47 protein-coding genes, 3 tRNA genes, 1 pseudogene and 1 riboswitch (1 of these 52 only partly in view) are annotated in these 57189 nt (G+C 63.4%); of the genes and pseudogenes, 33 read left to right on the top strand and 18 right to left on the bottom strand.

From position 1 onward, the window contains the following. The 4 genes in view from gspE to AC07X6_RS09980 are tightly spaced (at most 58 nt apart) and all read left to right on the top strand, a layout consistent with a single transcriptional unit that may run on beyond the window. Positions 1 to 1023, top strand: the 3' portion of a protein-coding gene (gene gspE, locus AC07X6_RS09995) for a type II secretion system ATPase GspE (RefSeq protein ID WP_494790855.1). It extends 399 nt beyond the left edge of the window; only the last 1023 of its 1422 coding nucleotides appear in the window; its start codon lies beyond the left edge, outside the window; its stop codon occupies positions 1021 to 1023. Between the two features lie 10 nt (positions 1024 to 1033). Continuing rightward, positions 1034 to 2254 carry a type II secretion system inner membrane protein GspF gene (gspF, locus tag AC07X6_RS09990; protein WP_230540272.1) on the top strand — a complete coding sequence of 407 codons (1221 nt, stop codon included), beginning with the start codon at positions 1034 to 1036 and terminating at the stop codon, positions 2252 to 2254. A gap of 19 nt (positions 2255 to 2273) precedes the next feature. Further along, complete coding sequence (locus tag AC07X6_RS09985) at positions 2274 to 2834, top strand: type II secretion system protein N (RefSeq protein WP_230540273.1); 561 nt, start codon at positions 2274 to 2276, stop codon at positions 2832 to 2834. A gap of 58 nt (positions 2835 to 2892) precedes the next feature. Next, positions 2893 to 5145 (top strand): patatin-like phospholipase family protein, encoded by a 2253-nt coding sequence (locus AC07X6_RS09980; protein WP_494790854.1) that lies wholly within the window; start codon positions 2893 to 2895, stop codon positions 5143 to 5145. Here the strand turns inward: AC07X6_RS09980 and AC07X6_RS09975 are convergent. Beyond that, positions 5118 to 5903 (bottom strand): helix-turn-helix domain-containing protein, encoded by a 786-nt coding sequence (locus AC07X6_RS09975; protein WP_230540275.1) that lies wholly within the window; start codon positions 5901 to 5903, stop codon positions 5118 to 5120. The genes AC07X6_RS09980 and AC07X6_RS09975 overlap by 28 nt on opposite strands. A 167-nt stretch (positions 5904 to 6070) precedes the next feature. Here AC07X6_RS09975 and AC07X6_RS09970 point away from each other — a divergent pair, with 167 nt between their 5' ends. Beyond that, positions 6071 to 6685, top strand: coding sequence for an outer membrane protein (locus tag AC07X6_RS09970; protein ID WP_474294137.1), 615 nt, complete (start codon positions 6071 to 6073; stop codon positions 6683 to 6685). Positions 6686 to 6750: 65 nt separating this feature from the next. Here AC07X6_RS09970 and AC07X6_RS09965 read toward each other — a convergent pair whose 3' ends face one another. The 8 genes from AC07X6_RS09965 to AC07X6_RS09930 all read right to left on the bottom strand — a co-directional run bounded on the left by AC07X6_RS09965 (position 6751) and on the right by AC07X6_RS09930 (position 14144). Further along, positions 6751 to 6945 carry a hypothetical protein gene (locus AC07X6_RS09965; RefSeq protein ID WP_230540277.1) on the bottom strand — a complete coding sequence of 65 codons (195 nt, stop codon included), beginning with the start codon at positions 6943 to 6945 and terminating at the stop codon, positions 6751 to 6753. 18 nt (positions 6946 to 6963) lie between these two features. Then, the gene (gene hslU, locus AC07X6_RS09960) at positions 6964 to 8319 is read right to left on the bottom strand and encodes an ATP-dependent protease ATPase subunit HslU (RefSeq protein ID WP_494790853.1); all 1356 of its coding nucleotides are present in this window, start codon (positions 8317 to 8319) and stop codon (positions 6964 to 6966) included. A 46-nt stretch (positions 8320 to 8365) separates the two neighbouring features. Continuing rightward, on the bottom strand, positions 8366 to 8902 hold the full coding sequence (hslV, locus tag AC07X6_RS09955) for an ATP-dependent protease subunit HslV (protein ID WP_010394217.1): 537 nt from the start codon (positions 8900 to 8902) through the stop codon (positions 8366 to 8368). Positions 8903 to 9124: 222 nt separating this feature from the next. Continuing rightward, entirely contained in the window at positions 9125 to 9577 is a 453-nt protein-coding gene (dksA, locus tag AC07X6_RS09950) for an RNA polymerase-binding protein DksA (protein WP_076565074.1), read from the bottom strand. 482 nt (positions 9578 to 10059) lie between these two features. Beyond that, complete coding sequence (locus AC07X6_RS09945; protein WP_494790852.1) at positions 10060 to 11160, bottom strand: CobW family GTP-binding protein; 1101 nt, start codon at positions 11158 to 11160, stop codon at positions 10060 to 10062. Positions 11161 to 11297: 137 nt separating this feature from the next. Beyond that, positions 11298 to 12245, bottom strand: a complete 948-nt coding sequence (locus AC07X6_RS09940) for a tyrosine recombinase XerC (RefSeq protein WP_494790851.1) — start codon at positions 12243 to 12245, stop codon at positions 11298 to 11300. 7 nt (positions 12246 to 12252) lie between these two features. Further along, positions 12253 to 12930, bottom strand: coding sequence for a DUF484 family protein (locus AC07X6_RS09935; RefSeq protein ID WP_230540281.1), 678 nt, complete (start codon positions 12928 to 12930; stop codon positions 12253 to 12255). A gap of 179 nt (positions 12931 to 13109) precedes the next feature. Beyond that, positions 13110 to 14144: a porin gene (locus AC07X6_RS09930; RefSeq protein ID WP_494790850.1), complete on the bottom strand. Its 1035-nt coding sequence runs from the start codon at positions 14142 to 14144 to the stop codon at positions 13110 to 13112. Positions 14145 to 14559: 415 nt separating this feature from the next. On the opposite strand from AC07X6_RS09930, the gene AC07X6_RS09925 reads away from it, so the two are divergent. Then, the gene (locus AC07X6_RS09925) at positions 14560 to 16065 is read left to right on the top strand and encodes a tetratricopeptide repeat protein (RefSeq protein WP_494790849.1); all 1506 of its coding nucleotides are present in this window, start codon (positions 14560 to 14562) and stop codon (positions 16063 to 16065) included. Positions 16066 to 16073: 8 nt separating this feature from the next. Here the strand turns inward: AC07X6_RS09925 and dapF are convergent, their stop codons facing one another. From dapF to AC07X6_RS09910, 3 genes are read right to left on the bottom strand one after another with little or no spacing between them, the layout of a single operon-like run. Next, complete coding sequence (gene dapF / locus AC07X6_RS09920) at positions 16074 to 16937, bottom strand: diaminopimelate epimerase (protein WP_494790848.1); 864 nt, start codon at positions 16935 to 16937, stop codon at positions 16074 to 16076. Between the two features lie 11 nt (positions 16938 to 16948). Beyond that, on the bottom strand, positions 16949 to 17824 hold the full coding sequence (locus AC07X6_RS09915) for an LpxL/LpxP family acyltransferase (protein WP_230540285.1): 876 nt from the start codon (positions 17822 to 17824) through the stop codon (positions 16949 to 16951). Continuing rightward, a complete protein-coding gene (locus AC07X6_RS09910) occupies positions 17821 to 18699 on the bottom strand; it encodes a lysophospholipid acyltransferase family protein (RefSeq protein ID WP_494790847.1) in 879 nt (292 codons plus the stop codon). Before AC07X6_RS09910 ends, AC07X6_RS09915 begins: the two co-directional genes overlap by 4 nt. A 188-nt stretch (positions 18700 to 18887) precedes the next feature. Between AC07X6_RS09910 and metK the strand changes: the two genes are divergently transcribed. The 4 genes from metK (at position 18888) to metF (ending at position 22949) form a co-directional block, all read left to right on the top strand. Next, positions 18888 to 20054: a methionine adenosyltransferase gene (gene metK / locus AC07X6_RS09905; protein ID WP_474294148.1), complete on the top strand. Its 1167-nt coding sequence runs from the start codon at positions 18888 to 18890 to the stop codon at positions 20052 to 20054. Positions 20055 to 20176: 122 nt separating this feature from the next. Next, positions 20177 to 20245: riboswitch (S-adenosyl-L-homocysteine riboswitch) on the top strand. 24 nt (positions 20246 to 20269) lie between these two features. Further along, positions 20270 to 21694 carry an adenosylhomocysteinase gene (ahcY, locus tag AC07X6_RS09900; RefSeq protein WP_070258574.1) on the top strand — a complete coding sequence of 475 codons (1425 nt, stop codon included), beginning with the start codon at positions 20270 to 20272 and terminating at the stop codon, positions 21692 to 21694. Positions 21695 to 21775: 81 nt separating this feature from the next. Beyond that, positions 21776 to 22132 (top strand): phage holin family protein, encoded by a 357-nt coding sequence (locus AC07X6_RS09895; protein ID WP_034783534.1) that lies wholly within the window; start codon positions 21776 to 21778, stop codon positions 22130 to 22132. Further along, on the top strand, positions 22119 to 22949 hold the full coding sequence (gene metF / locus AC07X6_RS09890) for a methylenetetrahydrofolate reductase [NAD(P)H] (RefSeq protein ID WP_474294150.1): 831 nt from the start codon (positions 22119 to 22121) through the stop codon (positions 22947 to 22949). The genes AC07X6_RS09895 and metF overlap by 14 nt, the downstream gene beginning before the upstream one ends. Before the next feature lie 14 nt (positions 22950 to 22963). Here the strand turns inward: metF and AC07X6_RS09885 are convergent, their stop codons facing one another. Then, entirely contained in the window at positions 22964 to 23563 is a 600-nt protein-coding gene (locus AC07X6_RS09885) for a 5-formyltetrahydrofolate cyclo-ligase (protein ID WP_494790846.1), read from the bottom strand. Positions 23564 to 23590: 27 nt separating this feature from the next. Here AC07X6_RS09885 and AC07X6_RS09880 point away from each other — a divergent pair, with 27 nt between their 5' ends. The 4 genes from AC07X6_RS09880 to AC07X6_RS09865 all read left to right on the top strand — a co-directional run bounded on the left by AC07X6_RS09880 (position 23591) and on the right by AC07X6_RS09865 (position 28226). After that, positions 23591 to 25579: a lytic transglycosylase domain-containing protein gene (locus AC07X6_RS09880; RefSeq protein WP_494790845.1), complete on the top strand. Its 1989-nt coding sequence runs from the start codon at positions 23591 to 23593 to the stop codon at positions 25577 to 25579. Between the two features lie 22 nt (positions 25580 to 25601). Beyond that, complete coding sequence (locus AC07X6_RS09875; protein ID WP_230540290.1) at positions 25602 to 26318, top strand: glutathione S-transferase family protein; 717 nt, start codon at positions 25602 to 25604, stop codon at positions 26316 to 26318. Between the two features lie 12 nt (positions 26319 to 26330). Next, positions 26331 to 27428: a tRNA nucleotidyltransferase/poly(A) polymerase-related protein gene (locus AC07X6_RS09870; RefSeq protein WP_494790844.1), complete on the top strand. Its 1098-nt coding sequence runs from the start codon at positions 26331 to 26333 to the stop codon at positions 27426 to 27428. A gap of 87 nt (positions 27429 to 27515) precedes the next feature. Further along, a complete protein-coding gene (locus tag AC07X6_RS09865; RefSeq protein WP_230540292.1) occupies positions 27516 to 28226 on the top strand; it encodes a GNAT family N-acetyltransferase in 711 nt (236 codons plus the stop codon). Here AC07X6_RS09865 and AC07X6_RS09860 read toward each other — a convergent pair whose 3' ends face one another. Then, on the bottom strand, positions 28227 to 28751 hold the full coding sequence (locus tag AC07X6_RS09860) for an Lrp/AsnC family transcriptional regulator (RefSeq protein ID WP_034753092.1): 525 nt from the start codon (positions 28749 to 28751) through the stop codon (positions 28227 to 28229). A gap of 125 nt (positions 28752 to 28876) precedes the next feature. Between AC07X6_RS09860 and hppD the strand changes: the two genes are divergently transcribed. From hppD to kefC, 11 genes are all read left to right on the top strand, one after another. Next, a complete protein-coding gene (gene hppD, locus AC07X6_RS09855; protein ID WP_230540293.1) occupies positions 28877 to 30004 on the top strand; it encodes a 4-hydroxyphenylpyruvate dioxygenase in 1128 nt (375 codons plus the stop codon). 194 nt (positions 30005 to 30198) lie between these two features. Next, entirely contained in the window at positions 30199 to 33792 is a 3594-nt protein-coding gene (locus AC07X6_RS09850; protein WP_494790843.1) for an indolepyruvate ferredoxin oxidoreductase family protein, read from the top strand. A 124-nt stretch (positions 33793 to 33916) separates the two neighbouring features. Continuing rightward, the gene (locus AC07X6_RS09845; protein ID WP_494790842.1) at positions 33917 to 35416 is read left to right on the top strand and encodes a S41 family peptidase; all 1500 of its coding nucleotides are present in this window, start codon (positions 33917 to 33919) and stop codon (positions 35414 to 35416) included. Between the two features lie 163 nt (positions 35417 to 35579). Further along, positions 35580 to 38300 (top strand): TonB-dependent receptor plug domain-containing protein, encoded by a 2721-nt coding sequence (locus AC07X6_RS09840; protein WP_494790841.1) that lies wholly within the window; start codon positions 35580 to 35582, stop codon positions 38298 to 38300. Between the two features lie 127 nt (positions 38301 to 38427). Then, positions 38428 to 40248 (top strand): M14 family metallopeptidase, encoded by a 1821-nt coding sequence (locus AC07X6_RS09835; RefSeq protein ID WP_494790840.1) that lies wholly within the window; start codon positions 38428 to 38430, stop codon positions 40246 to 40248. A 61-nt stretch (positions 40249 to 40309) separates the two neighbouring features. After that, positions 40310 to 41461: an ankyrin repeat domain-containing protein gene (locus AC07X6_RS09830; protein ID WP_494790839.1), complete on the top strand. Its 1152-nt coding sequence runs from the start codon at positions 40310 to 40312 to the stop codon at positions 41459 to 41461. A gap of 107 nt (positions 41462 to 41568) precedes the next feature. Further along, on the top strand, positions 41569 to 42720 hold the full coding sequence (locus tag AC07X6_RS09825; protein ID WP_494790838.1) for an MGDG synthase family glycosyltransferase: 1152 nt from the start codon (positions 41569 to 41571) through the stop codon (positions 42718 to 42720). Further along, positions 42717 to 43199 (top strand): hypothetical protein, encoded by a 483-nt coding sequence (locus AC07X6_RS09820; protein ID WP_035823918.1) that lies wholly within the window; start codon positions 42717 to 42719, stop codon positions 43197 to 43199. Before AC07X6_RS09825 ends, AC07X6_RS09820 begins: the two co-directional genes overlap by 4 nt. After that, complete coding sequence (locus AC07X6_RS09815; protein WP_494790837.1) at positions 43196 to 43780, top strand: tyrosine-protein phosphatase; 585 nt, start codon at positions 43196 to 43198, stop codon at positions 43778 to 43780. Before AC07X6_RS09820 ends, AC07X6_RS09815 begins: the two co-directional genes overlap by 4 nt. Then, entirely contained in the window at positions 43777 to 44358 is a 582-nt protein-coding gene (locus AC07X6_RS09810) for an SRPBCC family protein (protein ID WP_494790836.1), read from the top strand. The genes AC07X6_RS09815 and AC07X6_RS09810 overlap by 4 nt, the downstream gene beginning before the upstream one ends. Before the next feature lie 84 nt (positions 44359 to 44442). Further along, the gene (gene kefC, locus AC07X6_RS09805; RefSeq protein WP_494790835.1) at positions 44443 to 46266 is read left to right on the top strand and encodes a glutathione-regulated potassium-efflux system protein KefC; all 1824 of its coding nucleotides are present in this window, start codon (positions 44443 to 44445) and stop codon (positions 46264 to 46266) included. A gap of 19 nt (positions 46267 to 46285) precedes the next feature. On the opposite strand, the gene pepF is transcribed toward kefC, so the two are convergent. The 4 genes from pepF to AC07X6_RS09785 form a co-directional block, all read right to left on the bottom strand. Then, positions 46286 to 48163, bottom strand: coding sequence for an oligoendopeptidase F (pepF, locus tag AC07X6_RS09800; protein ID WP_494790834.1), 1878 nt, complete (start codon positions 48161 to 48163; stop codon positions 46286 to 46288). A gap of 180 nt (positions 48164 to 48343) precedes the next feature. After that, positions 48344 to 49315: a tRNA 2-thiocytidine(32) synthetase TtcA gene (gene ttcA / locus AC07X6_RS09795; RefSeq protein ID WP_494790833.1), complete on the bottom strand. Its 972-nt coding sequence runs from the start codon at positions 49313 to 49315 to the stop codon at positions 48344 to 48346. Then, positions 49312 to 49710: a dihydroneopterin aldolase gene (locus tag AC07X6_RS09790; RefSeq protein WP_230540306.1), complete on the bottom strand. Its 399-nt coding sequence runs from the start codon at positions 49708 to 49710 to the stop codon at positions 49312 to 49314. The genes ttcA and AC07X6_RS09790 overlap by 4 nt, the downstream gene beginning before the upstream one ends. Before the next feature lie 53 nt (positions 49711 to 49763). Continuing rightward, a complete protein-coding gene (locus AC07X6_RS09785; protein ID WP_494790832.1) occupies positions 49764 to 50552 on the bottom strand; it encodes an SDR family oxidoreductase in 789 nt (262 codons plus the stop codon). A 74-nt stretch (positions 50553 to 50626) separates the two neighbouring features. Between AC07X6_RS09785 and AC07X6_RS09780 the strand changes: the two genes are divergently transcribed. The 8 genes and pseudogenes from AC07X6_RS09780 to AC07X6_RS09745 form a co-directional block, all read left to right on the top strand. Beyond that, complete coding sequence (locus tag AC07X6_RS09780) at positions 50627 to 51778, top strand: class I SAM-dependent methyltransferase (protein WP_494790831.1); 1152 nt, start codon at positions 50627 to 50629, stop codon at positions 51776 to 51778. A gap of 149 nt (positions 51779 to 51927) precedes the next feature. Then, positions 51928 to 53019 (top strand): J domain-containing protein, encoded by a 1092-nt coding sequence (locus AC07X6_RS09775; protein ID WP_494790830.1) that lies wholly within the window; start codon positions 51928 to 51930, stop codon positions 53017 to 53019. Positions 53020 to 53082: 63 nt separating this feature from the next. Then, positions 53083 to 54678: a DUF3369 domain-containing protein gene (locus tag AC07X6_RS09770; RefSeq protein WP_494790829.1), complete on the top strand. Its 1596-nt coding sequence runs from the start codon at positions 53083 to 53085 to the stop codon at positions 54676 to 54678. Positions 54679 to 54811: 133 nt separating this feature from the next. Further along, entirely contained in the window at positions 54812 to 56458 is a 1647-nt protein-coding gene (locus tag AC07X6_RS09765) for a response regulator (RefSeq protein WP_494790828.1), read from the top strand. A gap of 232 nt (positions 56459 to 56690) precedes the next feature. Continuing rightward, positions 56691 to 56775, top strand: a tRNA-Tyr gene (locus tag AC07X6_RS09760). A gap of 60 nt (positions 56776 to 56835) precedes the next feature. Next, positions 56836 to 56909: transfer RNA gene (locus AC07X6_RS09755), tRNA-Gly, on the top strand. Positions 56910 to 56952: 43 nt separating this feature from the next. Next, positions 56953 to 57027, top strand: a tRNA-Thr gene (locus tag AC07X6_RS09750). Positions 57028 to 57115: 88 nt separating this feature from the next. Beyond that, positions 57116 to 57189, top strand: a pseudogene (locus AC07X6_RS09745) (GTP-binding protein); the annotation flags it as partial.

The following is a 57189-nucleotide window of genomic DNA, read 5'->3' as shown; positions in this document are numbered from 1 at the left end:
TTCGAGCAGACCTCCGTCGTGCGTTTCCGCATCGACGGCAGCCTGCGCGACGTGGTGCGCCCCCGTAAAGCCATCCACGGTTCGCTGATTTCGCGCATCAAGATCATGGCGCAGCTCGACATCGCGGAAAAACGCTTGCCGCAGGACGGCCGCATCACCCTGCGCGTGGGTGGAAAACCCGTCGACGTGCGCGTCTCGACCCTGCCCACCGGGCATGGCGAACGGGCCGTGCTGCGTTTGCTGGACAAGGAAGCGGGCCGCCTCGACCTGCAGCACCTGGGCATGAGCGCGCCCATGCTGGGGCAGTTCGATGGCCTGATCACGCAGCCGCACGGCATCGTGCTCGTCACGGGCCCCACCGGCTCGGGCAAGACGACGACTTTATACGCGGCGCTGTCGATGCTCAACGCGACGACGACGAACATCCTGACGGTGGAAGACCCGATCGAGTACGACCTGGCCGGCGTCGGCCAGACGCAGGTCAATCCGCGCATCGACATGACATTTGCCAAGGCGCTGCGGGCGATTTTGCGGCAAGATCCTGATGTGATCATGATCGGCGAGATCCGCGACCTGGAAACGGCGCAGATCGCCGTGCAGGCTTCGCTGACGGGCCATCTGGTGCTGGCGACCCTGCACACGAACGATGCGTCGGCCGCCGTCACGCGTTTGCTCGACATGGGCATCGAGCCCTTCCTGCTGTCGTCGTCCCTGCTCGGCGTGCTGGCGCAGCGTCTGGTGCGCAAATTGTGCGGCGCGTGCAAGACCTTCGATGGCGAGTACTGGCAGGCGGTCGGCTGCGAGCATTGCGGCCAGACGGGCTACCAGGGCCGCGTCGGCGTGTACGAGTTGCTGCGCACGACGGAGCAGATCCGCGCGCAGATCCACAACCGGGCGTCGGAGGCGGAAGTGCGCGCCGCGGCCCTGCAGGACGGCATGACGAGCATGCGCGACGACGGCGAACGCTGGCTGCGCGACGGCACCACCACGCAAGCCGAGTTGCTGCGCGTGACCAAAGACTAGGCCCGCCACCATGCCCGCATTCCGCTATGAAGCCGTCGACGCCCAGGGCGCCACCCGCAAGGGCGTGCTCAATGCCGACAGTCCCCGTTCCGCGCGCGCCGAATTGCGCGTGCAAGGCCTGGTGCCGCTGGCCGTCGAGCCGATTGCCGCGCAGGTCGATGCCGCTGGCGTGACCAGGCGGCGCGGCTTCGGCGAGCGCCTGTCGAGCACCGAGCTGGCCCTGTTTACGCGCCAGCTGGCCAGTTTGCTCGAAGCGGGCCTGCCGCTGGAGCAGGCGTTTTCCGCGCTGCTGGAACAGGCCGAGCGGCCCTACCTGCGCGACCTGATCGCCTCGATCCGTTCGGAAGTGATCGGCGGCGCCGCATTTTCCGACGTGCTGGCGCGCCATCCGCGCGATTTCGCGGAAATTTACCGGGCGCTGGTGGCGTCGGGCGAACAGATCGGCCATCTGTCGCGCGTGCTGTCGCGCCTGGCCGACTATATCGAGCGGCGCAACGCACTGGTGCAGAAGGTCAAGCTGGCCTTTACGTATCCGGCCATCGTCACGGTGGTGGCGTTTTCCATCGTCATTTTCCTGCTCACCTATGTGGTGCCGCAGATCGTTTCCGTGTTCGCCAATACCAAGCAAAAGCTGCCCATGCTGACGGTGATCATGCTGGCGCTGTCGGACTTCGTGCGCAACTACGGCATCGTCGTGGCGATCGCCATCGCCGGCGCCTGGTTCGCCTGGCGCCGCGCCCTGCAGCAGCCGGCGCTGAAGCGGCGCTGGCATACCTGGCTGCTGACGGCGCCCCTGTACGGCAAGTTCGAGCGCAGCCTGAATACGGCGCGCTTTGCCAGCACCCTGGCCATCACCACGGGATCCGGCGTGCCGATCCTGCGCGCGCTCGACACCAGCCGCGACACCTTGACCAACGTGGCGATGCAGGAACTGGTACAGGAAGCCAGCGGCGCCGTGCGCGAGGGCGTGAGCCTGGCGCGCGCGCTGTCGGCGCAAAAGCATTTTCCGCCGATGCTGATCCACATGATACGCGCCGGTGAAATCACGGGCGAGCTGCCGGCCATGCTGGAACGCGCCGCCAGCGCGCAGGAGCAGGACCTGGAGCGCCGCACGCTGACCATCGCCGGCCTGCTGGAGCCGGCCCTGATCCTGGCCATGGGCGTGGTGGTGCTGCTGATCGTGCTGGCCGTATTGATGCCGATTATCGAGATTAATCAGCTGGTGCGTTAAGAGACATATCAAGGAAACCATGAAGCGTTTGCCCCACTTTGTAAGTCTGCTCGCCGTCGTGGCGCTGTCCGTCTCGCTGGCCTACTGGGCCATGCAGCTGTTCAAGGCGCCGCAACGCCCCATCAATCCTCCCCCCGTGCCGGTGGTGCAGGATGCCAGCGTGGAGGCGGGCGCCTCGCTGTTCGGCGGCCAGGTCAGCGTGGCCACGGCCAGCAACTACCAGCTCAAGGGCGTGGTCGCCGCCGGCAATGGCCGCGGCAGCGTGGCCATCATCTCGACCGATGGCAAGCCCTCCGTGGCGCTGCCCGAGGGCGCCGAGGTGGTACCCGGCGTGACGGTGCTGGAAGTGCATGCGCGCCACGTGCTGCTGCGCGATGGCGGCGTGAGCAAGCGCATCGACCTGGTGGCCGACGACAAGGCGCTGGCTTTGCCGGGGCAGGTGTCCGCCACCCCAATGCCGGCCGCGGCCCCCGCGCCGGCAACGAACCTGGTGCCGCCGCCGCTGCCGATGGAGCAGCAGCGTCCGGCGGCCATGATGCCGGCGCCGCAGGTGAGCAGCGTGCCGCCGCCGTCGAATTAAGCCCGTTCTTATCGTATTTTGCCGGTGGCGCCGTGCCGCCATCGCTACAGGAGTCTTCATGTTCTCGATCCGTGCCGTCCTGGCGGGCTGCGTGGCGGCGCTGTGCGCCTTGCCGCCGGCTGCCGCAGCCGACGTTCCCGCTGTCACCGCCGCCACCACCTCCACCTCCGCTGCCGTCCCCGCGACTGCGCGCCCGCGCATCGCGCTGGTGCTATCGGGCGGAGGCGCGCGCGGCCTGGCGCACATCGGCGTGCTGAAAGTGCTCAAGGAGCTGCATGTACCGATCGACATGGTGGTCGGCACCAGCATGGGCGGCGTGGTGGGCGGCGCGTATGCGGCCGGCGCTTCCGTGGCGGACCTGGAAAAGATGGCGCGCGAGACCAACTGGGCGCGCGTGGTGGCCGACCGGCCGCCGCGCGACGAACTGGCGTTCCGCCGCCGCGAGGAAGATTTATTGCTGCCGTCGCGCATCGAATTCGGCACCAGCCGCAACGGCATTTCCACGCCGCCGGCCGCGGCCAGCAACGCGGCGCTGGAAATGGCGCTGAACCGCCTGCTGCCGGCCGGCATGCGAGACCGCCCCGCCAGCCAGCTGCCGCTGCCCTTCCGCTCAGTGGCGTCCGACCTGGTCAATGGCGAGCTGGTGGAGCTGGTCGACACGCCCTTGTTCCTGTCGATGCGTGCCTCGCTGGCCGTGCCGGGCGTGTTCGCCCCCGTGCGCGTCAACAACCGCCTGGTGGTCGACGGAGGCCTGGTGCGCAACCTGCCCGTCGACATGGCGCGCGCCATGGGCGCCGACATCATCATCGCCGTCAACGTGGGCACGCCGCTGGCGCCGGAAAAAGAGCTGGGCAGCGCCATCGGCGTGGCGCAGCAGATGCTGCAGATTCTCACGGAGCAGAACGTGCAGCGTTCCCTCAAGGAGCTGCAGCCGCAGGACATCCTGGTGGCGCCGGATTTGACGGGCGTCAGTTTCCTCGACTTCGAAAACTATGCGCGCGCCATGCGCGCCGGCGAACAGGCGGCGCAGGCGCTGGCCGCCCGCCTGGCGCCGCTGGCCCTGCCGCCGGAACAGTATGCGGCGCGCGAGGAGCTGCGCCTGGCGGCGCCGGCGCTGCTGGACGTGGCCTTGCCGCTCACGCGCCTGGCCGTGGAGAGCGAAGGCGATATCAACCCGCGCATCCTGCAGGCGCAATCGGGCCTGGTGGAAGGGCAGGCCGTCAGCCAGGAAGATGTGCTCAAGGCGGCGGCCAGGCTGTATGGCCGCGGCGACGTGGCGCGCGTGGAGACGGAAGTGGTCGATGCCGGCGACCAGCGCGCCGTCACCATCAAGGCGGTCGAAGCGCCGTGGGCCAGCAGCCGCCTGCGCGTGGGCCTGGAAATGGCCAGCGATTTCAGAGACAGCAATACCTTTGCCCTGAAGCTGCTGCATGTGCGCTCGAATCTGAACAGCTGGGGCGGTGAATTGCGCAGCATGGTGCAGATCGGCACGGCGCGCAACTTCGGGGTGCAGTACTGGCAGCCGCTGGGCGCCGGCAACCCATGGTATATCGCGCCATCGCTGCAGTACACCTCCCAGGCGGTCGACCTGTTCGACAAGGGACGGCGCAATGCGCGCGTCGCCTACAGCGGCCAGGGCGCCAGCCTGGTGCTGGGGCGCCAGTTCGGTTTCTGGGGCGATCTGCAGTTCGGCATCACGCGCAGCGAAGTCAAGGCGGACGTCAGCATCCCCGCCGACCCGAGCTACCCCAAGGAGCGGGCGCTGGGCACCAACCAGTTCGTCCAGTTCCGCGTTGATACGCTCGATTCGCCCGGCTTCCCCACGCGCGGCGTGCTGTTCGACGCTACCTGGACGCGCTCCGCGACCACCGGGACGGGCGAGCCGGGTCTGGGGCGTTCCGCCATCACGGGCTTGAAGGCGTTCGGCAGCGGCAACTGGGCCGGCCACGTGTATGGCGAATGGGCGCGCGCGCAACGGGGCGAGGCACCGCTTAGCCTCGGGGGCTTCTTGCGCCTGTCCGGCACGCAGTTCGAGTCGGTGACGGGGCGCAGCGTGGCCCTGGCGCGCTTCGTGATGGCGCGCCGCATCGGCTCCCTGCCCAGCACCCTGGGTGGCGCCGTGCGGGCCGGCTTTTCGCTGGAAATGGGCGGCGGCTTCGATCAGAGCGAGCGCTGGAAAGCCACCAAGTTCACGCAGGCCAGCAGCGCCTTCATTTCCGTCGATACGCGCTTCGGCCCCGTGTACGTGGCCTCGGGCGCATCGAAGGGCGGCGAGAGCACGCTTTACCTGTTCCTGGGCCCCGTCTGGTAAGGAGCGCCCGGCGCGGCGGGGGCCGTGCTGCGGCGCAGGGCCGTGAAGGCGGCAAATTCCCATGAGCGAAAGCCCAGCAGCAGGGTAAAGCCGTCGCGCTCGACTGGAGCCAGGCGCCGGTCGTTCTGGTGCAGGCGCGCCAGTTCCTCGGCCAGCTGGCGGATCTTTTGCACCAGCTCCTGCGCGCTCGACAGCGACAGGCGCGCGGGGATGCACATCAGGGTTTCGCCGGCGCCGTCAAAATGCCCGCTGAAATAATCGGCCACCACGTGTTCGCGGAAGTACAGCTGCACGGGACCGTCGGCCAGCCAGTGGAAGGCGTTCGAGACGCGCAGGCTGTAGCGGTTCAGCGGCTTGAGTTCGATCAAGCCCAGGCGGTCCAGTTCGGCCAGGCAGCCGATGCATTCGGCCTGCGTCAGCGCATACGTTTCCACCACCTGCTCCAGGCTCCAGTGGCCGAGGCAGCAGATCGCCACCAGCAGCAGGCGTGGATGCGCCACCAGCGACTTTTCCTGCACCAGGGTGAGCGTGTCGGCATGCGGCGTGATGTCGGCCGCGCCGCGCAGCACGTCTTCCATGGCGATGCCGGAAGCCTTGCAGATCAGGGCCAGGCGCGACAGCGACATGTCGTGCTGGCCAAACATGCGCTTGACGCTCGACTCGCTCATGGCGATGCGTTCGGCCAGCACCTTATAGGTGATGCCGGCGGCGCGCAGTTGGGTGCGCAGCACGCGCAAAACCAGTTCAGGTGAACTCACGGGATATCCTTTTTTACAAGTTTGGTAGCGGATGACGGTACCGAATGTAGCCCTTAACGGCACTTTGCACAAGGTGATAGTACTTCCCGGCAAAAGAGATGACACTCCCGCTTGTGGCTCGCACGGCGCGCTACAACCAGGCATTCATCCACTTGTAGAGGTTATCCATGTTCTCCAAATTTCATTTTCCAGCAGCGCTGCTGGCGCTGGCCGCCATCGCTCCTCTGCATGCCGCGGCGGCCGAACCGGCGCCGGGCCCCTTCTATGCGGGCGCCAGCTATGGCTTTCGCGCCAGCAGCGGCCTCGATTGCGTGCCAGGACAAGGCGCTTGCGACAAAAGCAGCAAGCGCAACGGCAAGGCCTACCTGGGTTACAGTTTCGACGCGCTGCCGTTTCAGGGCGGCGTGGCCCTGCCTTCAGTTGAGCTGGTGGGGTATCTGGGCGGGGAAGTCAAATCCGGCTTCGACACGGGCGCCGGCAAGGTTGCCGGCCGCGGCAAGTTCAGCGGCCTCGGCATGCAAGGCGTGCTCGCCTACCAGTTCGACGCCTTCAGCCTGAGCGGACGCGCCGGTGCGGCCTACACACAGGGCAAGGTCGACTATCTGGGTGGCGGTTCGGACAAAAAGGACAAGATCGGCTTGATCTATGGCGTCGGCGCGGCGTATGCGCTGAACCGGAACTGGTCGCTGCACCTGGACTGGGACCGCGTGCCGGTCAAGTACAGCAGCAAGCAAACGACCAAGGTCGACATGTTTTCGCTGGGCGCGTCCTACCGTTTCTAAGGGGATGATGCTGCGGCACAGAGTGGCCTGATGGCGGACGCCCCCAAGGGGTGTCCGCGGGCGGCCTATTTGTCCGCTTCTACTTTCAACAGCAGTTTCGCCAGCAGGCGTTTTTCCTGCTGGCGCTGGCCCGACACGGTTTTCACGTGCGCCCCGGCGGCGCGCTGCAGGGCGGCCGTGGCGACCGGGTTGCGCGGTTTTTGCGAGGGTTCGACGCGGAACTGCATTTTCTGCCGCGTCGCCAAGGCCTTGTTTGCCATCGGTTTCCCCCTTCTTTCTTACAGCACGTAGCGCGACAGGTCCTCGTTGACCGACAGCGCTTCCAGGCGTTCGTTGACGTACGCGGCATCGATCACCAGCACATTTTCCGTCGTGCTGCTGCCTTCGCTGGCCGTAAACGACACTTCTTCCAGCAGTTTTTCCATCACCGTGTGCAGCCGGCGCGCGCCGATGTTTTCCGTGCGCTCGTTCACCGAGTAGGCGATTTCCGCCAGGCGCGTGATGCCTTCCGGCGCGAATTGCAGTTTCAGGTTTTCCGTCGCCAGCAGGGCTTCGTATTGCATCGTCAGGCAGGCGTCGGTGCTCGTCAGAATGCGTTCGAAATCCGCAATCGACAGCGATTCCAACTCCACGCGGATGGGGAAGCGTCCTTGCAGTTCCGGGATCAGGTCCGACGGTTTCGACAGGTGGAAGGCGCCCGAGGCGATGAACAGGATGTGATCCGTGCGGATCATGCCATATTTCGTGTTGACGGTCGTGCCCTCGACCAGCGGCAGCAGGTCGCGCTGCACGCCGGCGCGCGAGACGTCGGCGCCGCCCGATTCCGAGCGCGAGGCGATCTTGTCGATTTCATCGAGGAAGACGATGCCGTTCTGCTCGACGTTCTGGATGGCCTTCTGTTTCAGTTCATCTTCGTTGAGCAGCTTGGCCGCTTCTTCCTCGACCAGCAATTTGAGCGCTTCGCGGATCTTGACCTTGCGCGCCTTCTTGCGCTGCCCGCCCACGCCCGAGAACATGGACTTGATCTGCTCCGTCATTTCTTCCATGCCCGGCGGCGCCATGATTTCCATCTGCGGACCCGCCTCGGCCAGCTCGATCTCGATTTCCTTGTCATCGAGCTCGCCCTGGCGCAAGCGCTTGCGGAAGGTCTGGCGCGTGCTGTCGCCGCTGCCGCCCGTGTCCACGGCCGCCGCCGTATTCGGCGTGAAGCCGAAGTCGCGCGCCGGCGGCACGAGGATGTCGATGACGCGGTCTTCGGCCGCATCTTCGGCGCGTGCGCGCACTTTCTTCATTTCCAGCGCGCGCGTCTGCTTGATGCCGATGTCGATCAGGTCGCGGATGATGGTGTCGACGTCGCGCCCCACATAACCGACTTCCGTGAACTTGGTCGCTTCGATCTTGATGAACGGCGCCTCGGCCAGCTTGGCTAGGCGGCGTGCGATTTCCGTCTTGCCGACGCCCGTGGGGCCGATCATGAGGATGTTCTTGGGCGTGATTTCATGGCGCAGGGGCTCGGCCACCTGCTGGCGGCGCCAGCGGTTGCGCAGGGCGATGGCGACGGCGCGCTTGGCCTTGGCCTGGCCCACCACGTGCTTGTCGAGTTCGGTAACGATTTCCGACGGGGTCATGTTCATGATCATAGTTGGCTTTCTGTATTCTTTGCTTGGGCGCGCTTGGCGCTTAATCGAGAGTCTCGATAATGTGCGACATGTTGGTATAAATGCACAGCTCGGCGGCGATGGTCAGCGACTTCTTGACCACCTCGGCCGGCGACAAGTCCGTGTTTTCCTGCAGCGCCTTGGCGGCCGACTGGGCATAGGTGCCGCCCGAGCCGATGGCGCCGATGCCGTCTTCCGGTTCCAGCACGTCGCCATTGCCCGTGATGACCAGGGTCGACTCGCTGTCGGCCACCAGCAGCATCGCTTCCAGGCGGCGCAGCACGCGGTCGGTGCGCCAGTCCTTGGCCAGTTCGACGGAGGCGCGCAGCAGATTGCCCTGGTGTTTTTCCAGCTTGCCTTCGAAGCGGTCGAGCAGCGTAAAAGCGTCGGCGGTGCCGCCGGCAAAGCCGACCAGGACCTTGCCCTGATACAACTTACGCACTTTGCGGGCCGTGCCCTTCATGACGATGTTGCCCAGCGTGACCTGGCCGTCGCCGCCCAGGGCGACTTGCTTGCCGCGCCGGACGCAGAGGATGGTGGTGCCGTGAAATTGTTCCATAGTGACCTCAAAAGATTCGTGCCGATGCGTGCAAGGCCATGCGATTGCGCGCCCATGCCTCAAAAGTGGGGATGGAAAAGGCAATTGCAAGCGGCACTTGCCTTTGCCGCGCTCGCTTCAGTGTAGTCGGCGCGGGACGAAAAAAAAGCACGCAACCGAAGGTCGCGTGCTTTTTTATTCGCCATCGCGGGCCGCCGGGGCGGCCGCGCAAGGGGAGGGCGATCAGTCGCCGTACAGCTTTTGTTTCAGTTCGCGCCGTTGCTGGGCTTCCAGCGACAGGGTGGCGGTCGGACGGGCGATCAGGCGCGGGATGCCGATAGGCTCGCCCGTTTCTTCGCACCAGCCATAGTCGCCGGCGTCGATGCTGGCGATCGATTGCTGCACTTTCTTCAGCAATTTGCGCTCGCGGTCGCGCGTGCGCAGTTCCAGCGCATGCTCTTCCTCGATGGTGGCGCGGTCGGCCGGATCCGGTACGAGCACGGTTTCACGCAAGTGTTCCGTGGTTTCGCCGGCGTTTTTCAGCAGGTCTTTCTCGAGCTGCTGCAGGCGCGCCTTGAAGAATGCCAGTTGTGCCGGATTCATGTAGTCATCTTCGCTCATGGCGCGAATTTGCTCTTCGCTGATGAGAGGGATGTCTTGGTTGGCGGCCGGGGTCGATTTATTAGTTTTGGTCATAACTTCGCTTACCTTCGATACGACAGAGTTTTCAAATTGATCAGTTGATGCGGCGATGCCGAGCAACTGTACAGGTTCCGCTGGGCATTGCTGTCCGGATGTACTGCGTGCGACCTTGGCTTGCCGGCGGCGGCCAGGACTACCGGCCGGCTATATTTGCCATGTTGATAACTTTTTACCGCTCTATGCCAGTCGCGCTCTGCGCGCGACAACGGGCGTGTTGGGTGGATCGGTTGCATGCCTGGCATGCGGCCAGCGGCAGTTTGCCAGCATTTCATGACAGGCGAACGACATGGGCCGTTTTCGTCGCTGATTTTGGCACGCTTTGCCTTATATTGCCATCCCGATTTGTTGACTAGCCGATCAGAAACGGCCACTTGTTGGTTTATACCAGCAAGATCGGTGTCGGACAGCGGGAAAGCGTGCTTAACTTTCCCTTTTGTTTCTGCTTTGCAACGGATACTTTGCAAAACCCGGCTAGTTTATACCAAACATTGTTCGAGTCCGCGAATAAAAATGTCTTTTGGTAGATTCTTGCCAATAAATACCATTTTGCTGCCGCGCACTTCATTCTCGCCCCATTTGGCGCCCAGGTCGCTGCCCATCAACTGATGCACGCCCTGGAACACCACCTTGCGCTCGGCGCCCTGCATCAGCAGCACACCCTTGTAGCGCAGCATGCGCGGGCCATACACTTGCACCAGGCCGCCGAGGAACTCGTCGAGCTTGGCGCTGTCGAACGGTTGCGTGCTCTTGAAAACAAAGGCGGCGATATCGTCGCTGTGCTGCGCATGGTGGTGGTCGGCATGGCCGCAGTCGGTGGCGCAGGCGTCGCTGTGCTCATGTGCGTGCTCATGTGCGTGTTTATGGCCGTGCTCATGCGCTTTGTCGTGTGCATGGTCGTGATCATGCACGTGCGCCGTTTCCGTCGCCAGGAAATCCGGGTCCAGTTCCAGCTTTTCATTCAGGTTGAAACCGCGGATGTCGAGCACCTCGGCCAGCGGCGCGCGGCCAAAATCGACCTTGCCGATGGGGGCGCGGGGATTGATGCGTTTCAAACGGCGCGTCAGCGCGGCCACGTCGTCTTCACTGACGAGGTCAGTTTTCGACAGCAGCAGCTTGTCGGCGAAGCCCACTTGCCGCTGGGCTTCCTCGTATTCGTCTAGTTGCTTCATGGCATGGCGGGCATCGACCACCGTGAGAATGGCGTCGAGCATGTAGTGGCTGCCCACTTCTTCGTCGACAAAGAAGGTTTGCGCCACGGGGCCGGGATTGGCCAGGCCCGTCGTTTCGATGACGACGCGGTCGAACGCCAGCAGGCCGGCGTCGCGCTTGCGCGCCAGTTCCGTCAAGCCCACGATCAGGTCGCCGCGCACGGTGCAGCAGATGCAGCCGTTGTTCATTTCGATAATGTGCTCGTTGCTGTCCTGCACCAGGATCTCGTTATCGATGTTTTCCTGGCCAAATTCGTTTTCGATCACGGCGATGCGCATGCCATGCTCTTCCCGCAGTATGCGGTTGAGCAAGGTGGTTTTGCCGGCGCCCAGGAAACCGGTGAGGATGGTGGTTGGAATCAGTGCCATGAGATGCCTATGCTGTAATCGGTGGTGCCGCCGCGCAAGCGGAAGAATGCGGACGATTATGCCGGAATTTTGCAAAAGCTTGCAAATGCGCGCCCATCCGCTTGATATGGATCAGGCCGGCCAACGGGCGCGGCTGTCTACTTGAGCTTGGCGCGCGGGTGCGCCTGGTCGTACACGTGCGCCAGGTGCTGGAAATCGAGGGCCGTGTAGACCTGGGTCGAGGTGATGCTGGAGTGGCCCAGCATTTCCTGCACGGCGCGCAAGTCGCCCGACGATTGCAGCACGTGCGAGGCAAACGAGTGGCGCAGCACGTGCGGGTGCACGTTGGCGGGAATTTCCGTCGCCAGCGCATGCGCCTTCAGGCGCAGCTGCAGCACGCGCGGCGAGATGCGCGTGCCGCGCGTGCTGAGAAACAGGGCAGCGCTGCCATCGGCCGCTGGCGGGCGCACGGCCAGCCAGGCAGTCAGGGCCACGAGGGCCGCCTTGCCGACGGGCACCTTGCGCATCTTGCTGCCCTTGCCCGTGACGATGACTTCGAAGCTGGCCATGTCGAGCCAGCCCAGCGAGGCGGGCTGGCCGCCGTCGGCCTTGCAGTAGTGGGTATCCAGGCTGGTCAGCTCGGAGACGCGCAAGCCGCTCGAATACAGCAGTTCGAACATGGCGCGGTTGCACAGTTGTTCCGGCTCGGCCGCGCCTTGCTGGTGTTGCGCGGGCGCCACGAGGCGCACGGCATCGTCCACCGACAGGGCTTTCGGCAAGGTCTTGGCCCGCTTGGGGGCGCGGATGCCGTCGACGGGATTGGCGTCGAGCGCCGTTTCACCGCTGAGCCAGTTGTAAAAGCCGCGCCACGACGACAGCTTGCGGGCGATCGAACGCGGATCCAGGCCGCCACTGTGCAGCTTGGCCGTGTAGCGGCGCACGTCGTTGTGCGCCAGCGCCGTCCAGGGCGTATTGCCGCTCAGTTCCAGCAAGGCGCGCAGGTCGCGCCCGTAGGCGTCCAGCGTGTGCGGCGACAGCTTGCGCTGCGTGGCCAGCTGGGCCAGGTAGGCGTCGAGCCACTCGGCCTTGCCGCGCGCCGCATGCATGGCTGACTCAGGCCGGCGAACCGGCGCGCAGCGCGGCCAGGGCGGCGCTGGCCGTGGCGCCGATATGTACGAGGAAGTCGGTGCCCATGCTGGACGTAAAGCGTTCGCTGTCGGGCGAACCGAGCACCAGCAAGCCGAAGGTGCCCGTGGTGTTGGGGGCGCGCAGCGCGATCATGACGGTCGATTCGATTTTATCCGCCTGCAACCAGTGCACGGCTTCGAAATCGCGGTTGCTGCCGCAGTACGGCGCTTGCAGGCTGTTGGCGAACATGCGCACGTCGGCCGTGACATCTTCCGTGAACCAGCCGTTGGCGTGTTCCGGCAGCACTTGCCACAGGCGCAGGCTGACGTAGGGTACGTCGAAGTTGCTTTGCAGGGCGTCGACCAGTACGCGCGGCATGTCCGCATCGTTGCGTACTTGCAGCATGGCCTGGTTCCAGCCGTGGAACTTGCTGGCGATGTCGCCATTTTCCTCGGCCAGGCGGCTCAGCTTGGACATGCGCAGTTCCAGCGCCTTGTACTTGTCGCGCATCACTTCCATCTGCCGCTCCTGCAGCGAGATGGTGCGTCCCGTCAGCGGGCTGCTCAGCTTGACCTCGCCGAGCAGCGCGGTATGCTCTTCGAAGAACGTCGGGTGCTCGCTCAGGTACTGGGCGACGGTGCTGGAATCGAGTGTGGCGGTCATTGAGAATATCTGTCAGTGAAAGTTGAACGCTTCATTCTAACCGAGAGTGCGGTGGCACAGGCGCAAAGGGCGTTGCGCTTGTGCATTTTCCGCGCGCCCATGAAAAAAGCGGCATGGTTGCCCATGCCGCCTTGCATTTCTTGCTCAGCAATCACCCGTGGCGGGTGACGTGCGGGGCATTAGAAATTGTGGTGTACGCCCAGACCGATGTAGGTGATCGACGTTGCCGCCTTGCGGTTCGAGATGTCCGCGTACAGGTAGGTGCGCTTCGACAGGTTGTAGTCGTAGCCCAGCGATGCTTGCTTGGTTTTGGTCACGCCATCCGGCGTTTTTTGACCGTAGCCGGCGCGAACCTTGCCTGCGCCGACGTCGTAGTTGGCGCCAACCAGCCATGCCTTGGTATCCGTGTTGATGATCTTGAAGTTGCTGTCATCCTGATGCTGGTACGACGCCATCAGTTTCAGTTCCGTCACCGGATTGAACGATGCGGCAACCGACCACAGCTTGGCTTGCACGCCATTGCGCTCATATGCGGCCATACCGGCGAACTGGCCGTAGTTGTACGTGGCCGAGACCGAGTATGGATTCGACTCTGGCACGGCATTGGCAGCCACCGGGTAGTTGTTGGCTGGTGGCGTGGCCGCTGGTCCAGGGAATGCTGGATTGTTATTGGCTTCCTTGGCGGCGACAGTGGCGTTGAACTGGAAGCCGCTGAACACTGGCGAGTTATAGAACACGGCGTTCGAGAAGCGGTTACGCGAATTGCCGGCTGCGCTCAGCGGATCGCTGCTGTAGGCGGCCACCGTGATGTCGGTCTGGAAACCGGCTGGCGTAGGCATGCCCGACCATGGTTCGAACGCGGTGCTCGATTCCTGGAAGGCGGTCAGGCCACGGCCCAGACGCACGGTACCGAAGTTGCCTTGCAGGCCGACGCGGCTTTGACCCTGGAACAGCGGACGGGAGTTGCTTTCCAGCGTACCCGTGTCGGATTCATAGCGAATTTCCAGTTGGAAAATAGCTTTCAAGCCATTGCCCAGATCTTCCGTGCCCTTGAAGCCCAGTTTGTTGTTGTCGCGCTTGGTGACAGCGGTGGTCGAACCAGTCGACTTGCCCAGGCCAGCATCGACCGTGCCGTAGATTTGGACGGACGACTGCGCTTGTGCGGTTGCGGCAAAGGCGCCGAAGAGTGCGAGGGCAACGAGTGATTTTTTCATGTCTTATTCCCTATTAAAAGTGAGTTCCGTCCGAGATCCGAGCAGATTGAAATGCGCTAACTGTCGCGTTTCGATGAATGAACCTTAATTCGTCGGCGCGCAAGACGTGCGGGATTGGTCAAATATGCGTGAAAAGATTGGTGAAAAGCGTCATAAATCCACAGCCCTGTTGTATTTTTGTAACGCGGGGTTTTTGCCGATGCGGCGCCGAGGGCACGCGTTTTCCCATCGCCACGGTAGCGGCGCCTTGCCATCTTGGCGTGTCCGGGCCAGGACATTGTTGCGTTGAATCAAGTTCTTGAGGCGGCTTTGGCGGATTTATGACACAAGGACGTTACACTAAGGGACGGCCTGCATGGATGGGCCTGGAGACGGCTCACTATTATTAGACTCATTGACTCAATATCGAGAATCGATGGCAAATCGCGAAACATTAGGATTGATCAAGGGCGCACGTGCTGGCGATGTCGCTTGCCAGCTGGCATTGGGACGCGTGTACCTGTTTGGACAGGGTGTGCCGCAGAGCCTGCCGACCGCCTTGCACTGGCTGGCGCGGGCGGCCCAGGAGGATAGCGAGGAAGCATGCTTGCTGATCGGCACGCATGTGCCGTTCGAAGTGGCGCAACCGGCAGCCAAGGCGCTGATTCCCTATTACGCCCAGGCGTTCGATGCGGGCCTGGTGCAGGCGGGCCTGGTGCTGGCGCAACTGGTGCTGGGCAATGCGGCCAGCACCAGTTGCGAGACCGTGCGGGCCAAGGCGCGCGTGGCGCTGGACGCCGCCGTGCGTGCCGGCTTGCCCGATGCGCAATGGTTGCTATCCATGCAAGAAGGGTGGTCCGCCGCCTCGCGGCCGGACGCCACCCCTGCTGGCGAGCCCCCCCTCGATGGCGACGCGCCGCTGCATGCCTGGCTGGAGCAGGCCTGGAGCCAGGGCAACCATGCGGGCTTCCTGTCGCAAGGCTTGCCGCTGGCGCGCGAACTGCTGCAGCGCCAGGCGGCGGCCGGTGCGCGCACGATCGCCCTCGACGCGCAGCAGGTGCGCTTGCTGTCGCGTTGCGCCCAGGCATTGGCGCCTGGCGGCGATGCCGAAGGCTGGCAATGCTGCGAGCTGGCCGCACATGGCGGCGACCGCGCGGCGCAGCTGGAGCTGGGACTTGGCTATGCGCGCATGGATGCGCATGGCCAGCGCCTGGCCACGCGCAATGGCGCGGCCAATTTCAAGCGGGCCGTGCGCTGGCTGACGCAGGCCGGCGAGCAGGGCCTGGCCGAAGCCTGGTTCGTGCTGTCGCGCATCTACACGAAACCGGAATTTTCCCAGCGTAATGTGGTCGAAGCCCATTCCTGCCTGGAGCGTGCCGCCGACCTGGGGCATGGCCCGGCCCAGCTCGAGTGCGGCATGCATGCCTGGCGTAATCGCCGCGACGGCGTCAACAACGATGTGCGCGCCGCGTATTGGCTGCTGCAGGCGCAGGCGCAGGGCAGCCGTGAAGCGGAGGCGGCGCTGGCGCGCATTGCGCCGCGCGGTGAAGCGGGCGACTGGGGCCAGTGCGCCGCCGTGCAGGCCGATGGGCACTTGCGGCAATGGAGCCAGAGCCACCCCCTGCTGGCGGCGCGGCTGGAGCTGGCGCGCTGCTTTCACCTGTCGCGTGCCGAGGCCTTGCTGCTCGATATCCATGCGGCCGACCAGGGGCATTGTCTGTTGATCGATATCAGCGCCACGCATGGGCGCGGCAAGCGGCGCCTGGTGTTGATCCGCACGGCGCAGGAGCGCCAGCTGCTCGATCAGGTGGTGCGCCTGTTCGAGCGCGTCGATTGCGGCGTGACGGGGCCGGAAGGCAATTACCGGCAGCGTTTGTACCGCCTGAAGTGCTACCTGGCGGAAATTGATGTCGCGCAGGAACAGCAGTTCCTGGCCGCCTGACTCATTCCTTACAGCTCGATCGTGCCTTCGAACACGGTCACTGCCGGGCCCGTCATCAGGACGGGATGGCCGGGGCCTTGCCAGGCGATCGACAGTTCGCCGCCGCGCGCGCTGATGCGCACGGGGGAATCGAGCACGCCGCGCAGAATGCCGGCCACGGCGGCGGCGCAGGCGCCCGTGCCGCAAGCGAGCGTTTCGCCCGCGCCCCGTTCAAACACGCGCAGTTTCACGTGCTGGCGGTTGACGACCTGCATGTAGCCGGCGTTGACGCGGCGGGGAAAGCGCGGGTGGTGCTCGATGCGTGGGCCCGTCACTTCCAGGTCTTGCGCATCGACATCGTCGACCACTTGCACGGCATGCGGGTTGCCCATCGAAACGACGGACACCAGCACGGGAGACGTTTGGCCCGGCAGCGCCAGGGCCAGCGGCCACAGGGTGTCATTTCCCTGCGCCACGCCAGCCAGGCCGCTGGCGTCGAACGGCACCAGCGCAGGTTCGAGCACGGGCGCGCCCATGTCGACGGTGATGCTGCCATCGAGCTCCAGGCGCGGCGCAATGATGCCGGCCATGGTTTCCACGCGGATGCTCGCCTTGTCGGATAACCCTTTTTCGCTGACGAACTTGACGAAGGCGCGCGCGCCGTTGCCGCACTGTTCCACTTCGCCGCCGTCATTGTTATAGATGCGGTAGCGGAAGTCGCAGCCGGGCAGGCGCGGCTTTTCCACCACGAGGATCTGGTCGGCGCCGATGCCGAAACGGCGGTCGGCCAGGCGCTGCCACTGGGCCGGCGTGAAGTCGACATCCTGATTGATGGCGTCGATGACGATGAAATCGTTGCCCGCGCCATGCATTTTGGTAAATTGAAGTTTCATGGTCTGCCGTATCACTTGTGCTGGTTGTAGAACGATGCTTCGCCTTCCGGACGCGTCTTGAAGCGTTTATGCGTCCAGAAATACTCGGCCGGCGCTTCGCGCACGCGCTCTTCGATGAATTCGTTCATGCGGCGCGTGGCGGCCGTGATGTCGTCGCCCGGATAATCGTCCCACGCCGGGTAATAGGTCACCTTCCAGCCCTGGTAATTGGGCAAAAAGGTGGCGATGACGGGAATCACCTGCGCCTTGGCGGCCAGCGCCAGGCGCGCCGTGGCCGTCAGGGTGGCGGCGGGCACGCCGAAGAAGGGCACGAATTCCGCATCCTTCTCGCCGAAATCCATGTCCGGCAGCATAAAGTAGGGCAAGCCGTCGCGCAGGGCGCGCAGAATCGTCTTGATGCCGTCCTGGCGCGTAAACAGCTTGGGCGGCTTGAAGCGCGAGCGGCCGTTGCGCAGGGCCTGGTCGAAGGCGGCGTTCTTTTGCTGCACGTACATTGACGAGGCGGAAATTTCCATGGCCGTGGCGGCGCCGGCCACGTCGAGGCAGACGAAGTGCGGGCACAGCAAAATGGTCGGCTTGGCGGCGATCTGCTGGCCGGGGAAGGCGGGCACCTTTTTGATCAGGCGGTTCAGGCGCGCTTCCGGTGCCCACCACAGGATGCTGCGTTCCCACACGCTGCGCGAATACGCCTGGAAATGCTGACGCGCCAGCGCCACGCGTTGTTTTTCCGTCAGTTCCGGCATGCACAGGCGCAGATTCGTCAGGGCGATCTTGCGCCGCGTGGGCATGGCGATGAACAGCACGCTGCCGACGGCCACGCCGAAGCGGCCGAGGATGGGCAGGGGCAGCCAGTGCAGCAGCCACATGAAGGCGATCAGCAGTCTCATGCCTGCTCCTTGGCGGCCCCGGGCGTGGCGGACGTGGCGGGCGTGGGCGGCGGCGCGCCGCGCGGCACCTTGTAGCGATTGTAGCTCCACAGGTATTGCGCCGGGCTGCGCGCGATCAATTGTTCCATGGCCGCATTGATGGTGCGCGCCTGCTCCGCCGAGGTGCTGTCGAGCGACTCTGTGAACGGCACGAAATGCACGACGTAGCCGCGTCCGCCCGGCAGGCGTTCCGCGTAGGTGATGATGACTTCGGCGCCGCCCATCTGCGCCAGTTTGGCGGGCAGGGTCATGGTGTAGGCGGGGCGGCCGAAGAAATCGGCCCACACGCCTTCGCCCTCCTGCGGTACCTGGTCGGGCAGCAGGCCGATAGGTTGTCCCTTTTTCAGGCATTTGGCAAAGATGCGCACGCCCGACATATTGGCCGGCGCCAGCATCAGGTTTTCGCGCGCGCGCGCGCCTTCGATCAGCGGTTTTAATGCGGCGCGCTTGGGCGGGCGGTACATCACGGTGAGCGGCGTGCGCAGGGCGATTTGCTGGGCGACGATTTCAAAGCAGCCCAGGTGCGGTGTCAGGAAGACAATGCCGCGGCCGTGCTGCAGCGCTTTTTCCACCAGTTCCCAGTTTTCTACCGTGGCATGGCGCGCCACGCGCTCGGCCGGCGCGCACCAGATGAAGGGCAGTTCCAGCACGCTCTTGCCCGCTTCGGCCACGGCCGTGTGCAAGTGTTGCGAAAACCCCGCACCTTGCATGTTCTCGCGCATGCGGCGGCGGTAGGACGGGGAAATGGCGTAAATCACCCAGCCGAGCGCAGCGCCAAGGCCATGTAGAACGGGCAGGGGAAAAATGGACAAGAAGCGGAAAATTGGGACTAACATGTGTAAGCTGTTTCCAGGAATGGCGTGTTGCCGTGCCAAAATTTTTTAAGAAGCGTAAAATACCACGTATGCAGTAACCGCTGAGTTAATAGACAACTTGCGATGCGGAATATAAATATCGCTAAAGCGTCGCAGGCAAAATCCTCTTTACTGCGACAGAACATTCACATAGTAAACAGGAGCTTGCAATGTCAAACGACTATCTCTTCACTTCCGAATCCGTCTCGGAAGGCCATCCCGACAAGGTTGCCGATCAAATTTCAGACGCCATCCTTGACGCCATCCTGGCCCAGGATCCAGCCGCCCGCGTGGCTGCCGAAACCCTGTGCAACACGGGTCTGGTAGTGCTGGCGGGCGAGATTACCACTCACGCCAATGTGGATTATATTCAAGTTGCGCGCGAAACCATCAAACGCATCGGCTACGACAACACGGAATACGGCATCGACTACAAGGGTTGCGCCGTGCTGGTGGCCTACGACAAGCAGTCGCCGGACATCGCGCAAGGCGTCGATGAAGGTGCGGGGATTGACCTGGATCAAGGCGCCGGCGATCAGGGCCTGATGTTCGGCTACGCCTGCGACGAAACGGCCGAGCTGATGCCTGCCGCCATCCACTACGCGCACCGCCTGGTCGAGCGCCAGTCGCAACTGCGCAAGGATGGCCGTTTGCCATGGCTGCGTCCGGATGCGAAATCGCAAGTGACGCTGCGCTACGTCGATGGCCGTCCCGTCGGCGTGCACACGGTCGTGCTGTCGACCCAGCATGCGCCGGAAATCTCGCACAAGCAGATCGAAGAAGCCGTCATCGAGGAAATCATCAAGCCCATCCTGCCGCGCGAATGGCTGACGGATACCAAATTCCTCGTCAACCCGACGGGCCGTTTCGTCATCGGCGGTCCGCAAGGCGATTGCGGCTTGACCGGGCGCAAGATCATTGTCGACACCTACGGTGGCGCAGCGCCGCACGGCGGCGGCGCATTCTCGGGCAAGGACCCGTCGAAAGTCGACCGTTCGGCAGCCTACGCGGCCCGCTACGTGGCGAAAAACATCGTCGCCGCCGGCCTGGCGCGCCAATGCCAGGTGCAGGTCAGCTACGCCATCGGCGTGGCCAAGCCGATCAACATCACCGTCTACACGGAAGGCACGGGCGTGATTCCCGACGCGGAAATCGCCAAGCTGGTGCTGGCGCACTTCGATTTGCGTCCAAAAGGCATCGTGCAAATGCTCGACCTGCTGCGCCCGATCTACCAGAAGAGCGCCGCCTACGGCCATTTCGGCCGCGAAGAGCCGGAATTCACGTGGGAACGCACGGACAAGGTCGCCCTGCTGCGCGACGCCGCCGGCCTGAAATAATCGAGCCCGCTTGCTGAATGAGCGCCCCGGCCTTCTGGCCGCGGGCGCTTTTTTTATATGTTGTTAGTTGGCAATGCATGCCGAACAGGCTGGCGCGCACGGCTTGACAATGTTAAAATCCCGTGTCCGAGGAGCGTTGCGACGAAGAAATTCGCCAGGCTCGGAATATCCTGCAACCGCGCTCACGTACCTTTTTCAACTGAAAGGAGGGCGTGATGAACGCCGTACTCAAATCGCAACACGACTACACCATCGCCGATATCACTCTGGCCGCATGGGGCGACAAAGAAATCAAGATTGCTGAAACGGAAATGCCTGGCCTGATGGCCATCCGCGAAGAATTCGCGGCAGCGCAGCCATTGAAGGGCGCGCGCATCACCGGTTCCATCCACATGACCATCCAGACCGCCGTGCTGATCCAGACCCTGGAAGCACTGGGCGCGCAAGTGCGTTGGGCATCGTGCAACATTTACTCCACGCAAGATCACGCCGCCGCCGCCATCGCTGCCGCCGGCACGCCCGTGTTCGCCGTCAAGGGCGAGTCGCTGGACGACTACTGGGAATACACGCACCGCATCTTCGAATGGCCGAACGTGGACGGCAAGGCTGTCTACTCGAACATGATCCTCGACGATGGCGGCGATGCTACCCTGCTGCTGCACCTGGGCGTGCGCGCGGAAACCGACCTGTCGGTGCTGGCGAACCCCGGTTCGGAAGAAGAAATCTGCCTGTTCAACTCGATCAAGAAGCACTTGCTGGCCGACCCGACCTGGTACTCGAAGCGTTTGCCGGAAATCCTGGGCGTGACGGAAGAAACGACGACCGGCGTGCACCGCCTGTATCAGATGCACAAGGAAGGCAAGCTGGCTTTCCCTGCGATCAACGTCAACGATTCCGTCACGAAATCGAAATTCGACAACCTGTACGGCTGCCGCGAATCCCTGGTCGATGGCATCAAGCGCGCCACCGACGTGATGATCGCCGGTAAAGTAGCCGTCATCGCCGGTTACGGTGACGTGGGCAAGGGTTCGGCGCAAGCCATGCGCGCCCTGTCGGCGCAAGTGTGGGTGACGGAAGTCGACCCGATCTGCGCACTGCAGGCGGCGATGGAAGGCTACCGCGTGGTGACCATGGATTACGCCTGCGAACACGGCGACATCTTTGTTACCTGCACCGGCAACTACCATATCCTCACGCACGACCACCTGACGCGCATGAAAGACCAGGCCATCGTCTGCAACATTGGTCACTTTGACAATGAAATCGACGTTGCTTCGTTGAAACAATACGAGTGGGAAAACATCAAGCCGCAAGTCGACCACATCATCTTCCCGTCGGGCCGCCGCATCATCCTGCTGGCCGAAGGCCGTCTGGTCAACCTCGGTTGCGGCACGGGCCACCCGTCGTACGTGATGAGCTCGTCGTTTGCCAACCAGACGATCGCCCAGATCGAGCTGTACGCGAACACGGCCAACTACCCGGTCGGCGTGTACACCCTGCCAAAACACCTGGATGAAAAAGTCGCTCGCCTGCAACTCAAAAAGTTGAATGCGCAACTGACGGAACTGACGCAAGAGCAAGCCGACTACATCGGCGTGCGCACGGAAGGTCCATACAAGCCAGAGCACTACCGTTATTAATCGGTAGTCCGGGGCTGTAACTCACCCTCTGAGGGCCGGCGCCTGCCGCCGGCCTGACCCTACTTTTGACAGGCTAGAGAAATGCGCTTGCTACTGATTTGGTTTATCAATGCGGCAGCCCTGTTTGCCGTCCCATACCTGATGCACTCGGTGACGATGAGCAGCGGCTGGACCGCGCTGCTGGCCGCTGCCGTGCTGGGGCTGGTCAATGCGCTGATCCGTCCTTTGCTGATCCTCTTGACCCTGCCCGTGACGTTCCTGTCGCTGGGCCTGTTCATTTTGATCATCAACGGCTTCCTGTTCTGGCTGGTGGCGCAGGTGATCGATGGTTTCCATGTCGCCAGTTTCTGGTCTGCCGTGGGCGGTGCCATTCTGTACAGCATCATTTCCTGGGCTCTGTCGACCTTACTTTTGAGTAACGACGATGGAAAAGCATAACTTCAGTATTGAGTTTTTCCCGCCGAAAACCCCGGAAGGGGCGGAAAAGCTGCGCGCCACGCGTATTAAATTGTCTGAATTGCATCCGAAGTATTTCTCGGTGACGTTTGGCGCGGGCGGCACGACGCAGCAGGGCACGCTGGATACCGTGCGCGAGATCCTGGCGGCCGGCGAACAAGCCGCACCGCACTTGTCTTGTGTGGGCGGCTCGCGCGAATCGATCCGCGCCGTGCTGGGTGAGTTCAAGGCGGCCGGCGTGAACCGCATCGTGGCCTTGCGCGGCGACTTGCCGAGCGGCTACGGCGCCTCGGGCGAGTTCCGCTACGCCAACGAGCTGGTGGAATTCATTCGCGCCGAGACGGGCGACCATTTTCATATCGAAGTGGCCGCCTATCCGGAAGTGCATCCGCAAGCCCGTTCGCCGCAGGACGACTTGAACGCGTTCGCGCGCAAGGTGCAGGCCGGTGCCAATGCCGCCATCACCCAGTACTTCTACAATGCCGACGCGTATTTCCAGTTTGTCGAGCAGACGCAGAAGATGGGCATCAACGTGCCTATCGTGGCCGGTATCATGCCGATCACGAACTACACGCAGCTGATGCGCTTTTCGGACATGTGCGGCGCGGAAATTCCACGCTGGGTGCGTCTGAAATTGGCTAGCTTCGGCGACGACAGCGCGTCCATCAAGGCGTTTGGCCTGGACGTGGTGACGGGCCTGTGCGAGCGTTTGCTGGAAGGCGGCGCGCCAGGCTTGCATTTCTATAGCATGAACCAGGCGGCGCCCACGACAGCACTGTGGCAGCGCCTGGTGAAATAAACCGTCCTGACTTGTCAGAACAGATCGCCCTCGGTCACGATGTGATCGAGGGCGATGTCGTATGTGCCACTGGCAAATGATGCCTTCAGGCAGCCGTATGCCACTCCCACGGTCACTGGCCGCGGCGCGTGTTCTAGGGTGCGGTCGTAATAGCCGCCGCCATAGCCGAGGCGAAAGCGTTCCTGGTTAAAACCCAGGCAGGGCACGAGCAGGGCTGCCGGCGCCGGACGCAGGCGCAACCGGGCCGGCACGGCCACGCCCATGCCATCCTTGACCATGGGCTCGCCCGGTGTCCAGTCGGAAAATGCCAGCGGCGCATGTTTTTCCAGCACCACGGGCAAGCTCAATTGCACGCCGCGCGCGGCCAGCTGCGCATAGGCATCGTGCAAGTCCGGCTCGCCGTGCAGGGGCCAGTAAACGCCCAGTTCCTTGACATTTTCTTGCGCGCACCAGTCCAGCAGGCGCTGCGCGATGGCCGCATCCCACCCGGCGCGCGTGGCGTCGGGCAGGGCGCGCCGGGCCGCCAGCAAGGCTTTGCGCAAGCCGGCTTTTTCCTGTGGCGCAATGGGTGGCCGTGTAGCCGGATCGCATGTTATTCTAGGGTCGCTATTCATATCACCATCAAGATTGAGAGTCGTACATTGATTTCCCCACTGAAATGGATTGCCGGCACGATGCTGTGTGCCGCATCGGCCTTGTCTCCCCTGGCCGCCCTGGCCCAGGTGTCCGCCACCGTCTCCCCTGCCGCCGCGCTGGCGTCCGACACGCGCAGCGAGGACGATGCCTTCCTGCTGCTGCGCGACGCCGCGCGCAAGGATGACGCCGAAAAAGCCGACTTTTATGCGGGACGGCTGACGAATTACCAGATTCCCTCGTATGTTGACTATTATCGGCTGAAACCGCGCATCAAACTGCTGACCGAGGCGCAATTTCGCGATTACCTGAACCGCTACAAGGGCAGCGCCATCGCCGACCGCTTCCGCAACGACTGGCTGCTGGAACTGGGCCGCAAGCGCGACTGGGTCGTGTTCGATGAACAATATCCGCAATTCGCCCTCGATGACGACACCCAGCTCAAGTGCTACGCGCTGATGTCGCGCGCCGCCAAGGGGCAGAACGTGGCGTCCGAGGCGCGCAAGCTGCTCGTCTCGCCGCCCGGCTATGGCGAAGCGTGCGGCAGCCTGATCGCCGCATTGGCGCAAAACGGCCAGTTCGACACGAACGACCTGTGGGCGCAGATCCGCCTGGCGGGCCAGACCAACGCCACGGGCCCGGCGCGCCGCATCGCGCTGCTGCTGGGCGCGTCCGACGCGAAGATGGCGCAAGCCATCGACTTGCCGGCCTTGGTGCTGGCCAAGGGTGCGGGCGCCAGCCGTGCCGACCACGAGATGTACCTGGTGGCCGTGGGCCGCATGGCGAAAAGCACCTTGAAACTGGGCGTGGTGGCCCTGCAAAAGGCGAGTGCGCAGCTGACGCCGCAGGAACAGGCCATCGGCTGGGCAAGCCTGGCCTTGCAGGCGTCGTATGGGCTGGCGCCGGAAGCATTTGAATATTGGCAAAAAACCAATGGTGCACCGTTGACTCAGGAGCAGATGCAGTGGAAGGCGCGTATCGCCTTGCGTGAAGGCAACTGGCCCGAGGTGAAGGCCGCCATCCAGGCCATGCCGGCCTCCCTGCGCGCCGACCCCACCTGGGTGTACTGGCTGGCGCGCGCGCAGCAGGCGGAAACGCCGGGACGCCCGAACGCGCAGGCCGACGCCCTGTACCGCACGATTTCCGAGCAATCGAATTTCTACGGCTTGCTGGCGAATGAAGAGCTGGGCAACCATCTGGTGTTGCCGCCGCCGGGCCAGCCCGTCACGCCGGCGGAAATTGCCGCCATGGCCGCCAATCCGGGGCTGCAGCGGGCCTTGAAATTCTTCAACATGCGCCTGCGCTTCGAAGGCACGCGCGAGTGGAACTGGGAATTGCGTTCGATGACGGACCGGCAACATCTGGCGGCCGCGGAATTTGCGCGCCAGAACAATGTGCTCGACCGCATGGTCAACACGTCCGACCGCACGCGCCTGGAAGTGGACTATACGCAACGCTATCCGACGCCGCACGACGACGTCATGCATCCGGCCACGCAAACCCTGGGTCTCGATAAAGCCTGGGTGTACGGCTTGATCCGCCAGGAATCGCGCTTCATCATGGATGCGCAGTCGCATGTGGGCGCGTCCGGTTTGATGCAGGTCATGCCATCGACGGCCCGTTATGTCGCCAAGAAGATCGGTTTGACCGATTTCGTCACGGAAACCTTGAGCGATGTGCGCACCAATGTCTTGCTGGGCACCAACTACCTGAACATGGTGCTTGGCGGCCTCGACGGTTCGCAAGTGCTGGCCAGCGCCGCCTACAACGCGGGGCCGGGGCGCCTGCGCATCTGGCGCGCCACCATGACGCGGCCGCTGGAAGGCGCCATCTTCGCCGAGATCATTCCGTACACGGAAACGCGCGGCTACGTGAAAAACGTGATGGCCAACGCCACGTATTACGCGGCCCTGTTCGAGAAGAGCCCGCAATCGCTGAAAGCGCGCCTGGGCACCGTGGGACCGAAAAACAGCGCCATCGCGGCCGATCTGCCATAACTTAATGAATTGATACCCGACCATGCAAACGACCATCCTTGACCCCAGCCTGACGCAAGCCCTGGCCGCCGCCCGCGAGCCAGGTTTGACCCTGATCATCGGCAACAAGAATTACTCGTCCTGGTCGATGCGCCCGTGGGTGGCCATGACGGCCTTCGGCATCCCGTTCCAGGAAGTGCGCGTGCTGCTCGACCAGCAGGACACGGCGACGAAAATCGCTGAATATTCGGCCTGCGGCCGGGTTCCCGTGCTGCTGGCGGGCGAGATCACGATCTGGGACAGCCTGGCCATCTGCGAATACCTGGCCGAGCAGTTTCCCGATAAACACATGTGGCCGCAAGACGTGGCCGCGCGCGCCATGGCGCGTTGTATCTGCGCGGAAATGCATTCCGGCTTTACCGGCTTGCGCACGGACATGTCGATGAATATCAAGGCGAAGCTGCCGGGCCGTGGCCGCACGGCCGCCGCGCAGGCGGACATCGGCCGCATCAGTGAAATCTGGGAAGAGTGCCTGTCCCGCTTTGGCCACCACCAGTTCCTGTTTGGCGAGTTTTCCATCGCCGACGCGTATTTCGCCCCCGTCGTCATGCGTTTCCGCACGTATGGTGTGAGCCTGGCGCCGGCGCTGAACGCGTATTGCGAGCGCGTGCAGGCGCATCCGGCCGTGGCCCGCTGGATCGCGGAAGCGCTGGCGGAGACGGAAGTTGCAGCCAAGCATGACGCGGAACTGCCTGATTAAGAAAAGAGTGTTATGAAGATATACACGGTCGGTGGCGCGGTGCGCGACCAACTGCTGGGCTTGCCCGTGAAAGACCACGACCACGTCGTCGTGGGCGCCACGCCCGAAGACATGCTGCGCCAAGGCTTCCGGCCCGTCGGCAAGGATTTCCCCGTGTTTTTGCACCCGAAGACGCAGGAAGAATACGCCTTGGCCCGCACGGAACGCAAGACGGCCCCCGGCTACCGGGGCTTTGTTTTCCACACGGCGCCCGACGTCACCCTGGAAGACGACCTGGTGCGGCGCGATCTGACCATCAACGCCATCGCCCGGGCCGAGGATGGGACGTTGACCGACCCGTTCGGCGGCATTCAGGATATCCAGAATAAAATCTTCCGCCACGTCTCCGATGCGTTCGGCGAAGACCCCGTGCGCATCTTGCGCCTGGCCCGCTTTGCCGCCCGTTTTCATACTTTCACTGTCGCGCCCGCCACCATGGAACTGATGCGCCGGATGGTGGCCAACGGCGAAGTCGACGCCCTGGTGGCCGAGCGCGTGTGGCAGGAAGTGGCCAAGGGGCTGATGGAAAGCCATCCTGCGCGCATGCTGGCGGTGCTGCACGAGTGCGGTGCGCTGGCGCGCATCATGGGAGAAATCACGTTGAGCGAGCGCTTGCTGCAGGTCATCGACCATGCGGCCGCGCAAGGTCTTGACTTGCCCGTGCGCTTCGCCGCCTTGATGCTGCATTTGAGCAAGGATGCCATCGAGCAGCTGAGCGAGCGCCTGCGCGTGCCCAACGAGTGCCGCGAACTGGCCGTCATGGCGGCGCGCGAGCTGGAGCATATCAATGGCGCGCTGGACTTGGGCGCCGAAGCCGTGGTGAGCTTGTGCGAACGCTGTGACGGACTGCGCAAGCCGCAGCGCTTCGCGCAACTGCTGCAGGCAGTGGCTTGCGACGGACTGGTCACCGGCGACTTTCCCCAGGCGGCACGGCTGCAGGGCGCTCTTGACGCGGCGCGCGGCGTGAATGCGGGCGCGCTGGCGCAAGGCTGCACGGAGCCGAAACGCATCCCTGAAGTCATCCATGCGGCGCGGGTAGCGGCGGTGGCGGCCTTCCTGGCCCAGGCTTGAATGGCGGGAATAGGCTACAATGGCGCCATGATGTTGCACTGCACAATAACGGCCTGACGTGCCGCAGCACCGCCCCCAGGAGTCGACGTGACCTTACCCAAGCTGTTTCAAAACCCGTTTCGCCGCTGGCTCAGCCGTAGCGGCGGCGGGCGTCCGACCGTGCTCGTCAAGCAGTTGCATGAGCGCGACCGGCGCCGCATGATGAAGCATTTTTTGTCGCTCGAGAAAAGCGACCGCTTGCTGCGCTTCGGCAGCGCCTTGCCTGATGAACTCGTGGCCCAGTACGTGCAAAAGATGGATTTCTCGCGTGACATGATTTATGGCGTCTACAACAGCCTGTTCAAGCTGGTGGGCGTGGGCCATCTGGCCTTCGCGCCGAAGGACCAGTCGCCGGCGAAAAGTATCGTCACGGACAAGGAGCAGGTGGCGGAGTTTGGCGTGTCCGTGTCGAAATCCATGCGCGGCATGGGCGTCGGCTCGAAACTGTTCGAGCGGGCGGCAATTCACTGCCGCAACAACGATGTCGATACCCTGTACATGCATTGTTTGTCGTCGAACAAGACGATGATGCATATCGCCAAGAAGGCGGGCATGGAAATCCAGCGCGACTATGGCGAAGCTGATGCTTATCTGAAACTATTGCCGCCGAACCCGACCAGCATGCTGCAGGAAGCCGTGCAGGAGCAGTTCGCCATGTTCGACTACACGTTCAAGGCGAATGCGCGCGCCGCGTACAAACTGTTCGAGCGCTTGCCGGGGCGCAAGAAGCCAGCGCCACCCCCGCCGCCGGCCGACTGATTACAGCAGGGGCAGGGCCGTCGTATCCTTGATGCGCTGCAAGGCGAAGCTCGATTTGACGTCCAGTACGGCCGGGTGGCGCAGCAGGGTGGCCATCATGAAGCGCGAAAAGTGTTCCATGTCTTCCACGTGCACGCGCAACAGATAATCCATCTCGCCTGTCATCGCATAGCAAGCCACCACTTCCGGCCATTGCGCCACGGCCACGGCAAAGTCGGCGCGCGGCGACGTGTTCGTCACCAGGTTCGGCGCCAGCACGCGCGCCGTGCTGTGGGCCGTGGCGTCGCTGTGCTTTTCCAGCCGCACGTTGACGTAGGCGAGCAAGCCCAGGCCGATCTTTTCCGGGTCCAGCAGGGCCACGTACTGGCGGATCACGCCCGCTTCTTCCAGCCGTTTGACGCGGCGCAAGCATGGCGACGGCGACAGGCTGACCTGCTCGGCCACGTCCTGATTCGACAGGCGGCCATCGGCCTGCAGGACGGCGAGGATCTTGCGATCCGTTTTATCCAGCGTAATTTTGCTCATGCTACCTCCGGTGGTTCTTGTTTCACGCAATATTATTGCGCAAATCATGATTGTTCGGGAGATCTTTGGCATTTAATGCCCACAGACCGCGCCTATACTGTGCGCTACTTCTTGGAGGAGACATCATGCAATTTCAGCCTTGGGATAACCCGATGGGTACCGATGGTTTCGAGTTCGTCGAGTATGCAGCACCAGACCCAAAAGCATTGGGCAAGCTGTTCGAGAACATGGGATTCACGGCCATCGCGCGCCACCGCCACAAAGATGTGACCCTGTACCGTCAGGGCGACATCAATTTCATCATCAATGCCGAACAAGATTCGTTCGCGCAGCGTTTTGCCCGCCATCACGGCCCGTCCGTGTGCGCCATCGCCATCCGCGTCGACGACGCGGCTTTCGTGTATCGCCGCGCGCTGGAACTGGGCGCCTGGGGTTTCGACAATAAAACGGGTCCGATGGAGCTGAATATCCCCGCCATCAAGGGCGTGGGCGATTCCCTGCTGTACTTCGTCGACCGCTGGCGCGGCAAGGGCGCCGACAAGCCAAACGCGGCCGCACCGGGCGGCATCGGCGACATCAGCATCTATGACGTCGATTTCGTCGCCATTCCCGGCGCCGTCGCCAATCCGGTCGGCCATGGCCTGACCTACATCGACCACCTGACGCACAATGTGCACCGCGGCCGCATGAAGGAATGGGCGAGCTTCTATGAAAGCCTGTTCAACTTCCGCGAAGTGCGCTATTTCGACATCGAAGGCAAGTTGACGGGCCTCAAATCGAAAGCCATGACTTCGCCATGCGGCAAGATCCGCATCCCGATCAATGAATCGTCGGATGACAAGTCGCAGATCGCCGAATACCTGGACCAGTACCATGGCGAAGGTATCCAGCATATCGCCCTGGGCACGGACAATATCTACGCCTCCGTGCAAGGCATGCGCGATACGGGTATCGATTTCCAGGACACGATTGAAACTTACTATGAGCTGGTCAACCGCCGCCTGCCGAACCACGGCGAGCAGCTGGAAGAACTGCGCCGCCTGCGCATCCTGATCGATGGCCACAGCACGGAAACGGAACGCGAACTGCTGCTGCAAATCTTCACGCAGACGGTGATCGGCCCGATCTTCTTCGAGATCATCCAGCGCAAGGGCGACCAGGGCTTCGGCGAAGGCAACTTCCGCGCCCTGTTCGAGTCGATCGAGCTGGACCAGATCAAGCGCGGCGTGCTGAAAGATACGAACGCGGCATAAGTATTGTGCTGTAGCAAATAGTAGTAAAAGAGTATCAGCCCGGGAGTGCAGCGCAGCAAAGAACTGCGCGCCTTCCTGTGGTAGTCTACGACAAACAAGTCATTTTTCCGCACCGGCATGCTCACAAAGCGCGGCCGGTACGTGTGAGTTCAACCGACCTGCACGCGTAGCACAGAGAATAATGGAGACAAGTAATGAATGCACCAATCAAGGGCTCGAGTCTTGAGCCGGGCGCGCACGCGTCCGAAATTTCCCTGAACGACAAATACACCCTGGAGCGTGGCCGCGCCTTCATGACGGGCACGCAAGCGCTGATCCGCCTGCCCATGCTGCAGCGCGAGCGCGACCTGAAAGCTGGCCTGAATACGGCCGGCTACATCACCGGTTACCGCGGTTCGCCGGTGACGTCCGTCGACATGACGGCGATCAAGGCAAAAAAGTACCTCGATGAACACCACGTCAAGTTCCACCCGGGCCTGAACGAAGACCTGGCCGCCACGGCCGTCTGGGGCACGCAGCAGACGAATCTGTTCGAAGACGCGAAGTACGACGGCGTGTTCGGCATGTGGTACGGCAAGGGCCCCGGCGTCGACCGCTGCGGCGACGTGTTCAAACACGCGAATAACGCCGGTTCCGCCAAGCACGGTGGCGTGCTGGTGCTGGCCGGCGACGACCATGCGGCGAAATCGTCGTCCACGGCGCACCAGTCCGACCATATCCTGAACGCTTGCGGCATCCCCGTGCTGTACCCGTCGTCGGTGCAGGAATACATCGACTACGGCTTGCACGCCTGGGCCATGAGCCGCTACACGGGGCTATGGGTGTCGATGAAATGCGTGACCGACATCATCGAGTCGGGCGCCGCCGTCGATTTCGACCCGGACCGCGTGCAGATCACCTTGCCGACGGACTTCGAGATGCCGGCCGGCGGCTTGAACATCCGCTGGCCCGACACGGTGCTGGAACAAGAAGTCCGCATGAACAGCTACAAATGGTATGCGGCGCTGGCGTATGCGCGTGCCAACAAGCTCAATAAAATCATCTGGGACAGCCCGAAGGCGCGCATCGGCATCATCACGGCCGGCAAATCGTATCTGGACACGCGCCAGGCGCTGGCGGATCTCGGCATCGACGAGCAGACGGCGTCCGACATCGGCATCCGCCTGTACAAGATCGGCATGACCTGGCCGCTGGAAGCGGACGGCGTGCATGAATTCGCCAAAGGCCTCGACGAGATCCTCGTGGTCGAGGAAAAGCGGCAAATCCTCGAATACGCGCTGAAGGAAGAGCTGTACAACCTGAAGGATGGCGAGCGTCCGCGCGTGGTCGGCAAGTTCGACGACACGGGCGAGTGGAGCAACCAGAAGGGCACGGGACACGGCGACTGGCTGCTGCCGGCCACGTATGAGCTGAACCCGGCCATGATCGCCCGCGCCATCGCCAGCCGCATTTCGCGCTACTACGCGGGCCACCCCGTCGAGCAGCGCGTGAAGGAACGCATCGCCTACCTGGAAGCGAAGGAAAACGTCCTCAAGGCCATCAGCGCGAAACCCGACCCGCAGAAAGACCGCACGCCGTTCTTCTGCTCGGGCTGCCCGCACAACAGCTCGACCAAGGTGCCGGAAGGCTCGCGCGCGCTGGCCGGCATCGGCTGCCACTACATGGTGCTGTGGATGGACCGCGAGACGTCGACCTTTACCCACATGGGCGCCGAAGGCGTTACCTGGGTGGGGCAGGCGCCGTTCACGAATGAAAAGCACGTGTTTACCAACCTCGGCGACGGCACGTATTTCCACTCGGGCATCCTTGCCATCCGCGCGGCCGTCTCGGCCAAGGTCAACATCACTTATAAAATTCTGTTCAACGATGCGGTGGCCATGACGGGTGGCCAGGAATTCGACGGGCCTTTGTCTCCGGCCATCATTTCGCGCCAGATCGCCGCCGAAGGCGTCGGTCCCATCATCGTCGTCACGGACGAACCGGAAAAATACCCGGATGATTACGCCTGGGCCGAAGGCGTCACCGTGCGCCACCGTTCGGAACTGATGGACGTGCAGCGCGAACTGCGCGACATGCCCGGCGTGTCGGCCATGATCTACGACCAGACCTGCGCCTCGGAAAAACGCCGCCGCCGGAAACGCAATGAATACCCGGACCCGGCCAAGCGCGCCGTCATCAACGAAGCCGTCTGCGAAGGCTGCGGCGACTGCTCCGTGCAATCGAACTGCCTGTCGGTGGAACCGCTGGAAACGGAACTGGGGCGCAAGCGCCAGATCAACCAGTCGTCCTGCAACAAGGATTTCTCGTGCACGACGGGCTTCTGCCCGAGTTTCGTGACGGTGGAAGGCGGCGGCCTGAAAAAGCCGAAGAAGGCGGCTGCCGCCGACAAGGACGCGCCAGCCGCGCCGGCCTTGCCGACACCGCAGATTCCTTCGACGGCCGAGCCGTTCGGCATCCTCGTCACCGGCATCGGCGGCACGGGTGTCGTCACCGTCGGCCAGATCCTGGCCATGGCGGCGCACGTGGAAGGCAAGGGCTGTTCCGTGCTGGACATGAGCGGCCTGGCGCAAAAAGGCGGCCCCGTGATGTCGCACGTGCGCCTGGCGGACCGCCAGGAAGATATCCACTCGACGCGCGTCGGCACGGGTGCGGCCGACCTGGTGATCGGCTGCGACCTGATCGTCACGGCCAGCCGCGACGCCCTGTCGCGCATGGGAGAGGGCCGCAGCTGGGCCATGATCAACTCGACCAGCTCGTCCACGGCCGCCTTCGTGAAGAATCCGGACTGGCAATTCCCCGGCGCCTCGGCGCGCATGGAAATCGAAAAGGCCTGCGGTACGGATCACGTCGATTTCATCGACGCGGGCCAGATCGCCACGGCGCTGATGGGCGACTCCATCGCCACGAATATGTTCATGCTCGGTTATGCATGGCAAAAGGGCAAAGTGCCATTGAGCGAAGCGTCCATCATGAAGGCCATCGACCTGAACAACGTCTCGGTGGCATTCAACAAGGCGGCCTTCAACTGGGGCCGCGCGGGTGCCCACGATGCGGCCAGCCTGGTGCGCATGACCACGCCAGCGAAGGTGGTGGAATTCAAGCGCATCGACACGCTCGACGACATCATCGAAAAACGCGTCGCCCTGCTGACGGCCTACCAGGACCGCGCGTATGCGCAGCAGTACCTGGACTTCATCAAACAGGTGCGCGCCGCCGAAAGCGCCCTGAATGGTCCGCACTTGCGCCTGACGGAAGCCGTGGCCCGTTACTTCTACAAGCTGATGGCTTACAAGGACGAGTACGAAGTGGCGCGCCTGTACACGGACGGCGCCTTCCAGGCGAAGATCGCGTCCATGTTCGAAGGCGACATCAAGCTCAAGTTCCACCTGGCGCCGCCGATCATGGCGAAAACGGATGCCCAGGGCCATCTGATCAAGAAGGAATATGGCCCGTGGATGCTGAAGGCGTTCGGCGTGCTGGCCAAAATGAAAGGCTTGCGCGGCACGGCCTTCGACGTATTCGGCCATACGGCCGAGCGCAAGATGGAGCGCGCGCTGATTCTGGAGTACCGCGCGACGGTGGGTGGCTTGCTGCCGAAGCTGACGACGGCCAAGCTGGCGCAAGCCGTGGCCATTGCCAGCATCCCGGAAGACATCCGCGGCTATGGCCACGTGAAGGAGCGTCACTTGAAGGCGGCGAAAGAGAAGGAAGCGAGTCTCTTGATCGCCTTCAACGCGCCGACGCCGCTACCGCCCGTCGTGGCGGCACCCGTGGCGGCCACCGTGTGATGGGGTGAACGCCTCGCTGTAGCAATGGCGCCTGCGGGCGCCATTTTTTTCGTGTCAAAGAAAACAACGCCTGTTTGCAAAACGCATTATAATTTTCTGATAATTTCTTTTCGGAAAGTTTGTCATGCCTTCCCTGCGCTTTTCCGCCCTGGCGGTTCCTCTCGTATTGTTGTTGAGTGCCTGCGGCGGAGGAGGCGGCGGCAGCGATAGCGCGTCCGTTGTGCCGCCCGTGACGCAGACGGACCCGACGGCGCTGGTCGCTGCCTCCACGGTGGCGAACCGCTGCGCCGTGCCGCGCAGTGGCAGCGGCATCGATAAGCCGGGAACCTTGCTCAATGAACAGACGTGGGTGCGCAGCTGGATCGATGAAACGTATCTGTGGTACCGCGAAGTACCGACCACGTACTTGCCGCAAAGCTTTGCCACGCCCATCGCCTATTTCGACGTGCTGAAGACAACGGCCACGACGGCGTCCGGCAAGCCCAAGGACCAGTTCCATTTCACCTTGCCGACGGCAGAGTGGGAGGCGGCGCAGAATGGTATCGAACTGGGCTACGGCATGCTGCTGGCGGTAACGCGCACGACGCCGCCGCGCAAGGCCGTGGTCACGATCGTCGAGCCGGGCTCGCCGGCGGCGCTGGCGGGCTTGCAGCGCGGCGACGTGCTGCAAACCATCGATGGCGTCGATTTCGTCCATGCTCCTGACACGGCCAGCGTGCAGATCATCAACGCCGGCCTGTTCCCCAAGGCGCAAGGCACGCACGCGCTGGGATTCAGCCGCAACGGCGCGCCTCTGTCCGTGAGCCTGACGGCGGTCGACGTGAGCACCAGCGCCGTGCAGAACGAGCGCATTATCGATACGCCCACGGGCAAGGTGGGCTATCTGACCTTCAATACGCACAACAACGTGGCCGAGCGCCAGTTGGTCGAGACCATGGGCCGCTTCCAGGCGGCCGGCATCAGCGACCTGGTGCTTGACGTGCGCTACAACGGCGGCGGCTATCTCGATGTTGCCAGCGAACTCGCTTACATGATTGCTGGCCCGCAAGTTACTGCCGGCAAGACTTTCGAGCAGGTGCTCTTCAATGACAAGACGCGGCCGGAAGCGCCCGTGCCCTTCCATGCGCAAAGCCAGGGCTTTCCCGCCCCGAATCCCCTGCCCAAGGGCACGCCTTTGCCCTCGCTGGGTCTCAAGCGCGTGACCTTGCTGACGACGGGCAATACCTGCTCCGCCAGCGAGGCCATCATCAATGGCTTGCGCGGCGTGGACGTGCAGGTCAACCTGATCGGCGGCACGACGTGCGGCAAGCCCTACGGTTTCTATCCTGCACCGAATTGCGGCACCACCTATTTCGCCGTGCAGTTCCAGGGCGTCAATGCCAAGGGCTTTGGCGACTTTGCCGATGGCATGGCGCCGACCTGCGACGTGACGGACGATTACCAGCATCAGCTGGGCGACCCGTCCGAAGGCATGCTGGCGGCGGCGCTGCGCTACCGCAGCAGCGGCAGCTGCACGCCGGCCATGGGCGCGAGCAGGCTGTTGAGTGCGATGGAAAGTCCCGCCGACACGGTCACGCGCCTGCTGCGGCCATCCCACAAGGAAATTGCCATCATGCGCCGTTAGCGCGCATGTTCCTGCCATGCGCTCGCCGGCGTGCCTGGCGGTTTCCTGCTCAAAAATCTTTCTATATAACAATTTTGATATATAGAAAGATGAATCGATTCGTTCTGGAATGACTGGCATTTTGCTATCTTCCCGCTTTTCTCCCACCTTGAGAAGCGCAACGATGTCGAAACAGTTCAAGTTAACCCCGCTCAGCCTTGGCGTACTGGCCATCCTGGGCGGCACCGCATGGCAGGCGCACGCGCAAACGCACGCGCCCGCAGCGGATCAGCAGGCGGCGGCCACCCCGCCAGCCGTCGTGGTCACCGGTTCGCGCATTCCCCGCGCCAGCCTGGAAGGCCCGTCTTCCGTCACCATCCTGACCGGCGATGAAATCACCAAGCAGGGCTACAAGAACGTCTTCGACGCGCTGACCAGCCAGGTGCAGAACAGCGGCTTTACGCAGGGCGAGGATTACGGCAATACCTTTACGCCGTCGGCCAATACCATCAGCCTGCGCGGCCTGGGCCCGAACCACACCTTGATCCTGCTGAACGGCCGCCGTCTGGCCGACTTCCCCATCGCCTATGACGGCGCCGTCAACTTCACCAACCTGGCGAACATCCCGTCGAGCATCGTCGACCGCATCGAAATCCTCAACGGCGGCGCCTCGGCCATCTATGGCTCGGACGCGATTGCCGGCGTAGTCAACGTGATCCTGAAAAAACAGGCGGAAGGCTTCGATATCAACGTCAAGGTCGGCGGCACCTCGCGCGGCGGCGCCGGCAACCAGCGCGTGCAGCTGACGGGCGGCGGCAATTTCGACAAGCTGCATACCCTGTTCAGCGTGGAACTGAGCGAACGCGACCCGCTGTGGAGCATGGACCGCGACTTCATGACCAGCCGCTCCGGTGTGCCGACGACGATCGCCGCGCGCCGCACCCTGGCGAAAGGCGGGGCCGGCAGCTATGTCGACCTGGGCGACACTTGCAGCCAGTTCGGCGACATGTTCGGCGGCAGCGTCAGCAAGTACACGGCGAAAAACGGCAGCTATTGCGCCAGCCCGAAAGCCCGCCCGACCTTCTGGACCACGCAGACCAAGAATAGCAGCCAGAACGTGTTCGGCAGTGCCAACTACGAGCTCGATGCCGACACCACCCTGTTTGCCGATGTCCTGATTGGCAAAAACAAGACCGTCAACAATACGCGCGGCCCGTCGTGGACCTCGGCTTCGTTGAACGGCAATTCCTTCCTGAACCAGAACAGCGGCGCCTACGAAGAGTGGACGCGCTTTATCTCGCCCGAGGAAATCGGCGGCGTGCAACGCTACAACCGTAGCTGGGACGACCTGGCCACGGCCATTTCGCTGGGCGCCAAGGGCCGCATTCCGGGCAGCGCCTGGCAATATGAGGCCAACTACAATGCCTCGGTTTACACGAGCGAAGCCCACCGGCCGCAATTGCGCTCGAACATCGACAGCTTCTTCCTGGGACCGAAGCTGGGCACGGATGCGAAGGGCGTGGCCATCTACGCCCCCGATCCCGCGCGCCTGTCGCAGCGCCTGACGCCGGCCGAATTCGACAGCATCAGCGGCTACAGCGACAGCAAGGACAAGGCCTGGACGAATACCCTCAGCCTGACCACGAATGGCGACCTGTTCCAGCTGCCTGCCGGTACGGTGAAAATCGCTACGATTGCCGAAGCGAGCAAGCAGGGCTTCAGCAACGAACCCGATGCGCGCATCGATGAAGGCTATTTCAATATCGCCACCGGCTCGGGCGCCACGGCCGGCACCCGTTCGCGCTATGCGCTGGGCGCGGAGTTGAATGTGCCGCTGCATGAAAAGCTGACCGCTACCGTCGCCGGCCGCTACGACCGCTACAGCTTTGCCGGCCGCAAGGAAGGCAAGTTGACGTACAACGCCGGTCTGGAATTGCGCCCGGCACCGGACCTGCTGTTCCGCGCCAACTACGCCACCAGCTTCCGCGCGCCGGACATGAACTACATCTACCAGTCCCGCAGCAAAGGCTATTATGCGAGCACCACCGATTACTATCGTTGCGACGCCGCCGGACAAGCCATCGACGGCTGCGAATATGCCAACAAGTCGCCTGGCGCCGATTACGTGCAGAACGGCAGCCGCGACCTGCAGTCGGAAAAGGGCAAGTCCTTCGGCGTGGGCGCCGTCTGGTCGCCGAGTGCCAATTTCGACGTCTCAGTCGACTACTGGAACATCAAGATCGACGACCTGGTGACGAATCTGGACGCCGACAAGCTGCTGCGCGATGAATCCGATTGCCGCCTGGGCAAGGCCGATATCGGCTCGCCGACCTGTATCGATACCCTGGGCCGCATCGAACGCTATGCGGCCAATGCCTTGAACAAGGCGGGCGAGATCAAGACCATCACCGTCAACCCGATCAACGCGGCCAAGCAAAGCAGCAGCGGCATCGACGTCAGCCTGAAGTATTTGCTGCGCACGACGGACTATGGCCGCTTTGCCTTCAAGGCCAACTACGCCCGGGTGCTGAGCAAGAAATCGCAGCAATTCGCCGGCGATGCAGAGACCGACGAAACCAGGTCGATGACCAACAGGGATTGGCCCGACAAGCTGAACCTGAGCGTCAACTGGGCTGCGGGCGACTGGTCGAACACCTTGCTGGTGGCCCGCTACGGCAAGATACCGAACGGTGCAGGGAAAGCCTATCTGACGCCGACGGCGCTGGCCAACGTCAGCAGCGTGTACCGCATCAGCGACCGCGCCACCGTCTCGCTGATCGTCAACAACGTGTTCGACAAGATCAAGCGCGACACCAGCAACGGCTGGCCGTACTACCCGACCGGCAACTACAGCCCGCAAGGACGCCAGGGATGGATCGAATTTAACTACCATTTTGGTACATAAATCGCACTTGCCTGAGCACTGCCGGAGCAGCCAACGCTGTTCCGGCTTTTTTATTTTCCGGCGCGTTTTTTTACGTGACCGCCACTCTATAATTGCCCGCTTGTTCTCTCTCGATGGAGTTTGACCCATGCTACGCCACGCCCTGCTGTCTGCCGCCTTGTTGTCCCTGTTTTCTGCCCATGTACATGCCGCCCCGGTCCTGACGACGGTGGCCGAGCGCTCGGGCTTTTTGAATACGGGCCGCTATGCGGAAGTGGAAACCTTGTGCCGCCAGTTCCAGGCGCGCTATCCGAAGCAGGTGCGTTGTATCGAATTTGGCCGCACGCCGGAAAACCGCCCCATGCTGGCGCTGGCCGTCTCCAGTACGGGCGCGCTGACGCCAGCCGAAGCGGCGCGCCGCAAGCTGCCCGTGCTGCTGGTACAGGGCGGCATCCATGCGGGCGAAATCGATGGCAAGGATGCTGGTTTCCTGGCGCTGCGCGAAGTATTGGAGGGCAAGGCGGCGCCCGGCGCGCTGGATAAACAGGTGCTGCTGTTCGTCCCCGTCTTCAATGTCGACGGCCATGAGCGCTTCGGCCAGTGGAACCGTCCGAACCAGCGCGGCCCCGTGGAAATGGGCTGGCGCAGCACGGCGCAAAACTACAATCTGAACCGCGAATACATGAAGGCCGATACGCCCGAGATGCAGCACATGCTGGCGCTGGTGAACGCCTGGGATCCGCTGGCCTATGTCGACCTGCACGTCACCGATGGCGCTCAGTTCGAACCCGATATCTCGATCCAGGTCGAACCCGTGCATGCGGGCGACGCGGCACTGCGCGTGGCGGGAACGGCTTTGCGCGATCAGGTCCTGGCCGACCTGGCCAGGCAGGGCTCCGATCCGAAACCGTTCTATATCTCGTTTGCCGAGAACGACAACCCGCAATCGGGCTTTGTCGACTCGGCGCCGAATCCCCGCTTCTCGCATGGCTATTTCCAGCTGCGCAACCGCTTCGGCATGCTGGTGGAAACCCATTCGTGGAAGGATTATCCGACCCGCGTGCGCATCACGCGCAACACCATCGTCTCGCTGCTGTCGCAAGTGGCGCAGCATGGCGCGCAGTGGCGGCAAACGGCGCTCGAGGCGGACGCGCGCGCCGCGCAGCTGGCCGGCGCCACCTTGCCGCTCACGTATAAAACGACGGACAAGAGCCGCATGATCGCGTTTCGCGGCTACGCCTACACGCGCACGCCGTCCGAAGTATCGGGCGCGCTGATGACGCGCTACGATGAGACCACGCCGCAGATCTGGAACGTGCCGCTGCGCGACGAGATCGTGCCCGACTTGCAATTGGCCGCGCCGCAGGCCGGCTACCTGGTGCCGGCAGCGCAGGCGCAGATGGTGGCGGCCAAGCTGCGCCAGCATGGCGTGTCGTACCAGGTGCTGGCCACCGCGCCCGGCAAGCTGCCGGTCGAAACCTTCCGCGCCACGCAGGTGAAATTCGGCGCGCAGTCGTTCGAAGGGCGCCAGACGGCGGCCGTGCAGGGCGCGTGGCAGAAAGAGGCGCGCGTGGTCGAGGCGGGCGCGCTGTACGTGCCCGTCAACCAGGCCAAGGCGCGCCTGGTGGTGGCCCTGCTCGAGCCGCGCGCGCCCGATTCCCTGCTGGCCTGGGGCAGTTTCAATACGGCCTTCGAGCGCAAGGAATACATGGAAGAATACGTGGCCGAAGACGTGGCCCGTGCGCAGCTGGCGGCCGATCCGGCGCTGGCGGCGCAGTTCCACGAAAAGCTGGCCAGCGACCCCGCGTTTGCAAAAAGCCCGGCCGCGCGCCTGGAATTCTTCGCCCGGCGCCACGCCTCGTGGGATGAGCGGCTGAACCTGTATCCGGTGCTGCGCACGGATGTCGTGCCGGCCGGCCTGGCATCGCCGCCTGCGCGCGCACTGCAGTTGTCAAATCGCGCAGATTAATCGAAAGAAAATGCTATTCTCCGCACGATGAGGACGCCGCCACCACGAGCAGAGACGAGAGATGGGTAACAACACACTGTACAAGCAGCACCGGGAAGCGTTTTTTCGTCTCTGCGACGCCGTGGGCGAGAATCAGGTGGAGCAGGTGCGCAGCCTGCTCCAGGCCACGCCGCTGCTCTCGACCTTGCGCCGCTACAACATGGATGACGGCGAATCGCTGCTGCATCTGGCCGCGGCCAGCGGCAGCCGCGAGGTTTGCGCCCTGCTCGTGTCGCTGGGCATGGATATCGATTTGCCGTTGCCCGGTTACCGCAACCATACGCCGCTGGGCGAGGCGGCCGGCCATGGCCACGTCGATACCTGCCGCTGGCTGCTTGAGCATGGCGCCGCCGTCGACGGCTTGCCGGACAATATACTGTCGCCGCTGAACAGCGCCTGCGTGGACGGCCATCAGGACGTGGTTGCCTTGCTGCTGCAGCGGGGCGCCAATCCGAACCGCCTGCATACGCGCTGGAATCAGGCGCCGGTCGATATCGCCGCCGGCTGGGGCTTTCCCGCAATCGTCCAGATGCTCGCTGCCGCCGGCGGCGTCAGCATATTCGATGTGCCGCGGCAAGCGGCCGCCTCGCCGCAGGATGCCATCCGCACCTTCATGCACAACAGCGCCGGCTGGGTACTGCCGGCCGTGTTCAGCCCGGACAGCGGCGACGCGCGCTTTTCGCTGGGGATCAGCTGCATCGATGGCAAGCGCGAGTTCAAGCTGCTGTTTACGGCCGGCCTGTTCCAGCAATCGCCGATGACCGAACTGGCCGTCTGCCTGCCGACGCGCTGGCCGCTGACCGTCCACGGCTTTGCGGCGTGCAGCCCATGGCGCTTTCCCGTCGACCTGCTGGCGCGGCTGGGACGGCGTACCCTCGACCAGGCCAGTGTGGCGGCGGGCGGCTTGCTGCGGCGCGATGATCCGGACCTGGCGGACCTGGCGTGGCCGGACGGCGTCGATGCGCTGCTGGCCATCGACAAGCGTTGGAACCCGGAACCGGAGGAAGAAGACATTGCCGACGATGACAAGGTCACCATCTATCTGCTGGTGCTGGTGCCGGTGACGTTCACGAAAAAAGGCGCGCCCGCCGCCAGCGCCTTGGCGGCCTTGATGGAGCGCAAGCTCAAAGGCAGCTGGAAAGCGTCGGCCTTGCCGTTTGCCATCCCACGCTAAGGCGCACGGCAGTGACAGATGCGCACGATCAACCGGATTCAATTGCGGAAATGTTATTCTTTCATCTTCCGCGCCTGCGGCCAGCTGTTCCATTCACCGGTTTCCCCATGACAGAAAAAAAACAGAAAAAGATTCTCTTGTTGAGCGTTTCGGCCGGCGCCGGCCATCTGCGCGCCGCGCAAGCCATCGAGGCATATGCCGGCCTGGAGCAGCACGCCATCGCCAGCCATCTCGATGTGATGGATTTTGTGCCCCCCGCGTTCCGCAAGCTGTACACGGATTTCTATATCAAGCTGGTCAACAAGGCGCCCGCGCTGTGGGGCTATCTGTACCATGCCAGCCACGACGCGCCGCGCGACAGCTCGATGCAGCGCCTGCGCCGCGCCGTCGAGCGCCTCAACACGCGCGCGCTGATGGCGCAGATCGCCGCCTTCCAGCCCGATGCGATTATCTGCACGCATTTCCTGCCGGCCGAACTGCTGTCGCGCGCATTGCGCCAGCACCAGCTGTCCTGCCCCGTGTGGGTGCAGGTCACGGATTTTGATTTGCACCGCATGTGGGTGCATGAACAGATGCAGGGTTATTTCGCCGCCACCGACGAAGTGGCGTTCCGCATGCGCCACGAAGGCATCCCGGCCGACCGCATCCACGTGACGGGCATCCCTATCATGCCCGCCTTTGCGCAGGCGCCCGACCGCGCGCGCTGCGCGCAGGCGTTTGGCCTCGACCCGCGGCGCACGACGATCCTGCTGATGGGCGGCGGGGCGGGACTGGGCAGCCTCGATACCATCGCCGCGCGCCTGCTGGCGCTGGATGGCGACTTTCAGCTGATCGTGCTGGCGGGGAAAAACGCCGCCGCGCTGGCGGCGCTGCAGGCACTGGCCAGCCGCTATCCGGGCCGCTTGCTGGCGCAAGGCTTTACCAGCGAAGTCGAGCGCCTGATGGCGTGCGCCGACCTGGTGATCACCAAGCCGGGCGGACTGACCACCTCGGAATGCCTGGCGCTGGGCTTGCCCATGATCGTCAACTCGCCGATTCCCGGCCAGGAAGAGCGCAATGCCGACTATCTGCTGGAACAGGGCGTGGCCCTGAAGGCATTCGATGCCGTCACCCTGGAATACCGCGTGCGCCTGTTGCTCGATCATCCGCAGCAGTTGCAAGCCATGCGCGCGAAAGCGCTGGCGCTGGGCCGTCCGCGCGCCGCCAGCGACGTGCTGGCGCAGGTGCTGGCGCCGAGCGTTACGCCGGAGCCGGCGTGACGGGCGCCGTGGCAAAACCCTGGCAGATCGCCCTGACGCTGGCCTGGGTGGCCCTGCTGGGACTGTTTTTTGCGCAGGTGGAAATCCAGATCGAAGGCGCGGCCGGCTGGGCCGCCAACCTGCCCACCTGGCGCATCGAAAGCCATTGGCTGCTCGATATCTTCTGGGGCGGGCGGCCGATGACCGGCTACCATGCCTGGGTGTTTCCCTTCATTGCCCTGTTCTTCCATTTCCCCATGATCTTCCTGGCGCAATGGTCGCTGCGCCTCGAGTGCCGCGCCATCGGCTGCATCATGCTGTTCTGGATCATCGAGGATTATCTGTGGTTCGTGCTCAATCCCGCCTATGGCGTGGCGCACTTCAATCCGGCCCACATCGCCTGGCACAAGCACTGGCTGTGGTGGGCGCCGACCGACTACTGGGTATCGCTGCTGCTGGCTGGCGTGCTGCTGTGGTTTTCATACAAAAGGAAGTCATGACCTTATCGCCCTTGCCGCATCTTTTGCTGCTATTCCTGGCCCTGGCGGCCGGTTCCGCCGGCGCGCAGGCGCCCGTGGCGCCCGAGCGCAATGCCGAGTGGGCGACGCCGCTGCCGCACGTGTCCAACCTGCACCAGGTCACCCCCGTCCTGTTCCGCAGCGCAAAGCTCGACAGCGCCGACGTGGCCCAGTTGCAGGCGCTGGGCGTGAAGACGGTGATCAGCCTGCGTTCCTTCCACTCCGATACGCAGGTGCTCGATGGCAGCGGCATCCGCGCCGTCCGCATTCCCATCAATACCTGGGCCATCCGCGACAAGCATGTGATCGAGACCATGCGCAGCATCCGCGCCGCCGAACAGCAGGGCTCCGTGCTGCTGCATTGCCTGCACGGCGCCGACCGCACGGGCATGATGGCCGCCATGTACCGCATGCTGTACCAGGGCTGGCCACGCGAGAAGGCGATCAACGAGTTGAAAAATGGCGGCTACGGCTATCACGCCGTGTGGAAGAATATCGAAAGCTACCTCAAGCGCGTCGACGTGGCGGCGCTGCGCGCGCAGATCGACGGAGAAAAACCATGAAGACCCTGCTGTGCGCACTGGCCGCCTGTTCCGCCTACTATCCGCTGGCCGTCCTGGCGGCCACGCCTGCGCTCGATCTGCGCGATGTCAGCAAAGCGGGCATGCCCGGCAAGACCTTTGCCGCCACGACCAGCATGCCGGCCAGCGTGGCCACCGTCTGCGCGGCCATCCAGGATTTCGCCGGCTATCCGCAGTTCATGCCGAACGTGGACAAGATCAAGGTGACGGCCGCCGGCGGCGCCTCGCTGGTCGACGTCACGCTCAAGCTGCCGATGGGAAAAATCAAGCAATACCGCCTGAGAATGACGCCCAAGGTGCTCGACGCCAGTTGCAGCCTGGCCTGGAAGCTGGTGCCGATGGAAGGACTGAAGGTGGAGGACACCATCGCCGACACCAGCGGCTACTGGCAGCTGTCGCCGGATCCGCTCGATGCGGGCGCTGCCGCCGTCAAGTACCAAGTGTACACGGATCCGGGCCCGGTGCCGATGGGACTGGGCTGGATCGTCGACAGCATGAGCCGCGACAGCATCCCGAAAATGTTCGACGCGCTGCGGGCGCGGGTGGCCGCGCGCAAATAGCCGGCGTGGCGGAGCAGCCACTTCACGCGGGCGCGCCACTTCAGGCATGATGTCGTTTCATCCACACATCCGCCCGGAATCCGCATGGAACACCACAGCTTTCTCATCAACATACTGTTTTACCTGGTGGCGGCCATCATCATGGTGCCGCTGGCCAAACGCCTGGGCATGGGCGCCGTGCTCGGCTACCTGGTGGCCGGCGTCGTCATCGGACCGTGGGGCCTGGGCCTGATCAAGAATGTCGAGGTGATCCTCAGCTTTTCCGAATTCGGCGTGGTGCTGCTGCTGTTTTTGATCGGCCTGGAGCTCGAGCCCAAGCGTCTGTGGCTGCTGCGCCGTCCGATTTTCGGCTGGGGCGGGGCGCAGGTGGGCGTCGTCAGCGCGGGACTGTGCGCCGTGGCCATGGCCTTCGGCGTGGACTGGCGCACGGCGCTGGTCGGTGCGCTGGGGCTGTCGCTGTCGTCGACGGCCATCGTGCTGGCCACCCTGGGCGAACGCAAATTAATGAGCACGCCGGCCGGTTCCGCCGGTTTTTCCATCTTGCTGTTCCAGGATATCGCCGCCATTCCCATGATCGCGCTGGTGCCGCTGCTCGGTGGCCTCGTCACCCATAGCGGCGAACCGGGCTGGCTGCGCGTGGCCAAGCTGGCCGCCGTGCTGGCCGCCCTGGTGATCGGCGGGCGTTTTCTGGTCAACCCTATCCTGCGCTTCATCGCCAAGACGGACTTGCGCGAAATCTTCACGGCGTTTGCCCTGCTGCTGGTGATCGCCATCTGCGTGCTGATGGAATCGGTGGGCCTGTCGATGGCGCTGGGTACCTTCATGGCGGGCGTGCTGCTGGCCGACTCTGAATACCGCCATGAGCTCATTTCCGACCTGGAACCGTTCAAGGGTTTGCTGCTGGGCCTGTTCTTCATCGCCGTCGGCATGTCCGTCGATTTCGGCGTGCTGCGCGCCCAGCCGCTGCTGATCCTGGCCCTGGTGGCGGGCCTGCTGGTGGTCAAGATCGCCTTGCTGTACCTGCTGTCGAAGTTTGTCGACATTCCCCGCGGCCAGCAGCTGTTTTTTGCGCTGCTGCTGTCGCAGGGCGGCGAATTCGCTTTCGTCGTGTTTGCCGCCGCCGAGGCTGCGCATGTGTTTGCGCCGCAGACGGCAGCGCTGCTGGTCGTGGTGGTGACCCTGTCGATGGTGGCCACGCCCTTGCTGCTGCTGGCGCACGACAAATTCGTCGCGCCGCGCCTGCAGGGCGACAAGAAGCGCCGTCCCGACGACCATATCGAGGCGCAGGACAATCCCATCGTCATCGCCGGCTTCGGCCGTTTCGGCCAGATCATCGGCCGCCTGCTGGCGGCCAACAAGATCGGCGTGACGGTGCTCGATCACGACCCGGACCAGATCGAGCTGCTGCGCAAGTTCGGTTTTAAAGTGTTTTATGGCGACGCCACGCGCGTCGATTTGCTGGTGGCGGCCGGCATCGAGAAGGCGAAGGCCCTGGTGATCGCCATCGACAATGTGGACGACAGCCTGGCCCTGGTCGACGCCGTGCGCCTGCGCCTGCCCGAACTGACGATACTGGCGCGCGCGCGCAACGTCACGCATTACTATGAATTGATGAAGCGCGGCGTGACCCTGATCGAGCGCGAGACGTTTGCCGCGGCCTTGCTGCTGGGCGAGCAGACCTTGCAGCAGGTGGGCTTCAGCGCGGAGCGGGCGCAGCGCGCGGCCGGAATCTTCGGCCGGCATAACCTGAAAACTTTGCTGGAAGTGGCGCCGCACTTCCAGGACCAGCAAAAAGTCATGTCCCTCACGCGCCAGGCGCGCGAGGAACTGGAAGACATGTTCGAGAGCGATGCGGCGGCGTTTGCGGCAGCAGAGACGGAAAAGCCGGCATCGGACACTCTGGCCTGACGCCGGCCTGCGCAGGCGCTTATTTCCCCCGTCGGCTCTCAATCGCCTCGATCTGGTCCATGATGCCGTTCATGCGCGCCGCCAGCGCCTGGTACGGTTTCGGCGAGGCCAGGTCGACGCCGGCCGTCTTCACCAGATCGTAAGGGTAGGCCGAGCCGCCTGCGCTGAGCATCTTCAGGTAGGCGGCCAGGGCGCCCGGTTCCTTGTCGAGGATGCGCTGCGCGAAATCCTGCGCCGCCGCGATTGAGGTGGCGTACTGGAACACATAGAAGCCGTGATAGAAATGCGGCACATACGCCCATTCCAGCGCGTAGGCGGGATCGATGCTCATGACGCCCTGCGCTTCGCCGTGGTAGCGCTTGAGGATGCCGGCATAGATGGCCGTGATCTCTTCGCCCGTCAGCGATTCTCCTTTATCCACTTTGCCGTGGATGGCCGCTTCGAATTCGGCGAACATGGCCTGGCGGAAGAAGGTGCCGCGCAGGTTTTCCAGCGCCGCGCCCAGGTACAGCAGGCGCTCGTCGTCATCTTTGGCCTGCTTCAGGCGCGCGTCGAGCAGCAGCGCCTCGTTCGTCGTCGAGGCGATTTCCGCCACAAAAATACTGTACGGCGCATAGATCGACGGCTGCGCCTTGTTGGCCAGCACCGAGTGCATGGCGTGGCCCCATTCGTGCGTCAGCGTGCTGACGGCTTCGTAGTTGTCCGTGTAGTTGAGCAGCACGAACGGGTGCACGTCGTACGCGTCGCCATTCATGTAGGCGCCCGCCACCTTGCGCGGGCGCGGGTACACATCCATCCAGCGCGCCTCCACGGCGGCGCCCAGCGCTTTCACATACTCGGGGCCCAGCGGCACGACGGAATCGAGCATCATCTGCTTGCCGTCGGCCAGTGGGAAGCTGCGTTCGCTTTTCAGCAGCGGTGGGTAGATGTCGTAGTACGCCAGGTCCTTGATGCCCAGCATGCGCGCGCGCAGCTTGAAGTAGCGGTGCAGGGTGGGCAGGTTGGCGTTGGTTTGCGCGATCAGGGTCTGGTAGACGGCGGGCGGCAGATTGTCGGCGTCGAGCGCGGCGCTTTGCGAATCGGGGTAATGGCGCACCTTCGCATACGCGGCATCCGTTTTGAGCTGGCCGTACAGGGTTTCGCCGAACGTGCGTTCGTACTCTTTCCACTTGCCGAAGAAGGCGTCGAACACCCGCTTGCGGTCGGCGCGGTTGTCGTCGCCCCGGTATTTCGTGTAGGCCGCCTGGTCGAGGCGCACTTCCTTGCCATCCGATAGTTTGATGGTTGGCCACGGGATTTCCGCATTGGCCAGGGTGCGGTAGACGCTGGCGGCCGAGCTTGTTGCCAGGCCGAACTGCGCCACCAGCTGTTCGCCGGCCGCGTCGAGCGTGTGCGGCGCGCTGCGCAGCATGTTACTCAATTGAAAGCGGTACAACTGTAGCCCCTTGTCTTGCGCCAGCATGGCATCGATGCGCCTGGCGCCCAGGGCGAGAATTTCCGGCTGCAGGAAGGTGCTTGCCTGGCTGAACTCGTTGCCCAGCAGGGCGGCGCGCTGGTTCAGCTGGTTGCCCTTGCTGTCGCCCGTATCCTGGTCGTAGTACTGTGCCGCATAGGTGGTGAGCGTGTTGACGCGCTTGCGCGCCTCGGCGTACAGGTCCAGGCAGCTTTTCAGGCGGGCCGGCGAGGTTTTCAACTGCCCCTTGCAGGCGCCCAGTTGCTGCAACTGGGCTGACAGCTTTTTCGCGTCGGCGTCGAACGCGGCATCGTTCTGATACAGCGCCGTCAAATCCCAGCGGTCGGCCTGGCGGTCGGCGGGTGCGGGAGCGGCGAAGGCGGTGGCAAGGCTGAGGGCCAGCAGGGAGAACAGCAGGGGGCGCTTGAGCGCGGATGGCGTCATGGTTCATTCCAGTGAGGTTGTCGGAAGAATGCGTGCTGACCGCCGGGCAGGATTGCGCGCGTGACACATCGCGTACCGGCAGAGCTGACTACGGTACATCAAATGGAGGCAGGGGGAAAGAGGGCGGATGCCGCCACCTGGGCGGTGGCGGCGAAAACAACACGGGCTTGCAACAGCGGATTACAGCGCTTGCAGCGCGATCGTGCCGAACGTGGTCGGCGTCGAGCATGGCTCTTCGTCGAAGGCGATGTCGCCCATGGGGTTGGCCACGCCGTCCGCCTTCAAATCCTTGAAGCCGAACAGTTTCGGGTCCATCAAATGCGATGGCGCCACGTTCGACAGGGCCGAGAAGATGCTTTCCACGCGACCGGGGAACTTCTTGTCCCATTCGCGCATCAAGCCCTTGATCTGCTTGCGCTGCAGGTTTTCCTGCGAACCGCACAGGTCGCACGGGATGATGGGGAAGCCCTTGACTTCCGCATAGCGCTGCGTGTCTTCTTCCTTCACGTACGCCATCGGGCGGATGACGATGTGCTTGCCGTCGTCCGATTGCAGCTTGGCCGGCATGCCTTTCAGTTTGCCGCCGAAGAACATATTCAGGAAGAATGTTTCCAAAATATCATCGCGGTGGTGGCCGAGGGCGATCTTGTTGGCGCCCAGCTCGTCTGCCACGCGGTACAGGATGCCGCGGCGCAGGCGCGAGCACAGCGAGCAAGTCGTCTTGCCTTCCGGGATCAGGCGCTTGACGATGCTGTAGGTATCCTGGTTTTCGATGTGGAAGGCCACGCCCAGTTCCGTCAGGTAGGCGGGCAGGATTTCCGGCGGGAAGTTCGGCTGCTTCTGGTCCAGGTTGACGGCGACGATATCAAAATGAATCGGCGCGCGTTCGCGCAAGGTCATCAAAATGTCCAGCAGCGCGTAGCTGTCCTTGCCGCCCGACAGGCAGACCATCACCTTGTCGCCGTCTTCGATCATATTGAAGTCGCCGATGGCTTGCCCCACCAGGCGGCACAGGCGCTTGTGCAGCTTGTTGTTTTCCAGGGCGATCTTTTCCGCCTTCTTGCGTGCCAGTTTCTGCGCTTCCGCGTTGGCCGGGAATTCCACGGCCGTCGTCGTCGTTTCCAGCACGGCGGTGTTGCTCATGTTGTTCATACTTCATCCTTGATCTTGAATACTTCCACGCCCACGCCTTCGCAGTCGGGGTACACGTCCGGTTTCATCGACGAAACGCGCGCGGCGCGCACGCGCGGGTGGGCCAGCATGGCAGCGAGCACATCGTCGACCAGGCTTTCCTGCAGCTGCACATGACCTTGGGCCATGCGTTTGGCGATGGTTTCACGCATGAAGTCGTAGTCGACCACTTCTTCCAGCTGGTCATCCTTGGGCGTCGACAGGGCCAGGGGAATGTACAGGTCGACGTTGATGAGGACGCGCTGCTCGCCCTTTTTCTCGAAGTCGTAGACGCCGATGTTGATGAGGACTTCGTAATTGCGCAGGAACAGCCGGCGGCAGTCAAGCAGGCGAGGGTGGGACAGGGCGGACGACATAGTTTTACCTTTTAGGGAATGCTGGAATGCTGGTTGTTTGGCAGGGCTGCTGATTATTTGGTCAAAAACATGACGTCGCGCGGCAAACCGATCAAATGCTGGCCGCCATCGACCAGTAGGGTCGTGCCCGTCAGCGCGCGCGCGCCGGCCACGTAACAGACGCTGTCGGCCACATCCTCAGGCGTGCTGGAGCGTCCCAGCGGCGTGTTTTCATGCGCCTTGGCAAAGTTCGCTGCCGTCTGCTCGCCGGAGACCATGGTGATGCCAGGGGCAATGCCGACCACGCGCACTTTCGGCGCCAGCGCCTGGGCCAGCATGGTGGTCGCCGACAGCAGCGCCGCCTTGGACAGGGTGTACGACAAAAAATCAGGATTGAGATTGTACAGTTTTTGGTCCAGCAAGTTGATGACCACGGCTTGCCCGCCGCTTGGGGTGGCCTGGTACAGCGCTTGCGCCAGCAGGATGGGGGCGGCCAGGTTGGCGTGCATGTGGGCGTCCAGGGCGGCGACGGAAAAATCGCCCGCATTGTCGTATTCAAACAACGATGCGTTGTTGACCACGCAAGTGACGGGCCCCAGCGCCGCTTGTGCCTGCGGCAACAGTTGGCGCACGGCGTCTTCCTGCGCCAGGTCGCAGGCGAATGCTTGCGCGCGGCGGCCCAGCGCCGTGATGTCCACCACCAGGCTGTGCGCTTCCTCGCGCGAGTCGCGGTAATGGACGGCGATATCCCAGCCGTCGCGTGCCAGGCCCAGCGCGATGGCGCGGCCGATGCGGCGCGCGGCGCCCGTGACGAGGGCGACGCGGGGAGTGCTGTCGAAGGGCGTTGTCGTTGCTTCTGTCATGTCTTTGCTATGGTTGAGATATTCGGTGGACGCCGCACTGGCGGCATGCGCCGCCGATTCGCTACAATGCGGATATGTCTCTTCCCGCACCCGATAGCGACGCGCTGGCCGCGTCCCATGCCTTGCAGCACCAGATTGCCGCCGAAATCGCGCGCAATGACGGCGCCATTCCCTTTGTCCGCTTCATGGAGCTGGCGCTGTATGCGCCTGACCTCGGCTATTACAGCGGCGGCGCCGCCAAGCTGGGCAAAGATGGCGATTTTACAACCGCGCCGGAGATATCTCCCCTGTTCGGCGCCACCCTGGCCCATGTGGCAGCCGCTATTATGGCGCAAACGGCCCCGCGCATCCTCGAATTCGGCGCCGGCACGGGCAAGCTGGCCGTTGACATCCTGACGGAAGCGGCGAATGCCGGCATTCACGTGGAACAGTATGCGATCGTCGAATTGTCCGGCGAATTGCGCGCGCGCCAGGAGCTGGCGCTGGCCGCCTTCCCGCAAGTGGTGTGGCTCGACGGTTTCCCCGACAGTTTTGACGGCGCCGTGTTCGGCAATGAAGTGCTGGACGCCATGCCCGTCAACCTGATCAGCAAGACGCCCGCCGGCTGGTGCGAACTCGACGTCAGCATCGCCGACGGCCAGTTCATCTTTGTCGAACGCCCGGCCAGTGCCGACGTGGCCGCGCAGATCGCCGCCCAGGTGCCGGATGCCGATGCCTTGCCCGTCGGCTACGTCAGCGAAATCCACGGCGTCGCCTGCGGCTTCATGCGTTCGCTGGCGCGCATGCTGACCGCTGGCCAGGGCGGCGCGGCCGTGCTGTTCGACTATGGCTTCCCTGCGCACGAGTATTACCTGGATTTGCGCGCCACGGGCACCCTGATGTGCCATTACCGCCATCATGCCCACGCGGAACCGTTTTATCTGCCCGGCTTGCAGGACATCACGGCCCACGTCGATTTCACGGCCATGGCGGTGGCGGCGCAGGATGCGGGCCTTGATGTGCTCGCGTATATGAACCAGGCGTCCTTCCTGCTGGGCGCCGGGCTTGGCGACTTGCTGCTGCGCACCGATCCGCAGCAGGTCAAGACCTATTTGCCGCAAGCCAGCGCCGTGCAAAAGCTGGTCTCGCCGGCCGAGATGGGGGAATTGTTCAAGGTGCTGGTGGTGGGGCACCGCGTGGAGTTGCCGGAAGCGCTGTTGTCCAGCGACCGCAGTCACCGCCTGTAAGCGCCTGCAATATCAAGGCAGGGCAGTGCCGCCCTGCAATTTCCTGTCTGCCGGTGGTTATTATCTTGTCATATCGTATATGATGACCGACACAGCACGGTTCCATCCTGCAAGAACCCGTCGCCGCGCACCGATTTCAAGATAGAACGATGGGAAAGATACATACACACTATGACAACCTGAAGGTGGCGCGCCTGGCGCCGCAGGAAGTCATACGTGCCGCGTACAAAGCCCTCAGCCAGAAATACCATCCCGACAAGAATCCCGGCGACGAAAAGGCCGCCCGCATCATGGCCATCCTCAACAGCGCCTATGGCACCTTGTCCGATCCACAACGCCGCAAGGAACACGACGAGTGGATCGCCGCCGAGGAGTGGGAAATCGAATGGCTGGAAAGCACCCACCAGGAAGAAGGCAAGAGCCGCGATGGCCGCGCGAAAGGCCATGCCCAGCCGCATGAGCAGGCCTGGGCGCAGGATGTGCCGCCGACGAAGGGCAAGCCGCGGCGCGGCCAGCAGCCCGTCTGGCGCAACTGGCGCTGGTGGCTGAGTCTGTTTGTCTGCCTGCTGCTGGGCTGGCTGGGCGCCTTGCTGATGCTCGATACGTCTCAGCCCGTGCCTGCCGCGCTGGCGTCGGCCTGGAGCGGCCTGGCCCGCGATGGCGCCAAGCCCCATGCGGAAGCGGCCACGCCAGCGGCCAGTGCCGCGTCGTCGTCGAAAGGCGAGGTCGTGGCAGTCGATAGCTGGGCGGTGGGCAAGCCGTATGCGCCCGAGCCTCAGCAAGCGAAGACGCCCGAGATCCGCGTGCTGGCCCTGTCCCAGCTGAGCCTGAAAGCCATCCAGCCTCCCTGCGATGGCGCAAGCAAGGCTGAGTCTGCATCGCTGGTGGCGCCGAATGGCGAACCCTGGCCGGCGCATTCCGGCTATGTCGATGGATTCCCGATCGGTAACAAGGGCGAGGAACTGGCCGTGAGCATCGATAACGGCGGCAATGCGGCGCCCGTGTTCGTCAAGCTGTATGACATGGAGCGGCGCTCGAACGTGCGCTACCTGTATATCCTCGCGTACGACAAGCTGCTGGTGGAGCAGCTCAGCGCGGGCAAGTATGAAGTGCGCTACCAGGCCGTCGGGCCTGGCCAGGACAATTGTGGCGGCACGACGCGCGGCGGTGCGTCGGCAACAGCGCCGGCGCCGGCCGCCGGCGAAGGCGGTACGCAGAATCCTGTTGTAAGCAGCATCTAATCTGATTATGCTTGATATGCGTCAACGCAGCGTCCACATCGACCTTATCCCTTAGGAGTACTCATGACCGACCTCAAAGCCGATGCAGATGATAACTGGCTGCTCGACGAGGATGAGCCGGTGGCCAGTCCTGCCGGGCTGGCCGCGCCCGAGCAGCGCCTGTGGCGTGTCCTGATCGTCGATGACGACGTCGATGTGCATGCGGTCACGCGGCTGGCGCTGCGCAATGTCAGTTTCAAGGGGCGCGAACTGGAACTGTTTTCCGCCTACAGCGGCCGCGAAGCATATGACATCCTGCGCGACACGCCCGATATCGCGCTGGTGCTGCTCGACGTGGTGATGGAAACGGATGACGCGGGCCTGATCCTGGCCAAGCGCATCCGCGCCGACCTGAACAACTCCATCGTGCGCGTCGTACTGCGCACGGGCCAGCCGGGCCAGGCGCCCGAGCAGCGCGTCATCATCGAATACGACATCAACGATTACAAGGCCAAGACGGAACTGACGACGCAAAAATTGTTTACCACCGTCATCTCGGCCCTGCGCGCCTACGAGAGCCTGATGATGCTCGAGCGTAGCCGCATCGGCCTGGGCAAGATCCTGGCCGGCGCCACCAATCTGTACCAGATTCATTCGCTGCGCGAATTCGCTTCCGGCGTGCTGAACCAGGTCAGCGCCATTCTCGATGTAGGCGCCGACGGCGTGCTGTGCCTGATGCAGGGCGGCGCCGGGCGGCCCGAAGTGGTGGCTGCCACGGGTACGTATGCCGTGCTGGCCGAGGCCGAAGCCATGCCGGCCGACCACGCGCTCACGCCCACGATCGACAAGGCGTTCGCGGAAAAGCGCAGCCAGTTCGAGCATCCGGCCAATGTGCTGTTCATCCATACGGAAGGCAACCGCGAGCTGGCTATCTCCGTCACGCCGCCGTGGCCGCTGGCGCAGATCCAGCGCGATTTGCTGGAAGTGTTTTGCCAGCGCATCGCCGCCGCCTTCGACAATCTGTACATGTTCGGCCAGCTGCGCAAGGCGCAGGAAGCGACCGTGGTGGCGCTGGCCGACCTGGCCGAGTTCCGCGACAGCGACACGGGCGGCCACGTGCGGCGCGTGCAGCTCTTGTCCGACGCCATCGCCCGCCGCATGCAGCAGCGCGGCGTGTACCCGGACGAGCTGACGCCGCAACTGCTCGACATGATCGGCCTGGCCAGCATCCTGCACGACGTGGGCAAGGTGGCCACGCCGGACGCCGTGCTGTTGAAGCCGGGCAAGCATACGGATGAGGAGCGGGCGCAGATGCAGCAGCATGCCGGCGTCGGGCGCACCATCCTCGAGCGGGCCGCCAACATGGTCGACGGCGTCAGCTACCTGACGTATGGCGCGCAGATCGCCGGCGGCCACCACGAGCATTTCGACGGCGCCGGTTATCCGAACGGCCTGAAAGGCCGCGATATACCGATCTCTGCGCGCATCGTTGCCGTGGTCGACGTGTTCGACGCCTTGCTGCACGAGCGGCCGTACAAGGAACCGTGGCCGTATCCGCAGGTGCGCGAATACATCGAGCAGCGCAGCGGCAGCCAGTTCGATCCGGAAGTGGTGACGGCGTTGCTGGACCTGATCGACCATGAGCCGCAACTGTGGCATCCGGAGCGCGCCACCGCGTGAGCTGCCGCTTCGTTGGCATTTTTCGGCGCGGCCCCATTCCCTTGCGCGCTGCGCCGTCATATACTCGGCTGCCTCATGCTGGCCGGCGCCACGCACCAGTGTGGCGCGCCGCGGAGTTTTCGGACATCACGACATGAAAGAACTCAAGGGACTCAGCGCACTGATCATCGAGCCGCATCCGGGCATGCGCGCCAGCCTGCACAATATGCTCAACCTGTGCGGCCTGGCGAAGATCGATGACGCAGCCAGTTCGGGCCAGGCGATCCGCATGCTGGGCAGCAAATCGTATGACCTGATCCTGTGCGAATACGACCTCGACGGCGGGCAGGATGGCCAGCAGATGCTGGAAGACTTGCGCCACCACAAATTGATGCACGCATCGACCATGTTCTTCATGGTCACGGGCGAAGGCAGCTTCGCCAAGGTGGTCAGCGCCGTCGAGCTGTTGCCCACCGATTACATCCTCAAGCCTTTCACCGCTGACAACATGCTCGAACGCATCGGCCGCGCGCTGGACAAGCGCAATGCCTTCGTGCCCGTGTATGAACTGATCGACGTGGGCAATGAGCGCGCGGCGATTGCCGCCTGCGCCGAGGGCGCCAGCCTGTATCCCCGTTATGCCACGGATTTCCTGCGCCTGCGCGCGGAACTGCATCTGCTGCTGGGCGAGGCGGCCGACGCCGAGCCGATCTATGCCGCCCTGTATGAGGCCAAGTCGATTGGCTGGGCGCGCCTGGGGCAGGCGAAGACGCAATTCCTGCTGGGTGAATACGCGGCGGCGCAGGGCACGCTGGAGGGGCTGCTGGAAAACAACAAGCGTTTTCTCGACGCGTATGACTGGCTGGCGCGCACGCATCTGGCGCAAGGCAAGCCGCAACTGGCGCAAGCGGCCCTGAGCGAGGCGGTGGCCCTGTCGCCGCACGCCGTGCGCCGCTTGCGCCGCCTGGGCGAGGCGGCCCTGGCGGCCGATGATATCGACATGGCGGAAAAATCCCTCAAATTGGTGGTCAGCAAGGCCAAATATTCGGAATTCCGCGATCCGGAAGACCATGTGCGCCTGGTGCAGACCCTTGTGCGCAAAGGCGACCCGTTGCAGGCGGGCGCCGTGATCCGCGACCTCGACAAGTCGATGGGCGGGCAAAAGAATGCGGAACTGTGCAGCGCCCTGTGCAGCGCCATGCTGCATGCGCATACGGGCAACGCCGAGCGTCTGCAGCAATCGCTGGACGCTGCCCTGGCCGCCAACCGCCACAGCGTGGGCGGCTCGAATACGCTGAAAACCGAACTGGCGCGCCACTGCCTGGCGCATGGGCGCGAGGATGGCGCCGCCGAGGTGATGCGCGAAGTCATGCGCAATGCGCCCGACAGCGCCGCCATGACGCGTGCCATGGCCGTGTTCGAGCAGGCGGGGCGCGACGAGCTGGCCAAGGCGCTGGCGCGGCAAAGCCGCCAGGAAGTGGCCGACATGGTGGCGGCCGGTGCGGCGAAGGCGGGCGAGGGCGATTTCCGCGGCGCTGTCGATCTGATGGGCGAGGCCGTCACGCGCCTGCCCGACAATCCGCAAGTGGTCTTCAATGCGGCCGTGGCCGTGCTGAAATGCCTGGAGCACGAAGGCTGGGATGAGCGCATGGGGCAGCAGGCGCTGACGTTTATCGCCGGCGTGCGCCGCCTGGACCCGCGCAACCCGAAATTGCCCGTGCTGTCGGGTCTGCATCAGCAGTTGTTGCGTAAATATAAGCCCTTGGGCAACTCCTGGATGCATCCGCCGGATTCAAGGTGAAAGGGAAAATGCGGGGCAAATGACGGAAAAATGCGGCTTGGCGGTAGGGGTGATAAAAAAAATGCGAAAAAAGTCGACTTTTTCGCGCCAACCCTTGCACTTTCTCAAATCGGGAGCTTATAATCACGCCCCGAAGCAGCCAACTTCTTCTTTATACGCAAATGCAGCAGTCAGGCATCAGTAAATAAGGTTGACAGTTGTGAGTAGATGCTTCATACTCTGCGGTTCCCGCGGAGGGGTGGCCGAGTGGTTAAAGGCGACAGACTGTAAATCTGTTCTCTATGAGTACGCTGGTTCGAATCCAGCCCCCTCCACCAAGTTTTTGCAAGGAAAACTGGGTAGTAGCAAGTAAGTGAAGATAAAGTGAACGATACCTCGCGGGTGTAGCTCAATGGTAGAGCAGAAGCCTTCCAAGCTTACGACGAGGGTTCGATTCCCTTCACCCGCTCCAGTTTCCGTTCAGATGCTTGATGCATCGCATGCAACAAATTACAGCCCTTGTAGCTCAGTGGTAGAGCACTCCCTTGGTAAGGGAGAGGCCACGTGTTCGATCCACGTCAAGGGCACCAGAATTCGCAGCAGGCAGCACAGAAGCAATTCAAACCAGACCGTCGGGCGTGTGCCTGAGCAATCTAATCAAATCATTAGGAGTTCAAAATGGCAAAAGGTAAATTCGAACGGACCAAGCCGCACGTCAACGTCGGCACCATCGGCCACGTCGACCACGGTAA

Source organism: Janthinobacterium sp. GW460-12-1-14-LB5 (assembly GCF_059423585.1).
This window is presented reverse-complemented; position numbering and strand designations above follow the sequence as displayed.

What these genes read in the sequence shown, in the direction of transcription:
- AC07X6_RS09915 (WP_230540285.1), bottom strand. Translation starts at nt 17,824, where the DNA reads ATGAGACTGCTGATCGCCTTCATGTGGCTGCTGCACTGGCTGCCCCTG.
- AC07X6_RS09895 (WP_034783534.1), top strand. Translation starts at nt 21,776, where the DNA reads ATGCGCTTGCTACTGATTTGGTTTATCAATGCGGCAGCCCTGTTTGCC.
- gspF (WP_230540272.1), top strand. Translation starts at nt 1,034, where the DNA reads ATGCCCGCATTCCGCTATGAAGCCGTCGACGCCCAGGGCGCCACCCGC.
- pepF (WP_494790834.1), bottom strand. Translation starts at nt 48,163, where the DNA reads ATGACGCCATCCGCGCTCAAGCGCCCCCTGCTGTTCTCCCTGCTGGCC.
- AC07X6_RS09980 (WP_494790854.1), top strand. Translation starts at nt 2,893, where the DNA reads ATGTTCTCGATCCGTGCCGTCCTGGCGGGCTGCGTGGCGGCGCTGTGC.
- AC07X6_RS09850 (WP_494790843.1), top strand. Translation starts at nt 30,199, where the DNA reads ATGAATGCACCAATCAAGGGCTCGAGTCTTGAGCCGGGCGCGCACGCG.
- AC07X6_RS09835 (WP_494790840.1), top strand. Translation starts at nt 38,428, where the DNA reads ATGCTACGCCACGCCCTGCTGTCTGCCGCCTTGTTGTCCCTGTTTTCT.
- AC07X6_RS09770 (WP_494790829.1), top strand. Translation starts at nt 53,083, where the DNA reads ATGACCGACCTCAAAGCCGATGCAGATGATAACTGGCTGCTCGACGAG.
- ahcY (WP_070258574.1), top strand. Translation starts at nt 20,270, where the DNA reads ATGAACGCCGTACTCAAATCGCAACACGACTACACCATCGCCGATATC.
- AC07X6_RS09860 (WP_034753092.1), bottom strand. Translation starts at nt 28,751, where the DNA reads ATGAGCAAAATTACGCTGGATAAAACGGATCGCAAGATCCTCGCCGTC.
- AC07X6_RS09940 (WP_494790851.1), bottom strand. Translation starts at nt 12,245, where the DNA reads ATGCATGCGGCGCGCGGCAAGGCCGAGTGGCTCGACGCCTACCTGGCC.
- AC07X6_RS09840 (WP_494790841.1), top strand. Translation starts at nt 35,580, where the DNA reads ATGTCGAAACAGTTCAAGTTAACCCCGCTCAGCCTTGGCGTACTGGCC.
- AC07X6_RS09775 (WP_494790830.1), top strand. Translation starts at nt 51,928, where the DNA reads ATGGGAAAGATACATACACACTATGACAACCTGAAGGTGGCGCGCCTG.
- dksA (WP_076565074.1), bottom strand. Translation starts at nt 9,577, where the DNA reads ATGACCAAAACTAATAAATCGACCCCGGCCGCCAACCAAGACATCCCT.
- dapF (WP_494790848.1), bottom strand. Translation starts at nt 16,937, where the DNA reads ATGAAACTTCAATTTACCAAAATGCATGGCGCGGGCAACGATTTCATC.
- AC07X6_RS09945 (WP_494790852.1), bottom strand. Translation starts at nt 11,160, where the DNA reads ATGGCACTGATTCCAACCACCATCCTCACCGGTTTCCTGGGCGCCGGC.
- hslV (WP_010394217.1), bottom strand. Translation starts at nt 8,902, where the DNA reads ATGGAACAATTTCACGGCACCACCATCCTCTGCGTCCGGCGCGGCAAG.
- kefC (WP_494790835.1), top strand. Translation starts at nt 44,443, where the DNA reads ATGGAACACCACAGCTTTCTCATCAACATACTGTTTTACCTGGTGGCG.
- metF (WP_474294150.1), top strand. Translation starts at nt 22,119, where the DNA reads ATGGAAAAGCATAACTTCAGTATTGAGTTTTTCCCGCCGAAAACCCCG.
- AC07X6_RS09985 (WP_230540273.1), top strand. Translation starts at nt 2,274, where the DNA reads ATGAAGCGTTTGCCCCACTTTGTAAGTCTGCTCGCCGTCGTGGCGCTG.
- AC07X6_RS09790 (WP_230540306.1), bottom strand. Translation starts at nt 49,710, where the DNA reads ATGTCGTCCGCCCTGTCCCACCCTCGCCTGCTTGACTGCCGCCGGCTG.
- AC07X6_RS09780 (WP_494790831.1), top strand. Translation starts at nt 50,627, where the DNA reads ATGTCTCTTCCCGCACCCGATAGCGACGCGCTGGCCGCGTCCCATGCC.
- AC07X6_RS09965 (WP_230540277.1), bottom strand. Translation starts at nt 6,945, where the DNA reads ATGGCAAACAAGGCCTTGGCGACGCGGCAGAAAATGCAGTTCCGCGTC.
- AC07X6_RS09785 (WP_494790832.1), bottom strand. Translation starts at nt 50,552, where the DNA reads ATGACAGAAGCAACGACAACGCCCTTCGACAGCACTCCCCGCGTCGCC.
- AC07X6_RS09765 (WP_494790828.1), top strand. Translation starts at nt 54,812, where the DNA reads ATGAAAGAACTCAAGGGACTCAGCGCACTGATCATCGAGCCGCATCCG.
- AC07X6_RS09935 (WP_230540281.1), bottom strand. Translation starts at nt 12,930, where the DNA reads ATGACCGCCACACTCGATTCCAGCACCGTCGCCCAGTACCTGAGCGAG.
- AC07X6_RS09970 (WP_474294137.1), top strand. Translation starts at nt 6,071, where the DNA reads ATGTTCTCCAAATTTCATTTTCCAGCAGCGCTGCTGGCGCTGGCCGCC.
- AC07X6_RS09830 (WP_494790839.1), top strand. Translation starts at nt 40,310, where the DNA reads ATGGGTAACAACACACTGTACAAGCAGCACCGGGAAGCGTTTTTTCGT.
- ttcA (WP_494790833.1), bottom strand. Translation starts at nt 49,315, where the DNA reads ATGAACAACATGAGCAACACCGCCGTGCTGGAAACGACGACGACGGCC.
- AC07X6_RS09925 (WP_494790849.1), top strand. Translation starts at nt 14,560, where the DNA reads ATGGCAAATCGCGAAACATTAGGATTGATCAAGGGCGCACGTGCTGGC.
- AC07X6_RS09875 (WP_230540290.1), top strand. Translation starts at nt 25,602, where the DNA reads ATGCAAACGACCATCCTTGACCCCAGCCTGACGCAAGCCCTGGCCGCC.
- AC07X6_RS09885 (WP_494790846.1), bottom strand. Translation starts at nt 23,563, where the DNA reads ATGAATAGCGACCCTAGAATAACATGCGATCCGGCTACACGGCCACCC.
- hslU (WP_494790853.1), bottom strand. Translation starts at nt 8,319, where the DNA reads ATGAACATGACCCCGTCGGAAATCGTTACCGAACTCGACAAGCACGTG.
- AC07X6_RS09815 (WP_494790837.1), top strand. Translation starts at nt 43,196, where the DNA reads ATGACCTTATCGCCCTTGCCGCATCTTTTGCTGCTATTCCTGGCCCTG.
- AC07X6_RS09870 (WP_494790844.1), top strand. Translation starts at nt 26,331, where the DNA reads ATGAAGATATACACGGTCGGTGGCGCGGTGCGCGACCAACTGCTGGGC.
- hppD (WP_230540293.1), top strand. Translation starts at nt 28,877, where the DNA reads ATGCAATTTCAGCCTTGGGATAACCCGATGGGTACCGATGGTTTCGAG.
- AC07X6_RS09825 (WP_494790838.1), top strand. Translation starts at nt 41,569, where the DNA reads ATGACAGAAAAAAAACAGAAAAAGATTCTCTTGTTGAGCGTTTCGGCC.
- AC07X6_RS09845 (WP_494790842.1), top strand. Translation starts at nt 33,917, where the DNA reads ATGCCTTCCCTGCGCTTTTCCGCCCTGGCGGTTCCTCTCGTATTGTTG.
- AC07X6_RS09910 (WP_494790847.1), bottom strand. Translation starts at nt 18,699, where the DNA reads ATGTTAGTCCCAATTTTCCGCTTCTTGTCCATTTTTCCCCTGCCCGTT.
- AC07X6_RS09810 (WP_494790836.1), top strand. Translation starts at nt 43,777, where the DNA reads ATGAAGACCCTGCTGTGCGCACTGGCCGCCTGTTCCGCCTACTATCCG.
- AC07X6_RS09930 (WP_494790850.1), bottom strand. Translation starts at nt 14,144, where the DNA reads ATGAAAAAATCACTCGTTGCCCTCGCACTCTTCGGCGCCTTTGCCGCA.
- metK (WP_474294148.1), top strand. Translation starts at nt 18,888, where the DNA reads ATGTCAAACGACTATCTCTTCACTTCCGAATCCGTCTCGGAAGGCCAT.